At 40.0% G+C, this 57671-nt stretch carries 27 protein-coding genes and 1 pseudogene (1 of these 28 running past the window's edge); 17 read left to right on the top strand and 11 right to left on the bottom strand.

Annotated elements, in window-relative coordinates:
* From NW213_RS13545 to NW213_RS13515, 7 genes are all read right to left on the bottom strand, one after another.
* Positions 1-1070, bottom strand: partial view of a glycoside hydrolase family 3 protein gene (locus NW213_RS13545; RefSeq protein ID WP_258323102.1) — the beginning only. The gene continues 1147 nt to the left of window position 1, outside the view; the window shows 1070 of its 2217 coding nt (coding positions 1-1070); its start codon is at positions 1068-1070; its stop codon lies beyond the left edge, outside the window.
* Between the two features lie 10 nt (positions 1071-1080).
* Positions 1081-3582 (bottom strand): glycoside hydrolase family 2 TIM barrel-domain containing protein, encoded by a 2502-nt coding sequence (locus NW213_RS13540; RefSeq protein WP_258323101.1) that lies wholly within the window; start codon positions 3580-3582, stop codon positions 1081-1083.
* 3 nt (positions 3583-3585) lie between these two features.
* A complete protein-coding gene (locus tag NW213_RS13535; RefSeq protein WP_258323100.1) occupies positions 3586-6465 on the bottom strand; it encodes a TIM-barrel domain-containing protein in 2880 nt (959 codons plus the stop codon).
* A 144-nt stretch (positions 6466-6609) separates the two neighbouring features.
* Positions 6610-10593, bottom strand: coding sequence for a hybrid sensor histidine kinase/response regulator transcription factor (locus NW213_RS13530; RefSeq protein WP_258323099.1), 3984 nt, complete (start codon positions 10591-10593; stop codon positions 6610-6612).
* Between the two features lie 155 nt (positions 10594-10748).
* Positions 10749-12275 carry an alpha-L-fucosidase gene (locus NW213_RS13525; RefSeq protein WP_258323098.1) on the bottom strand — a complete coding sequence of 509 codons (1527 nt, stop codon included), beginning with the start codon at positions 12273-12275 and terminating at the stop codon, positions 10749-10751.
* A 49-nt stretch (positions 12276-12324) separates the two neighbouring features.
* Positions 12325-13530 carry a glycoside hydrolase family 5 protein gene (locus tag NW213_RS13520; RefSeq protein ID WP_258323097.1) on the bottom strand — a complete coding sequence of 402 codons (1206 nt, stop codon included), beginning with the start codon at positions 13528-13530 and terminating at the stop codon, positions 12325-12327.
* 139 nt (positions 13531-13669) lie between these two features.
* Positions 13670-15637: a fimbrillin family protein gene (locus NW213_RS13515; protein WP_258323096.1), complete on the bottom strand. Its 1968-nt coding sequence runs from the start codon at positions 15635-15637 to the stop codon at positions 13670-13672.
* A 737-nt stretch (positions 15638-16374) separates the two neighbouring features.
* Here NW213_RS13515 and NW213_RS13510 point away from each other — a divergent pair.
* The 11 genes and pseudogenes from NW213_RS13510 to NW213_RS13460 all read left to right on the top strand — a co-directional run bounded on the left by NW213_RS13510 (position 16375) and on the right by NW213_RS13460 (position 40557).
* Positions 16375-19560, top strand: coding sequence for a TonB-dependent receptor (locus tag NW213_RS13510; RefSeq protein ID WP_258323095.1), 3186 nt, complete (start codon positions 16375-16377; stop codon positions 19558-19560).
* 19 nt (positions 19561-19579) lie between these two features.
* Positions 19580-21235: a RagB/SusD family nutrient uptake outer membrane protein gene (locus NW213_RS13505; protein WP_258323094.1), complete on the top strand. Its 1656-nt coding sequence runs from the start codon at positions 19580-19582 to the stop codon at positions 21233-21235.
* Positions 21236-21246: 11 nt separating this feature from the next.
* Positions 21247-22737, top strand: coding sequence for a glycan-binding surface protein (locus NW213_RS13500; protein ID WP_258323093.1), 1491 nt, complete (start codon positions 21247-21249; stop codon positions 22735-22737).
* A gap of 22 nt (positions 22738-22759) precedes the next feature.
* Positions 22760-24295 carry a cellulase family glycosylhydrolase gene (locus tag NW213_RS13495; RefSeq protein WP_258323092.1) on the top strand — a complete coding sequence of 512 codons (1536 nt, stop codon included), beginning with the start codon at positions 22760-22762 and terminating at the stop codon, positions 24293-24295.
* Positions 24296-24419: 124 nt separating this feature from the next.
* Positions 24420-25940, top strand: a pseudogene (locus NW213_RS13490) (glycoside hydrolase family 43 protein); the annotation flags it as partial.
* Positions 25941-27317, top strand: coding sequence for a glycoside hydrolase family 43 protein (locus tag NW213_RS13485; RefSeq protein WP_258323113.1), 1377 nt, complete (start codon positions 25941-25943; stop codon positions 27315-27317).
* A 23-nt stretch (positions 27318-27340) separates the two neighbouring features.
* Complete coding sequence (gene galA, locus NW213_RS13480) at positions 27341-29776, top strand: beta-galactosidase GalA (protein WP_258323091.1); 2436 nt, start codon at positions 27341-27343, stop codon at positions 29774-29776.
* Positions 29777-29792: 16 nt separating this feature from the next.
* Positions 29793-33515 (top strand): glycoside hydrolase family 2 TIM barrel-domain containing protein, encoded by a 3723-nt coding sequence (locus NW213_RS13475; RefSeq protein WP_258323090.1) that lies wholly within the window; start codon positions 29793-29795, stop codon positions 33513-33515.
* 120 nt (positions 33516-33635) lie between these two features.
* Entirely contained in the window at positions 33636-35051 is a 1416-nt protein-coding gene (locus tag NW213_RS13470; protein ID WP_154045059.1) for a sialate O-acetylesterase, read from the top strand.
* A gap of 140 nt (positions 35052-35191) precedes the next feature.
* A complete protein-coding gene (locus tag NW213_RS13465; protein ID WP_375338151.1) occupies positions 35192-38203 on the top strand; it encodes a glycoside hydrolase N-terminal domain-containing protein in 3012 nt (1003 codons plus the stop codon).
* Positions 38204-38205: 2 nt separating this feature from the next.
* Positions 38206-40557, top strand: a complete 2352-nt coding sequence (locus NW213_RS13460) for a glycoside hydrolase family 3 N-terminal domain-containing protein (RefSeq protein WP_258323088.1) — start codon at positions 38206-38208, stop codon at positions 40555-40557.
* 197 nt (positions 40558-40754) lie between these two features.
* On the opposite strand, the gene miaB is transcribed toward NW213_RS13460, so the two are convergent.
* The 3 genes from miaB to NW213_RS13445 all read right to left on the bottom strand — a co-directional run bounded on the left by miaB (position 40755) and on the right by NW213_RS13445 (position 44218).
* Entirely contained in the window at positions 40755-42128 is a 1374-nt protein-coding gene (gene miaB / locus NW213_RS13455; RefSeq protein WP_258323087.1) for a tRNA (N6-isopentenyl adenosine(37)-C2)-methylthiotransferase MiaB, read from the bottom strand.
* 256 nt (positions 42129-42384) lie between these two features.
* Entirely contained in the window at positions 42385-43209 is an 825-nt protein-coding gene (gene lgt / locus NW213_RS13450; RefSeq protein WP_204394393.1) for a prolipoprotein diacylglyceryl transferase, read from the bottom strand.
* 109 nt (positions 43210-43318) lie between these two features.
* Positions 43319-44218: a diaminopimelate dehydrogenase gene (locus NW213_RS13445; protein ID WP_235340514.1), complete on the bottom strand. Its 900-nt coding sequence runs from the start codon at positions 44216-44218 to the stop codon at positions 43319-43321.
* Between the two features lie 204 nt (positions 44219-44422).
* Here NW213_RS13445 and ruvA point away from each other — a divergent pair, with 204 nt between their 5' ends.
* On the top strand, positions 44423-45022 hold the full coding sequence (gene ruvA, locus NW213_RS13440) for a Holliday junction branch migration protein RuvA (RefSeq protein ID WP_154045064.1): 600 nt from the start codon (positions 44423-44425) through the stop codon (positions 45020-45022).
* A 7-nt stretch (positions 45023-45029) separates the two neighbouring features.
* Here ruvA and glmS read toward each other — a convergent pair whose 3' ends face one another.
* Positions 45030-46874 carry a glutamine--fructose-6-phosphate transaminase (isomerizing) gene (glmS, locus tag NW213_RS13435; protein WP_258323086.1) on the bottom strand — a complete coding sequence of 615 codons (1845 nt, stop codon included), beginning with the start codon at positions 46872-46874 and terminating at the stop codon, positions 45030-45032.
* 310 nt (positions 46875-47184) lie between these two features.
* On the opposite strand from glmS, the gene gltB reads away from it, so the two are divergent.
* The 5 genes from gltB to NW213_RS13410 all read left to right on the top strand — a co-directional run bounded on the left by gltB (position 47185) and on the right by NW213_RS13410 (position 57101).
* Positions 47185-51699, top strand: a complete 4515-nt coding sequence (gene gltB, locus NW213_RS13430; RefSeq protein ID WP_258323085.1) for a glutamate synthase large subunit — start codon at positions 47185-47187, stop codon at positions 51697-51699.
* Positions 51700-51776: 77 nt separating this feature from the next.
* On the top strand, positions 51777-53120 hold the full coding sequence (locus NW213_RS13425; protein WP_258323084.1) for a glutamate synthase subunit beta: 1344 nt from the start codon (positions 51777-51779) through the stop codon (positions 53118-53120).
* 122 nt (positions 53121-53242) lie between these two features.
* Positions 53243-54937 carry an asparagine synthase B gene (asnB, locus tag NW213_RS13420; RefSeq protein ID WP_258323083.1) on the top strand — a complete coding sequence of 565 codons (1695 nt, stop codon included), beginning with the start codon at positions 53243-53245 and terminating at the stop codon, positions 54935-54937.
* Between the two features lie 75 nt (positions 54938-55012).
* Positions 55013-55816 (top strand): diaminopimelate epimerase, encoded by an 804-nt coding sequence (dapF, locus tag NW213_RS13415; RefSeq protein WP_154045069.1) that lies wholly within the window; start codon positions 55013-55015, stop codon positions 55814-55816.
* 55 nt (positions 55817-55871) lie between these two features.
* Positions 55872-57101 (top strand): LL-diaminopimelate aminotransferase, encoded by a 1230-nt coding sequence (locus NW213_RS13410; protein ID WP_258323082.1) that lies wholly within the window; start codon positions 55872-55874, stop codon positions 57099-57101.
* The last annotated feature ends 570 nt before the right edge of the window (positions 57102-57671 follow it).

Below are 57671 nucleotides of genomic sequence, written 5' to 3'. Positions count from 1 at the left end.
TATGCAGTTTTGTAATGTTCTTCGCTTGTAATTGAACCGAAAGGCTTTTCTCTGTTCATGGCTGTGCGGAATATAAGTCTTAATACGCGTGCCGCTTTTTCATTTACAACTTCCATTGGAATTTTTCCGTCCTTTACCATCTGCAGGTAATTCTTTCCAAGATAGTAATCGTCGTAACCGAATTCAGACTCTGAAGTCAGCCCGTTGGTATATGACCCCATTTCTATGTCAAGTCCGTACATTGCTGCTTCGTATGTGTCGTGTGCAGCTCCCCAGTCGGTAATTACACATCCGTCGAATTTCCATTCACCTTTCAGAATGTCGTTGTTGAGCAGTTTGTGATGTGTCGCATGAGTTCCTCTTACTTTGTTGTATGCTCCCATTATGCTCCATACTCCACCTCTCTCAACTGCAGCCTGGAAGGCAGGAAGATATATTTCGCGTAGGGCTCTGTCGCTCAACTGTACATCGATATGTCCACGCCATAGTTCCTGATTATTCAGTGCGTAGTGCTTTACACAAGCTGCCACACCGTTCTTTTGAACTCCCTGGATATATGGCACACATAATTCGGCTGCCAGATAAGGATCCTCACCCAGGTATTCAAAGTTACGTCCGTTCAAGGGAGTACGATAGATATTTACTCCAGGGCCGAGCAGTACATCCTTCTCACGATACCTTGCTTCTTCACCAATAGCTTTACCATAATCGGCTGCAAGAGTTGTATTCCAGCTGGCTGCAAGACAGGTCAATGCCGGAAAGGCTGTACAGCTGTCACTTGTCCATCCTGCGTAACCCCAGTCATTCCAGTTTATTTCTGCACGTACACCATGAGGGCCGTCGCTCATCCAAAGCTCAGGAATACCCAAACGAGGGCAACCCGGAGAACTGAATTTTCCCTGTGCGTAGCTTAAACGTGTTTTTTCTTCAAGAGTCATACGCTTTAATACGTCCTCTATCCTTAACTCTATAGGCTGTTTGTCATCCAGATATACAGGTATGTTGTTCTGTGCGTTTGTTGCTATAAATGACAAAGCCAATAGACCTGTTGTAATAAATGTATTTTTCATGGTTATATATTTATTTTGATTTGATTTCTATTGTTGAGCTTTCCAAACCATTGGATTTTGCCGTTAATGTGGCTGTTCCTTTTTCTCCGTTATTCTGTAATACTACCAGACATTTTCCGTTAAATGCCTTGCGTTTATTGTCCTTGAAACGTTCCATTGATGTTTGGCAACCATTGTCAACACCGGCAATGAAAGCATTACCTTTAACTTCAAAATTAATAAGATTTTCAGAAATAGGACATAAATTATTGTCTTTATCCAGCACTTCTACAGTGACAAAACTCAAATCCTTTCCGTCCGCTGTTATGATATCTCTGTCAGGAGTAAGTCTTATCTTATGTGGAGTTCCGGCTGTATGTATTTCTTTTTCAGCAATAATGTAGCCATTCTTTCTTGCAACGACCTTAACAGTACCTGGTATGAACTTAACCCTCCATACCACGTGCAGGTTGTCCTCGTCTTTACTGCGTATTCCTTGCGACTCGCCATTAATGAAAAGTTCAACCTCATCGGCATTGTTGTAGTAGCACCACATGTCTATTTCCTGTCCTTCAGTCCAGTTCCAGTGAGGGAACAGGTGCAGTACTTGTTTGTTTGTCCATTCTGCCTGATACAGATAATAAACGTCTTTAGGGAAACCTGCCAGATCGACGATTCCAAAGTAAGAACTTCTTGCTGGCCATCCGTATGGAGTAGGTTCGCCTATATAGTCAAATCCTGTCCAGATGTACTGTCCGCTGATAAAATCATTGTTTCTTACCAGTTTTATGTTTTCCTCGTGAGTGTTACCCCATGGAGCATGGCAGTTATCATATGAAGAACATGAGAAACTTTTATCATAGAAAGGTTTGTCCCAACGTTCAGGCCATATGAACATCTCATTACTAGGCATACGGTAGTATCCTCTTGTCATCAGTGCAGAATTACTTTCCGTAATGATGAAAGGTTTGCCTGGGAAGTTCTCTGGAACATCAGGAATATTTGCATTATGATAGTTGTACCCTATTATGTCAAGAGCTCCTGATTTGAACAGGTGGTTTCCCGGATTAGGTTCATTGCATCCTGCTGTAACCGGACGTGTAGGGTCAAGTTCCCTAACGAAATCTGCAAGCTTTTTTGTCAGAAGTGAGTTTACACTTATTTCTCCGTCTTTAGCCAACATGTCTGCAGAGTGTCCGAAATTAAGTATAAGGTTAGCTTCTTCCAATGATAGAGTATCTGCTTTTGCATCGCTCCATTGCTCCAACACTTCGTTGCCTATACTCCATACGAATATGGAAGGATGGTTGCGGTCGCGTAATATAAAATCACGAAGATCTTTTTCATGCCATTCGTTGAAGTATCTTGCATAGTCGTGCGAAGTCTTTTTCTTGCGCCACATGTCGAATGCCTCGTCCATTACAATGAATCCCATCTTGTCGCATAAGTCAAGCAATTCAGGTGCAGGCGGGTTGTGTGAACAGCGGATACCGTTGCATCCCATCTCTTTCAGAATCTGCAACTGTCTTTCTATTGCTCTGGTGTTTACTGCAGCTCCAAGACATCCAAAGTCGTGGTGCATACACACACCATTAATTTTAGTCTGTTTGCCGTTCAGGATAAATCCTTTTTCGGCATCAAACTTGAAGTCACGTACTCCCGTGGTTGTGGTGTATCTGTCAATACATTTGCCGTCTTTGATAACTTCTGTGACGAGGGAGTACAAATACGGATTCTCTATATCCCATAATTTAGGTGATGAGATATTCAGGGTGTGGTTTATATCGGATTTCTGTCCTGCCACAACAGAAACAGATGATTCCGTCTCGGCAACAATTGAGCCATCCATATCGTTTAGTATAGATTTCAGGGTTACTGTTTCATTGTTTTTCCCTGAGTTTTGTACTGTGGTAACAATGTTTAATGTCGCATTGTTGTTACTGATTTCTGAAGTTGTGACATAAGTCCCCCATTCGTCAACATGTACAGGGTTTGTTTTGGTCAACCATACATTTCTGTATATGCCACATCCGGAATACCATCTGGAATTTGGCTGTTCCGAGTTATCTACACGGACTGCTATCACATTCTTTTCATTCCATTTCAGATATGGAGTTATGTCGTAACCGAATGAGATATAGCCGTATGGACGTTTACCTAATGATTGGCCGTTTATGAACACTTCACTGTTCATATATATACCGTCAAAATCTATTCTTATTATCTTGTCGGAATCTTCATTACTTGGGATAAATGTTTTTCTGTACCAACCTGTTCCTCCAGGTAAAGCGCCACCGCCTGTTCCCGATGGATTGTCCTTACTGAAATCACCTTCTATGGCCCAATCGTGAGGAAGGTTTAATACTCTCCATTCCTCATCATCGAAATCTGTTTCTGAGGCTTTTGGATTGTCACTCAGAGAGAATGACCAGTTGTCATTGAAGCATATCTTTTCCCTTGGGGATACAGATACAGAGCTGCATGCCCCCAGGAGCATGCAGCAAAATATACCTATGTATGAAAATAATTTCATTGATTACAATTTGACTGTTTGTGATTTACCGTTATATTTAACGATTATACCTTTTGATTTTTTGTCGAAAGCATCAGGGGTTTCCTTGTTCACTTTTACGATTTCGAATGTGCGTTCTTTCAACATTCCGTCGTATTCACCTTTTCTGTCTGATATTACAAGTTCTTTGGTGTTTTCATTATAATTTATCTCAATCATACTGTATTTACCCTGTTCGTAGTTGTAGTTTACACCTTCGTCTTCGTACAAAGTAAATGAAGCGTCGTCACCCTGATAGACATAAAGTTTTATATGTTCAGGCTGTTTTTCTGATGTATATTGGATATCAGGACCGAAAGGAATGATTGAACCGGCACGTACGAACAAAGGCATACGTTCGTATGGCGCGTCAACAAGTTTCTTTTCTCCGCCCTGCTGGAATTCTCCGGTATAGAAATCATACCATCCTGCAGATTTAGGGAAATATACCTCACGCTGGCGATCTCCATATTTATATACCGGTGATACCATGATTGACGGACCGAACATATATTGGTCGCCAATATTATTTACATTTGTATCGGCAGTGAAATCCATTACAAGAGGACGCATGATAGTGTAATCGTTGAACCAAGTCATACCTGCCAGTGAGTAAATATATGGCATAAGGCTATATCTCATTTTAGAATAGTAAACTACAGAATTATATGCCGGGTGTCCTTCAGGTGCTATTTCCCATATTTCACGGAATGGGTATTGTCCGTGTGCACGGTATAGCGGACAGAATGCTCCGAACTGATACCATCTTGCATTCAGCTCCCTCCATTCCCTGTAGTCGGCATTTTCTGTTTTGTTCTTGTTCCACTGCTGCTGTCCGGCTACATATCTGTTTTCTACACAGAAACCGCCTATGTCCATGGTCCAGTAAGGAATTCCGCTTATTGCAAAGTTAAGTCCGGCCATAATCTGTGCTTTCATGTCTTCCCATCTTGTACCTATGTCACCGCTCCATGTGGCAGTTGAGTATCTTTGCAGTCCGGCAAATCCTGAACGTGTAAGCAAGAATACACGTTTGTTGTTGTCCACACTTCTCTGACCGTTATAGATTGCTTCGGCATTCATCAGTGCGTATGCATTGAAATACTCGGCAGAAGGTCCAAGTGCGGTAGGTCCGCACAAATCTTTTCTATATTGCAAGTCTGTACAGTCTCTCACATTAGGTTCGCTGGCATCCATCCACCATGCGTCTATACCCAACGGATAATAATGTTCATACATCTGATTCCAGAACAGCTTGCGTGCGTCTGCATCGTATGCATCGTAGAATCCGTAAGTATAACCGGGGCCAACCCAGTCCCTCAGGCTGTCTTTTACAGACTGCTGATAAATCCATCCGTTTTTGTCGAACTCTTTATAATGTTCGGTTGTAGTATAGAATTTAGGCCAAACTGATATCATCATATGTGCGTTCATCGCATGTATTGAATCAACCATAGCCTTAGGATTAGGGAAACGGTTTTTGTCGAATTCATGGCTTCCCCATGCATCTTCCGGCCAGTGATTCCAGTCAAGCACGATATTGTCGATAGGAATATTTCTGTCTCTGAAACCTTTCAGTGCTCCCAGCATTTCATCAGCAGTGTTATATTTTTCCCTGCTCTGCCAGAAACCCATAGCCCATTTAGGCATGATAGGTGATTTTCCGGTAAGAGTTCTATATCCGCTGATTACGTCGTCCATGTCGTCTCCTGCAATAAAGTAGTAGTCAAGTTGTTTTGTCATTTCGCTCCACCATGACTGCTTTCCCTGTTCTTCAGGAGCTACAGGACTCATCACACGTAATCCTGAATAAGATACGGTACCGTCTGGCTTCCATTCAATTTTAAGAGGAACTCTTTTTCCTTTTTCCAGATTGACGGAGAATTTATAACTGTTAGGATTCCATGCAGTACGCCATCTTTCGGGTACTACCAGTTTGTTGTCGATATATACTTTTGTATAGCCGGCATAATATAAAATAAACTTGAATTCACCTGTTTCGGAAGGTTCAATCATACCTTCGTATGTTACGTTGGCTCCCATGAACGGGAAGTTCTCAGGAAGATTCACAACTTTAGATAAATCCTCTCTTTTCAGGTGTTCGAAATATAGCTGAGGCTCACGTCTGACTATAGTTTTTGATGATGCATTCTTTTCGGGAACGTATGTACCTGTAATTGCACCCTCAACACCTTCTTTGTCGTATAGCTTAAATACTTCACCTAATTGTGAATAGTCATTAGGATTTCCGAAACGGCATAGTGAATAGCTGTCCAGCAAAACACCATAGTTTTTATTTGATACGATAAAAGGTATTGAAACTTTAGTGTTGTACTGGAACAGTTCTTCGTTTTTACCTTTGTAGTTAAACTCTTCAGACTGGTGCTGTCCGAGTCCGTAGAATGCTTCATCTTTCGGCGATTCAAAAACTTGTCTTATAGAATATCCTTTTGTACCTTCAATTTCTATAGGAGTAAAAGTTTTTCCTCCACCTTTGTTTTCCTGCAGAATTATCTCTCCTTTCTTGTTAGTAAACCATACTTCTCCCGTGGAACTTAACACGGAGGCGTTTATTTTCCCAGTAGAAACAATTACGGTATCTCCTTGTTGTTTAACAGTAAAAGGTATTTTTTTTGTTTGTGGAACAATTATCAAACTTTTAGAATCGGCAAATTTATTTTCCTTTGTAGCCGATACATGAAATAGTTTGTCACCCATTACTTCCATACGAACCAGATGTGCATCCGTTTCGTTTTTAGGTTTAACTTTAACTATTACGCCATAGTCTGTTTCTTCATAGACATTCGAACATCCGAATGACATCCCTACGGCAAGGAGACAATAAAAGATATTTCTCGCATTCATATACCCAAGTATTTAATTAGTTAATTCTATAAAACTTTTCTCATATGCAAAAATACTGTTTATTGTTAGGAGTTAAGATTTATAATGTTTTATACAAGGGTATTATCTTGTTCCTCAGAGGTCTGTTTGTTTCATGCAAGGGTATTATTTGTTATTTTTCTCTTTTAACTGATATGCTGAAGGTAAAACTCCAAATTCATCCTTGAAATATTTGCTGAAATATTTGGGGTTGTTAAATCCTACTTCATAGGCAATCTCGGATACATATAACTGACTTTCGCGTAATAATTGAGCTGCTCTTTTCAGTCTGATTGTACGTATAAACTCTATTGGCGTTTTTCCAGTTATCTGTAATAACTTTTTATACAGATGTACTCTACTCATTCCAAGTTCGCTACTAAGTTCTTCAACTGAAAGTTCACTCCTAGATATATTGTCTTCTACGTATTTAATAGCTTTTTCTACTAGTTTTTCATCTAATGATGTTATTACTATGTTGCTTGGCGTAGGATCTATTGTTGAGTGTGATATTTGTTTGTAATGACTTAACTCAATCAATTTCCTGATACGTAATGTCAATACCGTCATGTTAAAAGGTTTGGTTACATAATCATCTGCACCTATTTCCAAGCCTTCAACTTTTGATTCAACAGCTTGTCGTGCAGTTAGTAATATTACAGGTATGTGTGCTGTTGGCTGATTGTTTTTTATTAGTTTGCATAGTTCTATGCCATCCATTACAGGCATCATTACATCGCTTATAATAAGATCAGGGCGTTTCTGTTGTATCATTTCCCATGCTTCTTCTCCATTGGATGCTATTTCAACATTGTATTGTAATTCTAAACTATGTTGCATGAAAATACGGAAATCTTCATTATCATCTACTATTAGTATTAATGGGAAGTCTCTACGGTCTGTTTGCTCTATTACTTTTTCTGTATCTTCATTATTTTTTTCATTTGTATTTTCAACAGCACTGACAATATGTTCCGATATTAAGTCTACATGTTTTACAGGAAGTTGTATTACAAAAACTGTTCCTGTCCCTATATTGTCGAATACTTCTACACTTCCATCATGTAAGTTTACAAAATCACGTACCAGGCTAAGTCCTATACCGCTACCTGTACTTTCTTCAATTCCTTTATGTCCAGCTTGATAGAATCGTTCGAAAATATGCTCTTTCTCAGAGTCTGGGATACCAATACCTGTATCTGATACTTTTATTTCCAGCATTTCCTGTGTTCCCTCAATGTGTTCTATCATGACAGTTACTCGTCCGCCGTCAGGTGTAAACTTAAATGCGTTTGAAAGTAAGTTAGTAACTATTTTACTTATTTTATCAGCATCGAATGCCATATGGAAATTGTCTATTCCTGAAAAGAAAAAGAACTGAATATGTTTTTTGTTTGCCATTAACAGAAATGAGTTACATACTTCGCGAATATATGCTACGATATCACTTTCTGATAACGATAGAGTATGTCCTGTCATTTCACTTTTTCTGAAATCAAGTAGCTGGTTTACAAGTATCAGTAGGCGTTGTGCGTTTCTGTATATAAGCATGAGCATTGATTTTTGTGATTCATCTTTTGTACTTTTCAACAAGTCTTCTAATGGTGATATAATCAATGTCAGAGGAGTGCGAAGCTCATGGCTGATATTTGTAAAGAAACGAAACTTCATTTGGTTTATTTCTTCATTTTTTACAGCCTCTTGTTCTATTTGTTGTAAACGGAATTTTTCACGCTCACGTTTTAAAATCATTTTACGTGCTGATAACAATATACATATTGCTATTAAGGTATAACATGAATATGCCCACCAAGATAACCAGAAAGGAGGATGTACCACGATTTCCAGTTTTGCAGTTTCTATACTTTCATATCCGTCGCTGTTTATGGCTTTTACATTTAAAATGTATTTTTTCGGGGTTAAATTTGTGAATGTAAGCCTGTTTAATCCTACAGGCAATGTAAGCCATTCATCATTTATACCTTCCATTTTGTATTTATAGCATGTTTTTTCTGGTAGATTATAATTGTCTGAACTTAATTCTAATGAGAATATATTTTGTGTATTTTTAAGTTCTACTTTTCTTGTTGAGTTTATGTCTTTGGTCAGTATGATATTGCCATTGTATTCTACTCCAGCTTCAATCTTCTGATTAAACAGATATAATTCGGAAAACATTATTTTAGGAGGTATTGTGTTATAATGTATTTTATCAGGATTAAATGTGTTTAGTCCATAAAGTCCTCCTGCAATAATTGTACCGTCTTTCAATGTCTTAATTGCCCTTAGATTGAAATCGCAGTTTTGTAGTCCGTCTTTCTCATTGTAAATGTGTGATTCGAATACATATTCTCCGTTTGCATCTTTTGATACCTTTATGTGGATCATGTGACGTGTAGATGTAACCCAGATATCGTGATTATTATCTTCTGTTATACCCGATATGACTTCGCCTTCTGCATTTGTTGTTTCTGTAAAATTTGTAGTTGCGTGACGTTTTCTGTTATACATTTCAAGACCTTCGTTTGTCGCTATCCATATTAATCCACGGCTGTCACTATATACCTGACTTACACCATGTCCGCTTAAAGATGTATTTCTGATTGTCTCTTTTAATTTGAGTGTTCCCAAATCTACTAAAGCTAATTGTGACTTTCCTACTACAAGGATATTGTCTTTTGTTACGCATAGTGATGGTACCATCCCATTTATTTCATCGTACTTGGTAAGTTTGTTGCTTTTCATATCAATATATTGGATTCCTCCGTCTAAGAAACCTATCCATAGCTTTCCGTCAGCTTCTGCCATAGACCACACGTTATTGCCCAATAACCCGTTATTGTTTACTGTGTATTTGGTTAATCCTTTTATACCAAGACTGTACAGACCATTGTTGAATGTGCCTATCCATAATCTGTTATCACTTGTCTTTAATAGTGAAACTATGGGTGAGGTAAAGTTGTAGTGTTTTTTTACTTTCGCCTCTTCGATATTCCATAAAAGTAGTCCATCATTATTTGTTCCTAACCACACATGCTTATCATCGGCCTGTTCTACGCATGTAATATCACCAAGTTCATACATGTTGAATTTGAACATACTTTCGCTATAATATGAAATACCTTTTTTATATGTTCCAATCCATGTTGTTCCATATTTGTCTGTATATATTTTGTAAACGGTGTTATGTGATAAACTGCGGGTATTATTTTTATCATTTACAAGATTTGTTAAATGACCAGTTTTTTTATCAAAAACATCTATGCCTCCGTAGTCTTTGCCTACCCATATTCTGCCAATATTATCTTGTGAAACTGAATGTATAATATCATTCTGACTTTTCCATGGTTCTTCCAAATCGTGTCTCCATTCGTCTGAAACTGTATCATATACATATAAATTTGAATTATTGGAAATCCAAATGCACTGTTCTTTATCTACGAATAATGAATAAAATGCTTGTTTTCCATTCATTTGAAGAGATATTTCATCCTTTATCCATTTAGGTTTCATCTCAGACGGGTCAATGCAGACAAGTATTCCGTTGTTGTATTGGAATAAAATTCCATCGTTACATTCATTGATAGCGCTGACACCAAATTCAGGCAATCCAAAGTTATATAATGAAACGAATTTTGTATTATTATTTTTGTCATAGCGATAAAAACCTTCCCATCCTACAAAAAACCATGTCTGTTCATTTGAATCTACATAAATACATTCAGGTAAACCATTGCTGCCTAGTTTTTTCATAAAACTTTTGGTATCGTTATTGAACTGGTTGGTCGCTTTGTCGAACATAGTGTATCCTGTCCCCATTTTTATCCATAAATTTCCATTGGGACTTTCTATTATTTCTTTTACGTAATTGTCAGGAAGTGAATGTTTATCATCATGTAAATGACGGAAAACCTTGAATGTATATCCGTCAAAACGGTTCAGTCCGGCGTTGGTTCCGAACCACATAAAACCGTCTTTGTCTTTCAATATGGCATAAACTGAATTGTTGGATAATCCGTCAGCCACTTCAAGGTGTTTGAAATTGAAAGGTTGCGAATACAAAGAAACGAATATAATCTGCCATAATATGACCAAAGACAATCTTTTCATATAAATCAATTTATTTTTTTATTTTACAAAAGAAATAAAAAGTAAGCAAAAAACCAAAATCGTAACAACTATATATAATTAATTGCCCGACTTAAAAATAATTTAAGCCGGGCAAAACATATACATCAACAAATTAAATTAATAAATCCATGTTTTTATCCATGTTTGAATGGTATATCAATCATTTCGGATTCTAATCCTTCACCTACTTTTTTGTCAAAAGAAATTTTAAATGAATATGCGGTTTCGCATGGCTTTTGGGAAGGGAAAGTTATTAAGAGGCCCTTGTCTGTTTGTTCCCATGCTATTTTTTCATCAGAACCGAGCATTTCCACGTTAAGAATCTTTGCATCACGTACAACATCCTTGTTCAAAGATTTTATCATTACTTGTTTGCCCCAATCTAAAGTGATGGCATATAGAGTGTTGTCTTTAGTGGTAAAACGTATGTCTTGGCAATTATATTTTGTTGCTTCATTGTCTGAAAATGAACCGGAAGTACCTTTTGATTCACCTTCACCGGACTTAATCCAGCAACGTGTACCATATATGGCATCACCGTTTATCTTTAACCATTTACCTATTGATAGCAGTACTTGCTTTTGTTCGTCCGTAATAGTTCCGTCAGGGTGTGGTCCTATATTCAACAGAAGATTGCCGTTCTTGCTTACTATATCCACTAGGTCGTGTATTATCTGGTCAGGAGTTTTATTTTCTTCTCCGTTTACATATCCCCATGAATGTTTACCTATTGAGGTGTCAGTCTGCCATGGATATTTTCTCATTTCATTTAGTTTTCCACGTTCTACGTCTCCAACCAGTATGTTTGTAGGATAGCCATGCTTTGTGTTAACAACAACACCTTTGCCCCAGTCTAACGAACAATTGTAATAATATGCAAGGAATTTGTTAAAATATTCCGGTATCTTGTTTACAGTCCAGTCGAAATATATAAGCTGTGGTTGATATTTGTCAATAAGTTCATGTGTATGTATAAGGAAGTCTATACATACTTCGTCTGAATACACTTCTTTTTCTGAACGCTTACCATATAGTGTAATTGTAGTATCCTGTACATCAGATGGAAATTCCATACCACCGTTAAAGAACCATGCATTCTCAAGTCTGTGGCTGGATAATCCGAATATTATCCCTTCTTTTTCCGCAGCTTTTTTCAATAAACCTATAATATCTCTTTTGGGGCCCATTTTAACTGCATTCCATGGGTTGTGTTCGCTATTATACATGGCGAAACCGTCATGATGTTCCGCAACCGGCACTATGTATTTTGCACCTGCCTCTTTGAATAATTTCACCCATTCATCTGCATCGAATTTCTCGGCTTTGAACATCGGTATGAAATCTTTGTATCCGAATTTGTCCTGTGGGCCATATGTCTCAATATGGTGTTTATATTCGTCAGACCCTTTCTGATACATATTTCTGGAGTACCATTCACTTCCGTATGCGGGGACTGAATATACCCCCCAGTGGATGAATATTCCAAATTTGGCATCAGAGAACCATTCAGGGAAATGGTAATTCTCGGCTATGTTTTCCCAGTTGTCCTGAAATACATTTGTTCCTTTCGGAGATTCAACGGACATCACATCTGTTTTTTTCTCGTTTGTGCTACAAGAAACAAACAAAAGCATAATGATAGAATATAATAGTTTTTTCATCGCATAAAAAATTTATTAACAAATTTATTCCTATATTGTTTTATTAAGACTATTGTGGAGCGTTTTCATAAACTGTTTGGAGTGTATATGATTTCTTGTCTGTAAAAACAGCGCGTTTCATAAGTCTTATCACACGTTTCCCGTTATGTACCAGTTTCCCGTTAGACCGGTCAAAAATGCATGAGCGGTCTTTCCCATTGTCCCAATAGAATGGAGCCATACCGTTTTCTTTGGCTGCCTTGCATAGATATTCCAGAAAATATTCTCTAAAACTTTCAGAACGTTTATCCTCACGGTATTTGCATCCCATTTCTCCTATATAAACAGGAATACCATTGTCAATGAAAGTTGATTTTATTGACTTGAATTGTTCCTGCATATATTCTTCATCCATTCCTTTATATTTCATATCCTGACTCGCTGTATGTCCCCATTCTGAATAAATATCTCCCATTGTGTAATCCATTGGGTCATAATAGTGGATTGATACCATCAGTCGGTTGGGAGTTTTGTCTTTAGGTAATTTGAAGTGTTTTACTGTCAAATCTATATTGGTGGCATAGCCAGGTATTGCCAGAAAACGGTTTGCGTTATTTCCTCCTGTGGAACGTACCGCATCTACGAATACCTGATTCCATTCATTTAAAACAGCATATTGGCGTCCACCGTCGTTAAGGTTCGCTCCCCATCCCCATTTACCGTCATGGATTTCGTTCATTGATTCAAATATAAGGAAATCACCTTTATCCTTGAAACGGTTTGCTATCTGAGTCCATATAGACTTTATCATGTTTTTAATAGTATCGTTTATTGCTTCGTTTAGTGCTGCATTTTTGATGTCAAGCCAGAAGTAACTTTCCACTCCGTCATGGTGTATGTTTATAATTGTGTTTAAGCCTGCATTCTCTGCGTAGTTTACAACTTCTGCTACCCGGTTCATATAACTGTCCGAAATTTTATATTCAGGACCCTCACCAAAATGTCCTACCCATGTTATTGGGATACGTACGGAGGTGAATCCAACTTCGGCCAAACGATAGAAGAATTTTTGTGTCACAGGTGGATTTCCCCATACTGTTTCTTGTGCTTTCCCGTCTTGAAAAGCATCAAGTTGATTGCCTAAGTTCCATCCTAAACCCAATTCTTTGGCTGTTTCATAAGGAGTTTTCGCCTTTGTTTCAGCGTGTATATTCGGCCATGTATTTATAGTTAAAATAAATATACATAGTTTTAAAAGTAGTATATGTCTTTTCATTCAAGATGTTTTGATTAATTTGGTGATGCCTATAAAATTACTTGCCGGAATCTGTGAGGTATTGAATTTCCCTACAATTCCTCATAGACCGGCAAGTGAAAAATATCAAGAGTTTACCACAATAAAAAAATATTTGTCTTTATTGAGCGGGGATATATTCTACGCTGGTGATTACAAGTCCGCTGTTAAGATTATCAATCAGACTGACGGAATTCTTGTTAATCGCTTTTGATTCCAAATTTTCCATAATGGATTCATCTATTACGAAGTCTATTGACGTGGAATTGGCACTAATGTTTGTAGCAGGGAGTACAACGTCTTGATCATAAGGATTATCTCCACCTACATATGTCAATATTGCTCCTTGTAGAGTTGTCTCTGGTGATGAGTTGAAATAAACGCGTATGGTACCATCGACTGATATATTTTTAGGTAACCATATATTTAAATGTTGCCATATGCTATACATGTAAGGTCCTGTACCTTTCCATAAAAGGTTTTCACTTACTGTTTCATCTTCGGATGCGGGAACCAACAAAATTTTAGTAAGCGTGCAATTGCTTCCTGTGAGTCCCACAATATAATTATTGCCTTGTATAGCTTCAAGTAATGGCGTCAATACGGTAATTGATATATAGTCGCCACAGTCTTCCCCATTGTATCCGTCGTAAATAGATGGTCCGGCGGTTCCATAGTTTCCATTTGTGTATGGATCAAAGTTGATGGTTATTCCATTTTCTTGATTCGTTTTAGTATAATAAATATACAATTTGGCTCCGACTTTGAGCGTTTCACGATGATTTTCCTCTATGGTGAAATTGGTAATTGAATAAGGCCAATTAGTATCGGAAGTAGCATTTCCTTCCCATAATGTAATAGGAATAGTGACATTATCAGACGATGTATATACAGTAACGTCACTCAAAGTAATACCGCTATCAGTAGTAGTTATACTTATTCCACTGGTGTTTTTGCCAACCTTAATCAGAAGTTTTCCTTCTGCTTGTCCGGCAGGTAAAGTGTAAGTCATGCCAGTCCCTCCAGCTGCAGGAGTGATTGTAATATTTGCTGCTGTAATATCTGTTGATAATGTCGAGCCGCCTGCACGTGTATATGAAATACAGTAGATATCATCCTCATTCAGTGTTCCTGTAAAGTTATTGATAACTACAGCTTCGTCACTATTTAATTGGATATTGCTTGCCAACTGTTTTGCGTTTTTACCAACTACGCTGATTTCTCCTGTCAGAATCCATCCAGATTCTATTTTTTCTGCTTCCCAGTCGGATACAGATGGAATTACTGTAATAGGTTTACCAGGTTCTGCGATTCCATCGGCATTAAGTGTTGCCGTGAATGTAAGTTTTTTCCCAGAAATAAATTCTTGGTTATCTACAGGAAGCGTATAAGTTTTTCCTTCATGGCTAACCTCTATGTAACGTCCTTGCACAGGAGCAGATGGCATAACTATTGTCTGGTATTGTCCGCTAATGGATGCATTGGCTGCAAAAGGCATTTCGTCATCAGCAGCATCTGTAGAAGTAACGGTTGCATCGCTTAGATTTAAAGAACCAGCTAACTGTTGGTTGTTTATCTTCAGTTGTGCGCCTGTTATGGCTTGACCGTTAGCGTCAGACAGTTGAACTACTACTTTTACCAATTTGTGTTTGAAGTTAAGGTTTACATTCTTAGAACCCACCGATATTTCTGTAGCTGAGGCAAGCATCACGTCATTTTCAGTCAACGGTGTTTCTGGACTTGTGGAAAGTGTAAAATTATAAACACTATTGCTGATAGAACCTTCCTTGTACGGATATACTGCAGTGAAGTCAACTGTTTCAACATTACCTGCCATTCCATAGGTTATAGGAGTAGCAGATGTGAAATTTGTTCCGTCTTCTGTAGAGTAAAGGACGTTTGTAGTATTCCCAGGAGTCATGGAAATACCAATTTTGTCATTTCCCTCGAATGAAGTGTCTGTGGCACGCGAACTGATAGAGCTGCTGAACACGATGCCTTGAGTCTGATTGAAATTCTCTTCTTTTGTACAAGACGTGGCCAGCAAAGTTGTTGCCAGTCCAAGGCCAAACATTAAAGTCTTTCTCATAATAAAAAATGTTTAACGATTAAACAAAAATAATTCAAAAATCACTATTGCAAAGTTATTGAATATAATATTTTAATTATGGGCTCAAATCGTAACTGTAGCACAGGTGTTTGTTATGCTATATTGCCAAAATGTTATCAATGACAGTATAATATGTAACCGGTATTCGTTATCGGTTTTCATATGCTGTTAAAACATTGTTTAAATACTATTCAAATGCTGTTTAAACAATATCTGAAATATAGTTTGTATATGTGTTTAGAATAAATTTGTATGTATAGTTGAAAATTCCATCTTTCCTAATCACATTCTGTAAATATAAGCTATATATATGTAAATATAGTTTGTATCTTTATAAATATAACTTGTATTTATAAAAACATAAGTTGTATTTATAGAAAATGAAAGCACAAGACATATTTTATGTATATATAAAACATGTTTTATTATGGGATGGTATTACATGATTATATATATTGTAAGGCTGGGGTGATAGAATCCTGTTTTTTGATAAAAATGCTGTCTGTACGGTATTCTGACGAGGACAGGTAACATTTTATACCATGTGTGGTAACATACGGGTACTTTACATTAACAAACATGCCATATTCGTAAAACACGTTTTAAGTTCGTGTTCTCTTATTTTCTTTACTTTTGCAATATGATGATTTTGGTTGATTGATATTTGTATTAATGTAAAAATATTAATTTGTTAATTTTTAAAATGATAAACTGAAATGAGAAACGAGTTTCTAAAATGTTGCAAAAACTTTTACAGTTACCGCATCGCATTGATATTTATCGTATCATGTATTGTGGGGGTGGAATTCTCTTTTGCAGAAGTTTTGCAAGAAAGGACTGTTACCGGAGTTGTAACGTCGGGAACAGATGGTGAAGCGTTAATAGGCGTGAGTGTCCAAGTTAAAGAGAGGCCTCAGGTAGGAACTATTACGGATTTTGAAGGAAGGTATTCATTGCAGGCAAGATCCAATGAAACCATTGTCTTTTCTTATATCGGTTTTAAGTCTCAAGAAGTGAAGGCTTCAAAAACGGTAGTAAACGTGGAGTTGGAGGAAGACTCTGAGATTTTGGATGAAGTCGTTGTAGTGGGATACGGAACTATGAAGCGTAGCGATCTTACAGGTTCAGTGGTATCAGTAGGTGAGGATGAGATAAAACAATCCATTGTCACTTCGTTGGACCAGGCATTGCAGAGTAAGGCAGCCGGAGTATCAGTTACACAAAATTCCGGAACACCGGGTGGAGGTATATCCGTTAGTATCCGAGGTATTAACTCATTGAATGGAAATGAACCGCTTTACGTGATAGACGGTGTGGCGATTTCCGGTAACAATGATTCAAACTCCAGTGTATTGTCATCCATTAACCCTTCGGATGTTGTTTCTATGGAAATATTAAAAGACGCATCAGCTACGGCTATTTATGGTTCGCGTGCATCTAATGGTGTGGTACTTATCACTACCAAACAGGGACAGGCCGGAAAGACGCGTATCACTTATGAAGGATATTACGGTTTGCAGCAACTTCCGAAAAAACTTGGGGTGATGAACTTGCGCGAATATGCCGAATATCAGAATCTGCGTGCGGAAGTAATCGGCTTCGGCGAACGTGCGGAATTTGCAGACATCAGCCTGTTGGGTGAAGGAACAGACTGGCAGGGGGAAATCTTCCAGAATGCGTCGATGCATAATCACCAGTTGAATATTTCTGGAGGAAACGACAATGTGAAATACTCTCTTTCTGCCGGATATTTGCAGCAGGAAGGTATCGCCATCGGGTCGGATTTTGAACGTTTCTCCGCTCGTGTTAATATGGACAATAAAATAACGAAATGGTTATCAACAGGTCTGAGAGCTTCTGTGGCGCAAACTACACAGAATAATACGATAGACAGCGGTAATATCATCCGTACTGCCATAGAACAGTTGCCTGATACTCCTGCACGAAATCCGGATGGAAGCTGGGGAGCACAGGCAGAAAATATGTATGGTACTTATTTCTCTAACCCTGTAGCAGAAGCACTCATGCGTGAAAACTATAACAGGGGATTGCAGATGTATGTTGACTTTTTTGCAGATGTGACATTATGGAAAGGACTGGTGTTCCGTGCTGAATATGCAGGAAACTATTACTACAGCAATACTTATCAATATACCCCATCGTATGACTACGGACATTATGTACAGTCATCTACAGGAAGCCGCGGCGCAAACAATGGCTCGAACTGGACATTAAAGACTTATCTGACATACAATGGCACATTCGGGAAACATAACATTTCCGTCATGGCAGGTCATGAGGCTCAGGAAAATAGTTATGAAACTCTTTATGCAAGCCGCGACAATTATCTGTTCAATACTATTCATGAATTGAATATGGGTGATTCTTCAACCGCCAAAAACAGTAGTGGAAGAGGTTCTTCAGCTATTGAATCATATTATGGACGATTGAATTACGGATATGACGACCGCTATTTGGCTACTTTCACTGTACGTGGAGATGGTTCCTCCAGTTTCGGTCCGGCAAACCGTTGGGGCGTATTTCCATCAATGGCACTTGCATGGAAAATAAATAACGAGAAATTTCTGAAAGACGTGAAATGGCTTAACAATTTGAAATTGAGATTGGGATGGGGACTTGTAGGTAATCAATCTGCTTCAAGCTATGCTTACGGAGTAACTATGGCATCGGCTGCCAGTATTTGGGGAACCGGATTCTATGCTGGAAACTATCCTAACGACAAACTGAAATGGGAAGAAACCAAAGCATGGAACGCAGGTATAGACTTGAATATTTTCGACAATCGGGTTGAGTTCATTTTTGATACTTATTTAAAGAACACGGATAATCTGCTTATGCAGGCTTCGTTACCGTCATATGTTACTGGAATAATCCAGTCACCATGGGTAAATGCAGGCGCAATGGAGAATAAGGGAGCAGAGTTCACATTGAATACGGTCAATATATCCAAAAAGGATTTCACATGGAGAACCGGAATTACCATCTCATTTAATAAAAACAAGATAACAAAACTTTATACAGAAACGGCAGGCTTGTCTGGAACAATTGATGGCGCACAGACACTTACTTATTCTACAGTTGGACAACCGGTAGGACAATATTATGGATATAAGGTTATAGGTATGTTCAAGGAGGAAAGTGATTTTTATCAACGTGACGCAGACGGAAACTTCCTTCTTGATAAAAATGGTAATAGACTTCCGGTTGCGCTTCCGGAGAATCAGCATATAGCAAAAGATGAAGTTTGGGTAGGTGACTATATCTTTGAGGATTTGAATGGTGACGGAGTTATTGACGAACAGGATCGTACATATCTTGGAAATCCTGAGCCTAAGTTCTCTTACGGTTTCAATAATACTTTTACTTATAAGGGCTTCGACATGAACATCTTTATCAATGGTGTGTATGGCAACAAGCTTGTAAATTTGTTCCGTCAGGATTTTACTAATCCTATGCGTAACAGTAACCTGCTTAAGGAAGCTACAGGCATAGCACATGTAGAACTGATTGACCCGGCGCAGCCGGAGGAAATTTGGAATGTACATGTTTCTAATCCGGAATCGGCTACAGTTCAGCGTCTTAATACTGCAGATGGTAACGACAACAATCGTATGAGTAGTCGTTTTGTTGAAGATGGTTCATATCTGCGAATAAAGAACATTTCGCTGGGATATACTTTCCCGCAAAAATGGACTCGTAAATGGCACATTGAAAACCTGCGTGTATATATGAACATACAAAATGCGTTTACTTTTACCAAGTACAAGGGATATGACCCTGAAGTTGGAGCATATAATTATAATGTATTGCTCCGTGGTGTGGATTACGCGCGCTATCCGTCACAGCGTATCTATACTGTCGGACTGAATCTGAGTTTCTAACCTTAATAACATTACAGCAATGAAAAGTAAAATCAAAATATTATCAGGTCTTGTCCTTATGGCCGGAATACTGACAGGGTGTAGTGATAGTTTCCTTGACAGGACACCAGAAGGCTCTTATACGGATGCAAACTTCTATGCTTCTGACGAAGCATTGGAAGCGGCTACCGCACCACTTTATAACCGTGCATGGTTCGACTATAACCAGCGTGCTATTGTTCCCATTGGAAGCGGACGTGCCAATGATATGTATAGCCCGTGGGGAAGTCCGGAATTTACGACCTTTCAAGTGACAGCTCTTAACGAACTTCTGTCCGCAGCGTGGAAATCATTCTATTCTGTAATCACCATGTCGAATTCTGTTATTTCGGATGTAAAAGAAAAAACGACCGGAGATGTAAGCGAAGAGGCGAAAAAGAAAGCTATTGCCGAAGCGCGTTTGATGCGAGGATGTGCCTATTTCTATATGTTGCGCGCATGGGGACCTGTAATCCTTATTGAAGACAATCAGAAAGTGGTGGATAATCCTGTTCTTCCGTTGAATCGTGAAGAAGATGTATTCCAGTTCATTATAAATGACTTTACTTATGCGGCTGAAAACTTACCTGAAAAAGGAGACCAACCTGGACGTGCCACTTGTTGGGCTGCTAAAGGAATGCTGGCTAAAGCCTATCTGGCGCGTTCCGGATGGAAGAAAGGAGGACAGCGTGACAATGCCGATCTGGAACTTGCAAAACAATATGCAGCTGACGTATGTGATAACAGTGGTTTGGAATTGCTGCCAAATTATGAAGACCTCTTCAAATATAAACAGAACAATAATGAAGAGTCTCTACTAGCCATGCAGTGGGTGCCTCTGGGTGAATGGGGCGTATGCAACACCTTGTTTGCAGACCTTGCGTTTTCTACTGAAGTGACGGGAGGCGTGAACGTATGGAGCAGCTATGCGGCCAGTGTAGAGATGCTGGAAATATATAACGAGGAGCCGGGGGACACATTGCGTAGGAATGCTACTTTCTTTACTCAAGGAACATATTATCCATATATTTGTATTTCTGACGGTGGATACACCTATACATATACAGGTGCGCCTATAAAGAAAGGAGTTGTCGGAGGTCCTGACGATGACAACGATGGATACGTACAGTCTATGAACTCTCCACTCAATACTTATATTCTGCGTCTGGCAGACGTATATCTGACATATGCAGAAGCATGTTTGGGAAACAACGAACGATTGACAGAAGGACCGGGGTTGGAGTATTTTAACAAAGTACGTTACCGTGCGTTCAACGGGAATGGAGACTGGGAAAAAACTTCCATTGATTTCGAGGATATAATACGTGAGCGCAGGGTTGAGTTTTGTATGGAATATTGTAACTGGTACGACATGGTATCGTGGTATTGCTGGAAACCGGACTACATGCTGGTATATTTTAATAATCAGAAACGTGGAGAACGGGCTACTGTAGTTAAGAGAGATGAAGGCCTGGCAGGACGATTACTTCTCGGTACAGAAGACTATACAGGAACTTTTCAGGAAGGAGTATATGAAGAACCGCAAATTGAAATCAATATCGCGGATGATGATATATTTTTCCCTTATCCGGAATCTGACGTTATCCAAAATCCATTGCTGAAGGAAGAGCCTGTTCCTTATAATTTTAACGAATAATTTCATTAGCCATGAGAAAACTGAAAAATATAATAAGAAATTCGGGATGCTTGATATTGTTTCTGGCAATATTTGCATCCATTGTAATAACTCCGTCTTGTAAGGAAGAAGGAGGAACTGACAGGATTCCTGTTATACACTATTTGCGTGTGACAGATCCTGCATTGGCGGACAGCACTTTTACCGATGTTAGTCCAGGCTCGATGATTGTAGTTGTTGGAGAGAATCTTGATGGTGTGAAAAAAGTATATATAAATAATCAGGAAATTAGTTTTAATGCTAACTATGGTACTTCTACCAGTTTGATTATTACTGTGCCATCCGATGAAGATTTTCAACTGTCCGGACCGAATCCGGATATTCCGTCAGAGTTACGTATTGAAACAGACCATGGGGTGGCCACGTATCCGATGCATGTGCTTTCACCCGGACCGGTCATTTCCTATATATCAGCCTTTTACCCGATTTATCCAGGAGATGAGATAAGCCTGGTTGGAGAAAACTTTTATGAAATCAAACGGATTTACTTTACTAAAGACTCTGTTGAAGTGACAATGCCGATCACTGACTATCAGGTAAGTGCTGAACATGACATAGTCACATTCTCCGCAGCTGACGTAATGAAAAATGGTTACATCATTATGGAATGTTATACGAGTGATGCAAGTATTGAATTCGTTTATGATGGCCCTAAGCCTGAAATTACAGACATTAGTTCTACTATGCCTGTCGTAGGAAGTGAAGTGACTATAGTGGGCAAGAACTTTATCAATATATCAGAAATCAGGATTAATGATGAAATTACTATCCCTCAAGAAGACATAGAAGTGTCGGAATCATTAAATTCTGCTACTTTCACAATGCCTTCGGCACCTACATGTTCTGGCACGATTTCAGTGGAAGCCATAGGGGGCACTGCCGAAATGGGTAACTTCTATCCTCTGGAAAACGTAATAATAGATTACGACGGAAAGGGTGGACTTGATCCAAACTGGAGCGGAGCAAATCTGGGAATATTGGTAGCTAATACCGCTGAGCCTCCTTACACCTCTACCGGAAACTGTACAGGTATGAAAGGAACTATAGATTCTTCTACACAATGGTGGTGGCAACAAGTACTCAATAAACCTGTATGGCCAAGCTCAAGTGTAATACAGGGCAACACAAGAATTTCAGAATTGGAGTTGCAGTTCGAATGTTATTTAGGTGAGGAAATGGAAGGTCCCGTCATCCAGATTACAATGGGAGAAGGAAATGGCGAAGGTGTTTTTGCCTTAAGTGGTTATGTTCCAGTCAGTGCTTTCACAGGAAAAACAGAAATAGGCAAGTGGATGCAATGCAGTATCCCGTTGGAATCACTTGTGGAAGAAAATATATGGGAAGATTTTATTGAAGGACATGATGAAGTTTTGAATCTTTATATAACTTATCCTAACTGTCCTGATGATACTGATGTGGAAATATATTTAGATAATTTCCGCATTATGCCAACTCAAAAATAAAAAGATTAATAATTAAGCTAATATGAAAAAGAACTACCTATATTTATTCTTTATTGTCTTTGCCACAATATTGCAAGGATGCAAGGATGACAGCATAGTTAAGGGAGCGGAGTTTTCCCTTAGCCGTAACGGACAGGAAGTAACTGATTTTTCGTTTGGTTACGGACAAGGACATATTATGGTGTCCTTAACATCAAATACAAGTTGGACTTTGGAAAGTGACCAGACGTGGTGTACTTTGTCTAATGTTTCAGGTAAAGCTACTAAAGAACAGTACATAAAAATAACTTACGAAAGAAATACTGGTGAACAATCACGTAAGGCAACTATCACAATGAATGCGGGCGGAAATATTAAACAATATGCAGTAGCACAAGGCTCTAAATATGATACGGTATATCCGGAAGGTATGGAGAAAGATGCAATAGAAGTTGCCAAATCAATTGCTATAGGATGGAATTTAGGTAATACGCTTGAAGCACCTGACGGAGAGGAAACTTGGGGAGCACCTCCTACAACCCAAGCTATTATTAATAAAGTAAAGGAGATGGGTTTCAATGCAGTACGTATTCCGTGTGCATGGAATCAGCCTCAATATCTGGAAGCGGATGGAAAGACACTCAAGGCTGATTGGTTAAACCATGTGAAAGAAATAGTTGATTTTTGTCAGAATGCAGATATGTATGCCATTGTCAATATTCACTGGGATGGAGGATGGCAGGATCAGAGTTGTGATGCTTCTGCTCTGACAGCAGACTCTATAGCTACAGTAGAGGCTAAAGTCTATGATTTTTGGACACAAATTGCTACTGCATTCCGTGATTATGACGGACGTCTTTTGTTTGCTGGAGCAAACGAACCTGCTGTCGCAAATCGTGAGGATATGGCTGTTTTACGTCGTTACGAACAAGCTTTTGTGAATGCGGTACGTGATACGGGAGGAAACAATACTTATCGTAATTTGATAGTCCAGGGACCTGATACTAATATAGATAAGACATACGATTGGTTTGAACTTCCTGAAGACCCTACTCCTGCACGTTTGATGGTAGAAGTACATTACTATACGCCATACAATTTCTGTTTAAACGATCCTTCAAGTGATTTGGCTGCAAGAATGACATATTTCTGGGGTGAACCTTACGAACAGTATGCTCTCGAATATATGGATGGAAAATTCGATTATGACAATCAGGAGGGATATGTGCATGAGCAGATGAACAAGATGAAGACAAAGTTCGTTGACCTGGGAGTTCCTGTAATTGTCGGTGAGTTTGGTCTGGCATATCGTGAATATGAAAATGACCCATTGCTTAAAGACTATAAGAACTATGACAAGATTGTAGCCAATATGGATATGCTTCAGGAAAAATGCGAAGAGTCCGAAGGTTATTTCCTCGGTTATGTAGCAGAGCAGGCGAAAAATTATGGCTGTGTCCCATTCCTGTGGGATATTCAGGGCGCGCGTTTCTTTGACCGTAACACATTGGATATTATAGTACCAGTAATTCATCAGATGCTGATGGATGGTGCGGCAAAAGGACAGTATCCTTATTGATAATAACAGATTTTGGGATGACACAGAGATACAACACCATAAAGTATTAATTGGTTGTAAACCAGTGTCTCTGTGTCTTTTGTTTAACCTGACTATAATAGCTGAATAAGAAAAACTGAAATCCATGAAAAAAACATTAAGTATCTTCGTAGTCTTATTTTTATTTACTTTTTGCGGTATGGCACAGGGATATAAAAATCCTATTATCCCAGGATTTCATCCCGATCCAAGTATTTGCCGTGCAGGAGAAGACTATTATATTGTAAACAGTTCGTTCGAATATTTTCCCGGTGTGCCTATTTTTCATAGTCGTGATCTTGTAAACTGGGAACAGACAGGACATGTACTGACACGCGAGTCGCAATTGAAAATAAAAGGGGGTAATATGTGGGGAGGCATTTATGCTCCTACTATCCGTTATAATGACGGTACGTATTACATGATTACCACAAACACTTCAGATCGTGGAAATTTTCTGGTATATACTGATAATCCGAGTGGGGAATGGTCAGATCCTGTATGGATTAAGCAAGGTGGTATTGACCCTTCACTTTACTTTGAAGACGGTCATTGCTACATGGTGAGTAATCCAGATGGTGCCATATGGCTATGTGAAATCAATCCAAAAACAGGAGAGATGTTGACCGAATCTAAACGCCTATGGGCTGGTACAGGCGGACGTTTCCCTGAAGGACCGCATATCTATAAGCGTGACGGATGGTATTATCTGATGATTAGCGAAGGAGGAACTGAATATGGTCATAAGGTTACTATAGCACGCAGCCGGAATATTGAAGGACCGTATGAAAGTAATCCGGCAAATCCTATTTTGACACATATAAACCAGAATGCACAAAATAATCCTATTCAAGGAGTAGGACATGCCGATATGGTACAGGCGCACGACGGTTCATGGTGGCTGGTATGTCTTGGGTTCCGTACTCAGAATGGACAACATCATGTCTTGGGGCGTGAAACCTTCCTTGCTCCAGTTTCATGGGACAAAGAAGGATGGCCGGTGGTTAATGTGGATGGAACAATAAATCTCGATATGAAGGATGTGAAAACACTTCCGCAAACTACAATAAAAAACAGTCCGGATTGGGATTTTAATAATTCAGAACTTGGAGTGGAATGGAACTGGATAGGTATTCCTGTAAAGGAAAACTATTCTCTTAAGGAGAACAAAGGTTTTCTCCGTATAAAAGGAAGTGATAAAAAACTGGATGATTATGGCGTTTCACCTACGTTTGTGGGGCGCCGGCAGGAAGATATCAACTTCCAAGCCACAACAAGGATGAAGGCAAAAGGAAATGGAAATGTAGGAATGACTGCTTATCTTTGTCCTTCAGCTCATTACGACCTTTATGTAACTGACGGTCAATTGAAACTCCGTTATCGTTTGAACGACCTATGTCATGTAGAAGATATTTGCAAAGTAACTGACGATTTCATTTATCTGAGAATTAAGGGAAGTGATGAAATTTATTCTTTGATGTATTCAACGGACGGTACTCATTATTCAGAAGCCGGACATATGAACACCCGTTATCTTAGTACTGAAACTAATGGAGGTTTCACGGGGGTATATATCGGACTGTTTGCCGAAGGGGATGTACAGGCGGATTATGACAACTTCAAATACATGCCAATCGTGCCGGAAGTTTCTCCGAAATTAATTTCTGGCGATGCAAACCCGTTGTTGGATTTTATGTTTACTGCAGACCCTACTGCTGTGGAATATGAAGGAAGACTTTATGTGTATGCCACAAATGATAGTCAGCAATATGAAACTGTAGGACGTGATGGACGTAATACATACGAACATATTAAGTCCCTTGTTATGATGTCAACAGATGATATGGTGAATTGGACTTATCATGGCGTTATTAATGTAAACAGCATAGCCCCATGGATTATAGCCTCATGGGCACCTTCTATAGTAAAACGTAAGGAAAGTGACGGTAAAACTCATTTTTATCTTTATTTTTCAAATAGTGGGTTCGGTACAGGTGTACTGACTGCGACATCACCGGTAGGTCCATGGAGTAGTCCTCTTAATAAAAGCTTGATTGATGCCAATACTCCGGGACTTGGAGATTGTAAAGTTCCTTTTGATCCAGGTACAGTTATTGATGCCAATGGAACGGGATGGCTAACTGTAGGTGCAGGCTCTTCGTGTATCATGCGTTTAGGTAAGGATATGATAAGCATAGACAGTGAAATAGTAAAGATGAACGCTCCTCATCATTTCGAGGCAAATGAGATGAATTATATAAATGGAACATATGTTTATACATACAATACTGATTGGCAGGATTATAGCGATTGGAACTATACTACAGAGAAACCTACGAAATGTAGTATGTTCTATATGACGAGCAAAACTCCGCTTGACAAAACAAGTTGGAAATATCATAATAATTACCTGAAAAATCCTGGCGACTATGGACTTGGATTCAGTAATAATCATACACATTTGCATAAATTCCGTGATAAATGGTATTTGTTCTATCATACATTAACATTGCAAAGTAGTTTCAATACCGACGGAGGATTCCGAAATGTATGTGTGGATGAAATAAATGTAGATGAAAAGGATGTGCATATTTTCATGGGAAATCAGACCTTGAAAGGTGTTGACCAGATACAACCCTTGAACCCGTTTGTTCTTCAGCAAGCGGAGACTACAGCCGCAACACAAAATATAAAATTCTCACAGTCACCTGAGGTAGGCAATATGTATGCAGGACTTTCAAATGGTGAAGAAGGATTGATATGCTTGAGGGGTGTGAAATTTTCTAAGAAACCTTCTTCTTTTGCAGCTAAGGTTTGCGGGAAGGGAATCATTGAGGTACGTCGTGGAACTCCTTCTGGAGAAATAATTGCTACATTGATGGTGAATAACGGTAATATGGAAATAATAAAAAGCGGAGTCCTCAAAAAGTTTAAAGGGCAAACTGACCTTTATTTTGTGTTGAAAGGACAGAGTCTAAGTTTTGATTCATGGAAGTTTGAATAGTAAATATGAATAAACCATTAAACATGAGAAGAAATATTTTTACATTATTATTGGCCATGATGATGCCTTGGTATCCTTTATATGTTTATTCACAACGTGAACGCATATTAATGGATGAAGGATGGCTATTTGCCTTAGGTTCCGCTTCATCTCCGGAAAAAGATTTTGGATGTGGAACAGAGGATTTCAATTATCTGACTAAAGCCAATTCAGTTCATAACAAAGGTCCTTATTCAAAGGACTTTGATGATTCGGAATGGGAGAAGGTCGATTTGCCGCATGACTGGGCAGTGTATTTACCATATGATAAAAATGCTGTACATAGCCATGGATATAAAATGTTGGGGTATAAATATCCTGAAAATAGTGTGGGATGGTATCGTAAGATTATAAACATACCGGAAACAGATTTGGGACGTCATTTGTATTTGCAGTTTGACGGCATTTTCAGGGATTCAAAAATATGGGTCAACGGATTTTATTTAGGAGGTGAGGCAAGTGGATATGCTACACAGACGTATGATATTTCGGAATACCTGAATTACGGGGGAGAAAATCTGATAACCGTTCGTGTAGATGCCTCAATGGCCGAGGGTTGGTTTTATGAAGGTGCAGGAATATATCGTCATGTGTGGTTGCATAAAATGTCTGACTTACATGTGGCTCCTTTTGGAACTTTCATAAGCAGCAGGCTTAACTCTACATATGATTCTGCAGTTTTAAATATTGAAACAAATATAGAAAACTCCGGAATGAAAGCAACATCTTTCAAATTACGTCATATATTATTTGACAGTGAAGGAAAAGAAGTTGGCAGTTGTGATGGTAATGGCGAAAATGTATATCCAAAGACCTCACAAACAGTATGTTCGCAATTGACTGTGGATAATCCGGAGCTTTGGAGTACAGACAATCCATATCTGTACAATGTAATGACAGAGGTTTTTGTCGATGATAAGAAAGTTGATACTTACAATACTACAATTGGTATTCGTGAAGTTAAATTTGATGCGAACAAAGGTTTCCTTTTGAACGGAAAAGTGGTGAAGCTGAAGGGAGTGAATATGCATCAGGATCATGCCGGTGTTGGGGCTGCAATTCCAGATGCCTTGCAGATTTTTCGTTTGAAGAGGTTGAAAGAGTTTGGATGCAATGCTTACCGTTCTTCGCATAATCCGATGACTCCTGAATTGCTAGACGCATGCGACAGTCTGGGTATTCTTGTAATAGAAGAAAATCGTCTTACAGGAATAAATAATGAGCATGTGCGTCTGTTGAAACGTATGATTGAGCGTGACAGGAATCATCCTAGTATTATACTTTGGAGTGTCGGTAATGAGGAATGGGGTATGGAATGGAGTGAACAGGGTACACGTGTGATAGCTTCTATGCGTGAATATTGCCATAGGTTTGATCCAAGCAGGATGATGACTGTAGCATCAAGCGGTGGACCTTCAGTCCTTGTTCCTGCTGATGTGGCAGGTTATAATTACATTCTCCAGAATCCGATTGACAAATACCGTGGGCAATATCCATTACGATGTGGTATTGGTACTGAAGAAATCTCAGGGTGCGGAACTAGAGGGGTATATTTTGATGATTTTAAGAACGGGCATATGGCATCACTTAATCTTAAGCCTAATGGTAAAGACAGTGTACTTAACTGCATAGAACGTGGATGGAAATTTTATTGCGAGCGTCCTTGGTTAGGAGGTATGTTTTATTGGGTTGGATTTGATTTCCGTGGTGAACCTAATCCAATAGGTTATCCACAGACCGGAACTCATAAAGGTATTTTCGATTATTGTGGCTTCCCAAAGGATGAGGCATGGTATTTAAAATCATGGTGGACTGATGAACCTACACTTCATATATTCCCTCATTGGAACCTGGGAGGACATGAAGGCGACAGTATCAAGGTTTGGATTTACAGTAATTGCGACGAAGTGGAACTTACTGTTAATAATAAAAAACTTGGACGTAAAAAGATGCCTGAAAATGGTCATTTGTCATGGGATGCCGTTTATTATCCTGGTACAGTCAAAGCTATAGGATTTAAGAACGGTAAAAGACAATTAACACGGATGATTCGTACATCAGGGAAACCGGAACGTATTGTACTGACTGCAAACAAGGATACATTGTTTGCAAACGGACAAGATGTAGCTGTTATAGATGTGGAGCTAAAAGACAAGAAGAATAATTTTGTTCCTACAGCTTGTCCATTGTTAAAGTTTACCGTTGAAGGCCCTATACGGATTTTAGGTGTAGGGAATGGTGATCCTGCATATAAAGATGGTGATTCGCCGAAGGATAGAGGCACGCGCCACTATCAGGTAAAATCATTCAATGGCTTGGCACAAATCTTATTGCAATCTGATACACAGAAGGGAACGGCTACTTTAACAGTAGAAGGAGAAGGGCTTGCCGGAACTTCTTATACAATTGAATGCAAGTAGTTTTTATATTTATCCTATGAAGAAGATAATATTTTTTATTCTATCTATTCAGGCCGTTATTGGAACAGCCCAAACAGCGTTTCTTGACAATATATATTATTATATAGAGAATCCGGCAATATTTGAGGTTAATCAGGAGCCGGGAAGAAGTTATTACATACCAGAAAGTAACATTTCACTTAACGGCTTATGGAATTTTAGGTGGTTTGTTACCCCGGATAGCATACCAGCTGATTTTTATAGTTATAGTTACGATGATGATAACTGGGATAAAATAGAAGTATCTTCAAACTGGGAAATGTTGGGATATGGTGACAAGCTCTTCAGAAATGTGAATGCCCCATTTAAAGTCAATGTGCCGTTTGTGCCGAGAGACTATAATCCTACAGGTCTGTATCGGAAAACTTTTACAATACCTGATGATTGGGATGGCAAACAAGTATTTTTGCGTATGGAGAAAGTTGCCTCAGCATCATTCGTATGGATAAATGGGCAAGAGGTGGGATATAATGAAGGGGCTCAGGAGCCTGCCGAATATAATATCACGTCTTGTTTAAGGGAAGGTAAAAATGTTATTTCTGTTTTGGTAGTCAAATATAGTGACGGCTATTATCTTGAAGGTCAGGATTATTGGCGCTTTGCAGGAATATTTGATGATGTCATAATCTATTCAACACCGGATACAAGATTGTTTGATTGGTGTGTTGAAACAGAATTGGATGATAATTATATCAACTCAGAACTTAATCTAAGAGTGGATGTAAAAAGGTATGGAAATAGTATAGAAGGTGAGTTGAAAGTAAAAGCCGTTTTGCTGGATAGACACTCCGATATAATAAGTGAGTTTTCATCTCCTTTGTTTGAAATAGAGAGGGAACAGTCTGTATCTATATCAAAAGAAATAATCAATCCTTTGAAATGGACTGCTGAAACACCAAATCTATATGACTTGCATTTGTTACTTTTAAACAGTCAGGATAAGATAATTGATAAAATTGAAACAAAAATAGGTTTTAAGGAAACGCAAATAATAGATGGAGTATTTTGCTTGAATGGAGTTCCTGTAAAGATCAATGCTCAGAATTCACATATGCAACATCCGCGATGGGGACATGTGATGCGTGAGGATGTTATCAGACAGGATTTTGAATTATTGAAACAGTTTAATTTTAATGCCGTGCGTACTTCGCATTATCCTCCTGTGAATTCATATCTAAGATTGGCCAATGAGTATGGACTTTATGTAATAGATGAGGCAGGGGTTGAAGCTCATGCAACAGAATGGGTATCTGAAAGAAGTGATTTTACGGAAATGTATAAAGAGAGAGTGCGAAGGATGGTCTTGCGGGATAGAAATTATCCTTGTGTCTTGTTTTGGAGCGCTGGAAATGAGTCTGGTGAGGGATTTAATATTACGGAAGTTGTGAAAGAAGGCAAGAAATATGATGAAACAAGGCTTTGGATGTATGGTGGAAATGCACCAAAACATGAAGCAGAGGATATTGTCGGCCCTAGATATCCTAGTCCGATAGAGTTGGAAATACAGCAAGGTATGGGCTATGATAATGATATAAGACCTTCTTTTATGGATGAATATTTGTCTGTCGCAGGAAATGGAGGCGGTGGATTGGATGATTATTGGCGTGTCATAAATTCTCATTCAAGGATAATTGGTGGAGCTATTTGGGATTTTGTTAGTCCTGGTATAGAAGAAAAAGTAAGGAGGATACAGGACGGCTCACCATTTGATACTCCTGTAAACATTATGGGAAAAGTATCCTTGAAAAGGATTGGGAATAATACGGTTGCGGACTTTAGTGGTCATGATGCATGGATTGAGATTTACAGAGGAGAGAATCTGGAGTTGACGAGTAATCAGCTTATTTTAAAATTTGATGTATATCCGCGTGCTTCATGTAAGGATTCAGGCTCTTTTATAACTAAGGGCAATAATCAATTTGGGGTACATCAAAACGGAGTAGATGAAATAAAGTTTTATATTTTCACTGACAAAAGGTACGAACTGACAGCAAAACTTCCGTTAAACTGGGAGTATAATTGGCATAGTGTATTATGTGAGTATGATGGAAAATTCATGTCTATATCTGTAGATAATATAGAATTGGCAGAGATGCCTGCTAATGGTCATATTAAGAATCTGCCATTCCCGGTAAATATAGGTCGTAATTCAGAAACCCAGGGGTGTGATATTAATGTTGCTATATGTGACGCAATGATTGATAATGTCGCCATATTTGATAAAATCTATTCAGCAAATGTTTTGAGTAAAGAAAATTCTGTACTATGGCTTGATTTTGAGAATGAAAACTCGTCAGGGACATTTTATAGCTATGGTATTGGTGCAAGGACTTACGGTTCAATATGGCCTGACAGAAAGCCGCAACCGGAAATGTGGCAAATGAGAAAATCAGCACAACCGGTTGATTTCAGCTGGATAGATAATAATGGCAATTTTATTGTTGAGATATGGAATAAGCATAGTTTTATAGAACTGGATAAATACTTGGTTGAATGGTTTCTTACGGAGGATTGTAAAATTGTCCAACGTGGCATTGTAGATGAGAATATAGCTCCGTTGCATAAAAAGAATGTGGCTATACCTATTTCTATACCTGAAATAAAAGATAATGTAGAATATAGATTGGAATTTAAGGTAAGCCTGAAGAGTAAAGAGATATGGGCCGATAAAGGTCATATAGTTGCATGGGAACAGCTTGATTTGCCATGGCATAGGGACATTGTTTTACCTATGCAATGTGGAAACCATAATTTGAATTGTGTGGATACTGATACTTGTTTGTGGGTCGAAGGAGATGGTTTTAAATATGGATTTTCTAAAGGAACTGGACGATTGTTTTCTTTATATATAAATAATGAGGAGGTAATAAAATCAGATGTTGATTTTAATGTATGGAGAGCCCCTCTTGCTAATGAACTGGACGATTGGGCTGCATGGGGAGAAGATCGTACTGGCTGGAAGAAAGAATATGGTATGCGTACCGTCAATGAACAATATTCTTTCGGGATTGATAAATTGAAGGATATCATGGTATCTTTTGATTATAATAAAGGAAATGATGTTGTCAATATTTATAGCCGAAGCTATAAATTGTCTCCTGATGAGTCTTATGGAAAACTAGATAAGTATATATCAGGCGTTCAGATAAATGGATTTGAGAATATATATAGATATTGCGTTAAAAATACTGGAGAGATTGATATAAACCATATGATTGTTCCACAAGGTAGACTTCCGAGGTGGTTAATGAGGATAGGCCTTACAATGGAAATAGATTCTACTTATAATAATATTTTATGGTATGGAAGAGGACCTCAAGAAAATTATCCGGATAGAAAAACAGGATATCCGGTTGGACAATATAGCTCAAATGTTAATGATATGTATGAACCTTATCTGATACCGCAAGATTATGGTTTGAGGTGTGATAACAGATGGTTGATGATTAAGAATAAGAGCGGACGTGGCTTAAAAATCTCTATGAATGAATTGTTTAATTTTAATGTATATCCGTTTTCGACTGATAATCTAACCAAATCATTATATACTTATCAGTTGAAGAAGAGTAAGACTGTCACTTTGAATCTTGATTATGCAACTTCTGGAGTTGGATGTACATGCAGGTCTATAATGTTACCATATAAAGTACCAGTAACAAAATATGAGAGGAGTATAAAATTTTTGCCTTTAAATAAATAATTGGTAACATTTTAAAATAAAATAGCCTATTTTGAAATTAATCTGTTATGAAATAATACCTGCTATGCAAAGTGTAAATAGTAAGATAAATAATAAGTTTAATATAATATTAATTCAAACATGAAAAAATTAATTACGATTACATGCTTGATGATGATGCAGGCTGGAGCAATGGCAAAAATAGTATTGCCTGAAATCTTGAGTGACAATATGGTTTTGCAGCAGCAAACAGATGTTTGTCTGTGGGGGAAAGCAGATAGTGACAAGGAAATAACAATTTGTCCTTCTTGGACGAATAATGTTTATAGAACAATGTCAGATAAGGATGGCAAATGGATAATAAAAATAGAGACTCCATCTGCAAGTTACCAGACTTATGCCATAACATTATCCGATGGCGAGGAAACTAAGTTGAGTAATATTCTGATAGGTGAGGTTTGGTTTTGCTCCGGACAGTCTAATATGGAAATGCCTTTAAGGGGTTTTTGGAATGCTCCAATAGAAGGTGCAAATGAATTGATAGCTACGGCCTCGAAATGGAAAGGCATACGAGTTGCTACAATAGGAAGGGACGGGCAGACAGCACCTGTTGATTACTGTAGGGGCAGTTGGAAAGTTAGTAATCCTGAAAATGCTCCTGAATTCAGTGCCACAGGGTTTAATTTTGCTATGATGATGAATCAGGTTTTGGATATTCCTATTGGTATTATAAATTGTAGTTGGGGCGGTTCTACCGTAGAAGGGTGGTTACCTCGTGAAATAGTGGCAGAATATCCTGATATTGACCTGGAACGTGATATAAGGAGAGAAGACGGATGGTGGCATTATACTAGCCCTACATTGATGTATAATGGTATGTTACATCCATTACAAAATTATACTATTAAAGGTTTCTTATGGTATCAGGGTGAAGCCAATGTGGGAAAACATAATACTTATGCCGAACGCTTGAGGACAATGGTTGAATTATGGCGTAAAGAATGGGGGCTTGGTGAACTTCCTTTTTACTATGTGGAGATAGCACCTTTCAACTCTCCAGAAACAAATTTATTTGCTCTTCTCCGAGAGTCTCAGTTCAAAGCTCAGTCCATGATTCCTAACAGTGGTATGATTTCTACAAATGATTTGGTTATGCCTTATGAAATGAAAAATATTCATCCGAAGAATAAGACAGATGTTGGGAAAAGACTTGCTTATATGGCGTTGAGCAAAACCTATGGTGTACGTGGTATTGAGGCGTATGGACCAGTTTATAAGTCAATGTATATGAAGGATGGTGATGTTTACCTCACATTTGATAATGCTCCGGAAGGCTTCAATCGCATGTCAGACATGGAAGGTTTTGAGATGGCAGGCGAAGACAAAGTGTTCTATCCCGCAGAGGCTGAAGCGTGTGGTAATCAGATAAAAGTAACATGTGAAAATGTAAAAAATCCTGTTGCCGTAAGGTATGGATTCCGCGATTATAAACCGGGTAATGTAGCAAACCTTCGTGGTCTTCCTTTATATCCATTCAGAACAGATAATTGGGAATAAAATATTTGAAGGTGCTCCATCATTTTTATATTGGTGGAGCGCTTTGCATTTATAAAATTGACCATTTATAAATGGTTTTATTGGATAATCCCATAAAAAGATGTTTTTTTGAAAACTGAAAATATCAAAATCTAATGAGAATGTTAAAACATATATTGTCATTTTTATTATTCACCTTTATTGTGTTTTCTGTTAAAGCAGACAATATTAAAATTGCATGTGTAGGTAACAGTATAACAGAAGGCTTTGGGCTGGAAAATCCGTCGCAGGAAAGTTATCCGGCTGTTCTTCAGTCTTTGTTGGGTGATGATTACGAAGTGGAAAATTTTGGACTCAGTGCCAGAACATTGCTCATGAAAGGCGATTTGCCTTATATGAAGGAACAGCGTTTTAAGGATGCACTTGAATTTCTATCGGATATTGTTACAATAAAACTTGGTACAAACGATTCCAAACCTCATAACTGGCTGCATAAGGATGATTTTAAGCATGACTTGAATACATTGTTGGATAGTTTTTCTGCTTTGTCGTCTTCACCTAAAATATATTTGTGTTTGCCTATCCCTTCAGAGAATAAAGGTTGGGGAATAAATGACAGTATAATATATAATTGTATAATTCCGATTATAAAAGAAGTGGCTGTGGAACGGAACATCAGCATGATAGACCTCAATACAGCTATGAGACCTTATTATCCAAATGAATATCAGGATGGGGTGCATCCGAACAAGTATGGTGCGAGGATAATTGCTGAGACTATTTATAAATCTATTACAGGAATGGATCTTTTGCCTGAACTAAGGCGTCCTGAGATGGTATTATGGTATGACGAACCGGCTGCACTGTGGGAGGAAACTTTACCTTTGGGTAATGGAAGACTTGGAATGATGCCCGACGGCGGAACAGATAAAGAACGTATTGTTCTCAATGAGATAAGTATGTGGAGTGGTTCGGAAGCTGATTATCTTAATCCTGAAGCATCAACCAGTTTGTCTGAAATACGCAGACTGCTTTTTAAAGGGAAAAACAAGGAAGCACAGGAACTTATGTATAAAAGCTTTGTACCTAAGAAACCTGAAAAGGGTGGTACTTACGGTGCTTATCAGATGCTTGCCGATATGGATATAGAATATTCCTATCCGGTTGCCGATGAAAGCATGAGCGATTACAGACGTTGGTTGGACTTGAGTGAGAGTGTTGCTTATACTTCTTTCAGAAAAGGTGGAGTAAATTATGTACGTGAGTATTATGTATCCAGAACTGCAGATGTAATGGTTGTACACATAAAGGCTGATAAAAAGAATTCAATATCTTTCAGAATGAATATGAGCAGACCTGAGAAAGGAAAAGTAAAAAGTCCTTCTGACGGCAAACTTCTTATATCTGGCGAACTTGATAGCGGAAGCAAGGCAAGAGGTGTACGATATTCGGCCATAACAAGTGTTGTAGGTCTTGGAGATAAAGCGGAGAGAGAAACCGGGGAGAATTATATATCTGTACGAAATGCTGATGAAGCATGGCTGTTTGTATCAGCCAAGACTTCGTATCTGAATGGAGAAGTGTATTCTACCGAGGCTGAGCGTGTTCTGGATAATGTTTTGGATTATGACTGGAACAAACTTAAAGCGGAAACAATTTCGGCATATGGCGATTATTTTCACCGTGTGGGTATTCATTTGCCTGAGAATTCCAATACTTCACATCTTACTACAGACAAACGTATAGAGAGTTTTCAGTCGTACGACGACCCTTCACTGGCTGCACTATATTATAATTATGGAAGGTATCTGTTGATAAGCAGTACACGTCCGGGTAGCCTTCCTCCAAATTTGCAGGGCTTATGGGCAAATGAGCCTGGCACTCCATGGAATGGAGATTATCATACAAATATTAATGTCCAGATGAACCATTGGCCATTGGAACAGGGTAACCTGACAGAACTTTATCTTCCATTGATTGATTTGGTAAAACGTCTGGTTGAGAGTGGTGAGGAAAGTGCCAAGTCCTTTTATGGAGAAAACGCCAGGGGATGGGTACTTCATATGATGACAAATGTATGGAATTATACAGCTCCCGGAGAACATCCGTCGTGGGGAGCTACAAATACAGGTGGTGCATGGCTCTGTGCGCATCTTTGGGAACATTATCTTTTTACCGGAGACAGAAATTATCTGGCGGAGGTTTATCCTATTCTTAAAGGAGCATCAGAATTTTTCTATTCTACTATGGTAAAAGAACCAAAACATGGATGGCTGGTAACAGCTCCTACATCATCTCCTGAAAATTCTTTCTATCTGAAAGGGAAAGACCGTACACCCATAAGCGTCTGTATGGGACCTACTATGGACATACAGCTGGTTCGAGAATTATATTCTAATGTAATAACGGCATCACATATATTGTCTGTCGATTCATTGTATGCAGACTCTTTGAAGAAGGCTATATGTCAGCTTCCTCCTCATCAAATTAGTAAGAAAGGTTACCTGATGGAATGGCTTGAAGATTATGAGGAAACAGATGTACACCATCGTCATGTGTCGCATTTATATGGATTGCATCCTGGCAATCAGATCTCGGTTTATAATACCCCGGAGTTGGCTGAGGCATGTAAGGTGACTTTAAACAGACGTGGAGATGAAGGTACCGGATGGAGCCGTGCATGGAAAATTAATTTTTGGGCACGTTTGGGTGATGGTAATAGAGCTTATAAACTGTTCAAGAGCCTGCTGTATCCTGCATACACTCATGATAATCCTAAACAGCATGGCAGTGGTACATTCCCAAATCTGTTTTGTTCGCATCCGCCATTTCAAATGGATGGAAACTGGGGTGGAACTTCGGGTATAGGAGAAATGCTTCTTCAAAGTCAGGATGGTTTCGTTAGTTTGCTACCGGCAATACCGGATAGCTGGCAAGAAGGTGAATTCTATGGCATGAAGGTGAGAGGAGGAGCTACCGTTGGATTGAAATGGAAGAATGGTAAAGTGGTGCAGGCTATAATAAAAGGTGGTTGGATGCCTGAATTAAAGATTAAACTTCCGGAATATTGTAGTATGATAACGGTTAATGGTAAAGAGTATAGTTCCAAAGGAATCTTACAACTTGATACAGAGAGAGATAAAGATTACATTATAAATTTCAAATATAAATAACTATGAATCAACTAAAGAACCTGTTTATCGCCTCTGCTTTATGCGTAGGCGTGAGTTCGTGCAGCGTACCGGAGAAAAAATTTCCTGCTGCCATCCCATCAGATCCTGAGATTGAAGCCAACATAAAGGAATGGCTTGGCAAGATGACCTTGGAAGAAAAGATAGGTCAGATGTGTGAAATAACAATAGATGTGGTAAGCGATTTTGAGGAAAGCAAGAAACACGGCTTTGTGCTTAATCCTGCTATGCTCGACACAGTAATAGGGAAATATAAGGTAGGTTCACTCCTTAATGTCCCTTTGAGTATCGCACAGACCAAGGAGAAATGGGCCGAGGCAATAAAGCAGATTCAGGACATTTCCATGAAGGAAATAGGAATCCCTTGTATATATGGTGTCGATCAGATACATGGAACGACTTATACTCTAGGCGGTACTATGTTTCCGCAAGGTATAAACATGGCTTCTTCTTTTAACCGTGACCTTGTCCGTAAGGGAGCAGAAATTTCTGCCTACGAGACCAAGGCCGGATGCATTCCATGGACATATGCTCCTGTCGTTGATTTGGGCCGTGACCCACGCTGGTCGCGTATGTGGGAGAACTACGGTGAGGACTGCTATGTAAATGCCGAGATGGGTAAGGCGGCAGTTGCCGGTTTTCAGGGAGAAGATCCTAATCATATCGGTGAGTATAATGTAGCCGCTTGTATGAAACACTATATGGGATACGGCGTTCCTGTATCCGGCAAGGACCGTACACCTTCATCAATATCCCGTAGTGATATGCGCGAGAAACATTTTGCTCCTTTCCTTGCAGCTATCCGTAACGGTGCATTGAGTGTAATGGTAAATTCCGGTGTTGACAACGGTATGCCTTTCCATGCCAACCGTGAATTACTGACTGAATGGTTGAAAGAAGACCTGAACTGGGACGGTATGATAGTAACAGACTGGGCCGACATCAATAATCTTTGTACACGCGACCATATTGCCGCCACTAAGAAGGAAGCTATAAAGATAGCAATCAATGCGGGTATAGACATGTCTATGGTTCCATATGAGGTAAGTTTCTGTACTTATCTGAAAGAACTGGTAGAAGAGGGTGAGGTCCCAATGAGCAGAATAGACGATGCCGTATCACGTGTTTTACGCCTCAAATACCGTTTGGGACTGTTTGAGAATCCATACTGGGATATCAAGAAGTATGACAAGTTCGGTTCTTCAGAATTCGCTGCAGTAGCTCTTCAGGCAGCCGAAGAATCTGAAGTTCTTTTAAAGAATGAGAATAATATCCTTCCAATAAAGAAAGGTAGTAAGATTCTGTTGACCGGTCCAAATGCAAATTCCATGCGTTGTCTTAACGGCGGATGGTCATACAGCTGGCAGGGACACCGTGCCGACGAGTGTGCGCAGGCATATAATACTATATATGAGTCTTTGTGCAACAAGTATGGAAAGGAAAATATAATTTATGAACCAGGTGTTACATATGCTCCTTATAAGAATGACAACTGGTGGGAGGAGAACGCTCCTGAAATAGGTAAGGCCGTATCGGCAGTTTCCCGTGCCGATGTCATAGTTGCATGTATAGGTGAGAACTCATATTGTGAGACACCTGGTAACCTTACCGATCTTACCCTTTCAGAAAATCAGCGTAATCTGGTTAAGGCACTTTCAAAGACCGGCAAGCCTATTGTCTTGGTATTGAATCAGGGACGTCCACGTATCATAAATGATATAGAACCATTGGCTCAGGGAGTAATCAATGTGATGCTTCCAAGCAACTATGGTGGTGACGCTTTAGCTAACCTTATGTCCGGTGATGCCAACTTCAGCGCCAAGATGCCATTTACATATCCTAAATATATCAATGCCTTGGCAACATACGATTACAAGCCTTGTGAGAATATGGGTCAGATGGGCGGTAACTATAACTATGATTCAGTGATGGATGTCCAGTGGCCGTTCGGTTTCGGTTTGAGCTATACAACATACAGTTATGATAATCTCCGTGCAGACAAGACTTCTTTCACTGCAGTTGATGAAATAACGGTGTCTGTAGATGTAACTAATACTGGAAGTGTAGCAGGTAAAGAGGCCGTTCTTCTGTATTCAAAAGACATGGTTGCAAGCAGTACTCCGGACAACATTCGTCTTCGTAACTTTGAGAAGGTTTCATTACAGCCAGATGAGACTAAGACCGTAAGTATGAAGATAAAGGGAAGTGATCTGGCCTTTGTGGGTTATGACGGCAAGTGGCGTCTGGAGAAAGGTGACTTCAAACTGAAATGTGGCGATAAGTGGATTGATTTAAGCTGTTCAGAAACTAAGGTTTGGGAAACTCCGAATAAATAATTGACAAAAAAGAGGGTGTATCAAAACTAAAATGACTACTCCCTAAAGTTACAGATTATAACTATAATATTTAAAAGGGGCCGTATCAAACTCTGTATTGAGTAATGATGCGGCCCTTTTTTACTCTTTTAGGGTGCTCAAATTTCAAATTATAAGTTCATTTTTTCAAAAAATGAATTTTGACACACCCTCTTTTTTTATTCAGTAACTTCAACACCCTTCAGGGTAGCTGAGCTTGATTCTGCAATCTTTACTTTTACAAAGTCACCTATACGGTGTGAACCTCTGTTGAATACTACGACTTTATTCTGTTCTGTACGACCGAACAATTGTTCTTTTGAGCGTTTTGATACGCCTTCTGCAAGAACCTCGAATGTCTTTCCTACATCTTTAGCGTTGCTCTCGGCAGAAAGCTGGTTTTGCAATTCAATCATTTCGTTCAGACGTCTGATTTTTATCTCTTCTGGCACATCATCAGGAAGGTGTTTTGATGCGTATGTACCAGGTCTTTCGGAATACTTGAACATAAATGCAGAGTCGTATGCACATTCGCGCATAAGCGACAGTGACATCTGATGATCTTCTTCCGTTTCGCTGTGGAATCCTGAGAATATGTCTGTGCTGAGTCCGCAGTCAGGAATGATGCAGCGTATAGCATCAACTCTCTCAAGATACCATTCGCGTGTATATTTTCTGTTCATCAGTTTCAGTATGCGTGAACTTCCGCTCTGTACTGGCAAGTGAATATGCTTGCATACGTTTGGCACCTCTGCTATGACATGGAGTGTCTCATCGCTCATATCTTTAGGATGTGATGTTGTGAAACGTACTCTCATTCCAGGCACAGCTTCCGCCACAATACGCAGTAGCATAGGGAATGTCACTGTTTCTCCGTCTTTTTCGAAACGGTATGAATTTACGTTCTGTCCTAGTAGGGTTACTTCCTTGTAGCCTTTCTTTTCAAGATCGTGAACCTCGTTCAGGATACTTTCCACGTCGCGGCTTCTTTCGCGACCTCTTGTATAAGGAACGATACAGTAATGGCAGAAGTTGTTACAACCACGCATGATTGACACAAATCCTGAGATGTGATTGCCACAGATACGCGAAGGAATTACGTCGCGATAGGTCTCTGTAGTTGACAGCTCTACATTGATAGCCTTCTCTCCTGCTTCTACCGATGCTATAAGTTCCGGCAGAGTCAGGTATGCATCAGGACCTGCCACGAGGTCAACATGATGGTTTTCTATCAGGTCTTCTTTCACACGTTCTGCCATACAGCCCAATACACCTACTATCAGGTTTTTCCTTTTCTTTCTCAGAGAATGGAAGAATTCCAGACGGTTCAGAATTTTCTGTTCCGCATTGTCTCTGATAGAACACGTGTTCATAAACACTGCATCAGCTTCCTCAAGGGTTTCGCATGGAGAGTAGCCTGCCATCTGCATGATGGATGCTATTACTTCACTGTCTGCCACATTCATCTGGCATCCGTAAGTCTCGATGAACAGTTTCTTGCTGTCCTGTTCAGTTGCAGATTTTAAGTCTGCTCCTGTTGTTTCATTTGTCATAATTGATTGATTTATTGATTAAAATTTTTGCAAAGATAGTGCAAATAGAGGGAAACACAAAAGGGGAAACGGGGTTTTCGGCTCATGTCGCAGCCGGTAGTAGTTACAGGTAAGAGATATGAATGTTTTTTATTTTATAGAGGAATGAGATTTTACAATAATATTCAGAACATATTTGTATGAAAATGGAGAAATAAAAAATAGGAACCAATCCTTCCATCAAAAAGATTGGTTCCTGTTCTTTTTATTCAGTTTCTCAGAATGCTTCTTTACGCTTTCCGCTTGTAAAAATCAGATATATACCGAGCAGAATAAGTGGTACACTGAGCCATTGGCCTATATTGAGCGTCATGCCTACTTCTTCTGCCACTTGAGGATTCTTGATGAATTCAAGTCCGAGACGCGCTCCGAAGAATATCAGAAGTGAAATTCCGGTGATAAGTCCGATTCGTTTTTGAAGGCCGAATTTGTGGTATGCCAGCCATGAGAATATAAAAGCTACCGCACAGTACAGCATTTCGTATATCTGTGTAGGATGACATGCCTTTGCCACTCCATTCTGGTTGTAAAGTTCCTGCCATTCACGTGAACGTACAAACTCAAATCCCCATGGGAGGTCGGTAGGATAGCCGAATATCTCGGAGTTCATCAGATTTCCGAAACGGATACATGCACATACTACTGCCACTGCAGGTATCAGGCGGTCGAATAACCACCATACGCTTTTGTGTGTAACCTTTTTGGAATACCATATCAGGGCAAGTATCAATGCGAATACTCCTCCGTGACTGGCTAGTCCGCCTTTCCATATTTTAAGTATCTCTAATGGGTGTGAGCCATAATAATCCCATTCGTAGAACAAGCAATGTCCCAAACGTGCTCCTACAACGGCGCTCACTATACAATAAACAAATAGTTTGTCTGCCCAGTCGTCAGGGTGACCTTCTTTCTTGAACAGGCGTGAGCCCATTTCGTATGCCAGGATAAATCCCAAGCCCCACATTAGTCCATACCACCTGATTTCTATAGAACCAAGGCGAAGAAGTATGGGATCTACGTCCCAAACGATGCTTCCTAAAATCATACTTTTGAGTTTTTTGAATTATATATGCAAAGGAAATAAAAAAATCTCTCTCCCAAAATGAATAGGGAAAGAGATTTTATGGAAAGATTGATAAATAGTCTGATGATTATACCAGATGAGCGATAAGTTCTTCGCGGTCGCCTTCAAGAAGGTCGATTACAGGAACTTCGATCATTGTGTAACATCCTGGCTGCTGACGCATAGAAGCACGTGCCACGCAAACCAATACCTGAGCAGTAAGAGCTGGGTTGTTGATCTTCATGTCGAATTCGAACAACTGATTGTGTGTCTTACCGGAAACACCTTTGCGTACAAGGTTTACACCATGACCAACATCGTTGAGGTCGTCAACACAAGGAACCTGAATAACGTGAGTCTCGTCGTTTACGAAATATGCATCCGACTTGATTGCTGCTTCAACAGTCTTGAAGTCTGCACCTTCTTCAAGTTCTACATACACCATACGGCGGTGGATTCCTGTACCTACAGGGATTGTCATTGACAATGCATCCTTAACACCTGCGATGGCGCGTACTGCAACAGAGTGTCCCATGCTGCGGCCCGGACCGAAGTTAGTATATGTGATACCTTTTGGAGCGATTGCTTCAAGAAGTGTACGTACTACAGAGTCGCTTCCCGGATCCCATCCTGCAGCAATGATTGAAACAGCATTGTGTGCCTTAGCTGTTTCGTTCAATGTGCGGCGTAATGATGTGATCTGTGTGTGTATATCGAAACTGTCAACTGTATTGATTCCCAATGCAAGGATTTCTTTTGCGTATTGCTCTACGCTGCGTGTAGGAGTTGCAAGAATTGCTACGTCAACGTTTTCAAGTTCTTTGATGTCTTTCACTACTTTATATGGTGCAAGTTCTGCTGGTTTGTTTGCGTCACCATTACGGCGAACCACACCTGCGATTTCAAAATCAGAAGCAGCTTCAAGTGCTTCGATTGTAAACTTTCCAATGTTTCCGTAACCTACTACGGCAGCTCTAATCTTTTTCATAATTTTATTGGTGTTTAATTATTTGTTCTTATTCATTTTGTTACAAGAAATGTATCCTGTATTTTTGACGATGCAAAAATAAAAAATTAGAATTGTTCTAAAGAGAAAAAGGAGAACGTTTTTTGAAATATTTCGGACGTAACTTACAATTTATAACTTTGTTATGCTTATTTTTGTCGTTAACTTATAATTTATAACTTAAATATGATTGAATATATAAAAGGAAAACTTGCTGATGTTACACCTACCATGGCGGTAGTCGATTGTAACGGAGTTGGATATGGTGTGAATATTTCTCTGAATACATTTTCTGCTATACAAGGGAAGGGGGATGTAAAACTATATATATACGAGGCTATAAGGGAAGATGCGTATGTACTGTATGGCTTTGCGACAAAACAGGAAAGGGAGCTTTTTCTTATGCTGATAACAGTGTCGGGAATTGGTGGTAATACAGCCAGAATGATTCTCTCTGCTTTAAGTCCGTCTGAATTATGTAATGTGATAAGTTCAGGCAATGAGAAATTGCTGAAGATGGTCAAAGGTATCGGACTGAAGACTGCACAGCGTATAATAGTGGAACTGAAGGACAAGATACAAAATATAGGTGTAGAAAGCACCGGAAATGTTCCTACACCTATATCTGCTGCCAATAATGAAATATATGAAGAGGCAGTTGCTGCTTTGACTATGTTGGGATTTGCACAGGCACCGTCGCAGAAGGTTGTCGGACAGATTCTTCATGAAGAACCGGATGCGCCTGTGCAGAAAGTCATCAAGATTGCCCTTACAAGACTAAGGTGACGGTGGATTATTCCACGGTCACTGATTTTGCAAGGTTTCGTGGACGGTCAACATCCAGTCCTCTGCATACTGCTATATGGTATGCCATCAGTTGTAGCGGAATGGATGTTACCAGAGCGTCCAGACACTCAGGAACTGCAGGTACCGGTATGCTGAAATCGGCAAGTGAGCTGATTACCGTGTCACCTTCTGTAACAATAGCTACCACTCTTCCGCCACGTGCCTTTATCTCCTGAATGTTACTCAGAACCTTGTCGTAGAGTGGTGAATTTGTTGCGATGACCACTACCGGCATTTCGGCATCAATCAGTGCAATCGGTCCATGCTTCATTTCTGCTGCCGGATAACCTTCGGCATGTATATATGATATCTCTTTTAGTTTCAGGGCTCCTTCCAGTGCTATCGGGAATGAATATCCTCGTCCCAGATAAATGAAATTACGTGCGTATGTAAACATTCTTGACAGACTGGCAATGTAGTCATTCTGTTTTAGAACCTGACGCATTTTTTCAGGTATGTCATTGAGTGATGATACTATTTCTTTGTATTCATCGGTTGATATTGTTTCCATTTCCTGTGCCAGTGACAGGGCAAACATCAGAAGTACAGTAACCTGACCGGTAAATGCTTTTGTCGATGCCACACCGATTTCTGGTCCAACGTGTATATAAGAACCGGAGTCGGTTGCACGTGCAATGGATGAACCTACTACGTTGCATATTCCATAAACAAATGCTCCGCTGCTATGGGCAAGTTCAATCGCTGCAAGTGTGTCTGCCGTTTCGCCACTTTGTGAAATAGCCATTACTACATCGTCCGGCGAAATTACAGGGTTACGATAGCGGAACTCCGAAGCGTATTCCACTTCTACAGGTATGCGACACATTGTTTCAATGAGTTGTTTCCCTATAAGTCCTGCATGCCATGATGTTCCGCATGCCACGATAATGAAGCGTCGTGCTTTTATGAACTTTTCCCTATGTTCTTTTACCGCCGAGAGCAATATTGACATAGTTTCCGGGTTAAGACGACCACGCATGCAGTCGGCTATACATTCAGGCTGGTCGAATATTTCCTTTATCATGAAATGAGGATATCCGCCTTTTTGTAACTGTCCGATATTTAATGCTATGGTTTGTGCCTCGTGCGAGCATTCCACATTGTCCAAATCAACAATCTTGATCGGTTCACCATTTCTTAGTACTGCTATTTCTCCGTCTGACAGATATATCACCTTATTAGTATATTCCACTATAGGGGTGGCATCCGATGCAAGGAAGTATTCATCTTCGCCAATACCTACCACCAGAGGACTGCTCTTTCTTGCTGCAATGATTGTTTCAGGATGATTTCTGTCTATTACGGCTATGGCATATGCTCCAATTACCTCTTTTAATGCCAACTGAACAGATGTCAGAAGATCCAGATTTCCTTCTGTCTGGATATAATCGATAAGTTGTACCAATACTTCCGTGTCAGTACTGCTTTTGAAGACATATCCTTTATCTATAAGTTTCTGTTTTAGGAGAGCATAATTTTCGATAATCCCGTTGTGTACTAAAGCCAGACGACCACTCATAGAAGTATGAGGGTGAGAATTTACCGTACTAGGTTCTCCATGTGTTGCCCAACGTGTATGTGCAATACCCATTGACGCTGATGTGTCTTTACCTGTTACGGTTTGTTCCAAGTCTGCAACTTTTCCTACTGATTTATAAACTTTCAGGTCTCCCGGAGTATTTATAAGTGCCACTCCGGCACTGTCGTATCCCCTATACTCCAATTTTCGGAGACCTTCCACAAGCACAGGCCATGCCTGACGCTTACCGATGTATCCTACGATTCCACACATATTTATTTACTTGTTTTCATTCAATACAAAAATAAGTATTTCCTGCTTAAAGAATATGTTTTATAATATATATAATTTGATTTTTTTAGACTTAAACTTATAAATCAAAACAAAAATATCATATTTTGATTACAGTTTTATTTTTATAGCGCTTATTGGACAAGCGTTTTGTAAGCATTTTAGAGTCGTTACTATCTTTTTTTTAAGAAATTGTATATGAAAGTAATCACAAAACACATAAATATCTACTTTTGTAGTGCAAAATAATACATATAAACGGGAATTTAGTACGTAAAGAAACCAAAACGCAATGAAAGAGAATCATTTTATCAGAGAAAATGCTCTTCAGGGATTATATAGTCCGTCAAATGAGCATGACGCCTGTGGTGTAGGAATGATAGTCAACCTGCATGGCGCAAAGTCGCATGAATTGATCGACTCTGCCCTGAAGGTGTTGGAAAACATGAAGCACCGTGGAGCAGAAGGAGCAGACAGTAAAACAGGTGATGGTGCAGGTATCATGATTCAGATACCGCATGAATTTATTCTTCTACAAGGTATTCCGGTTCCTGAAAAAGGTAAATATGGAACAGGATTGGTGTTTATGCCTAAGGATAAAGCCTCACAGCAGGATATCATGAGCGTGATGATAGAAGAAATAGAGCGTGAAGGGATGACGTTGATGCATGTACGCACAGTGCCGGTAAACTCGGATATATTAGGTAAGGACGCGCAAGCTACAGAGCCTGATGTAAAGCAGATTTTTGTTACAGCCGGGGCTGACGAGGCAGAGCTTGAGAAAAAACTGTATATCATCAGGAAAAAGATAGAGAATAGAATACAACACAAAGACTTCTATATAGTGTCACTTTCCAGTAAGAATATGGTGTATAAGGGAATGCTTACTTCTACACAACTTCGTGAATATTATGCAGACCTTACGCAGCCATACTTTACCAGTGCATTGGCTTTGGTGCATTCGCGTTTCAGTACGAATACATTTCCTACATGGAGTCTGGCACAGCCTTTCCGTATGATGGCCCATAACGGCGAGATAAACACAATTCGTGGTAACCGTGCCTGGATGGAAGCCAGAGAAAGTGTTTTGTCGTCAGAAAGACTTGGCGATATTTCTCAAATACGTCCTATTATACAGCCTGGCATGAGCGATAGTGCCTCAATGGATAATGTACTTGAATTTTTCGTTATGTCAGGTCTTAGTCTGCCTCATGCGCTTGCCATGATGGTACCTGAGTCTATAAACGAGAAAAACCCTATCAGCCAGAAACTTAAAGACTTCTATGAATATCATTCCATATTGATGGAACCGTGGGACGGTCCTGCCGCATTGCTTTTCAGCGACGGAAGATATGCCGGAGGAATGCTTGACAGAAACGGCTTGCGTCCTGCCAGATGGCTGGTTACCAAGAATGGAACTATGGTAGTTGCCAGTGAGACAGGTACAATAAGTTTCAATCCTGATGAAATAGAAGCTAAAGGAAGACTGCAGCCTGGCAAGATATTATTGATAGATACACAGGAAGGTAAAATATATTACGATAAAGAAGTTAAAGAAGATCTGGCATCGGCTTTACCTTACACAGAATGGCTGGCTGCCAACAGAATAGAGCTTGATACTTTGCGTAGTGGACGTAAGGTGGAAAATTCTGTGAAGGATGCAGGAAGAAGACTTCGTATCTTCGGATATACCCGCGAAGATATTGAGCGTACTCTTACTCCTATGTGTGCCGCAGGTGCGGAACCTACAGCGTCAATGGGTAACGATACTCCTTTGGCGGTATTGAGTGAAAAACCTCAGTCGGTGTTCAATTATTTCCGCCAGCAGTTTGCGCAGGTTACTAATCCGGCTATTGATCCTATACGCGAAGAGTTGGTTATGTCGCTCACAGAGTATATCGGTGCCGTAGGAAGCAATATTCTCAGTCCGAGCGCAGGACATTGCAAGATGGTGCGTCTGCCGCATCCTGTGCTTACTAATACACAGCTTGACATTCTCTGCAATATCAGATACAAGGGATTCAGTACTGTTAAGTTGAAAATGGTATTCAAGGCTTCGGATGGCGAGGAAGGACTTCGCCTGGCTATAGAGAATCTGTGTAAGAGTGCGGAAGAGGCTGTTGACGCCGGTGCAAACTATATAGTGCTTTCAGACAGGGATGTAGATGCTGAATATGCACCTGTGCCTTCACTTATTGCCGTAAGCGCAGTTCATCATCATCTGATTTCAGTACAGAAACGTGTGCAGACAGCGTTGATAGTTGAAAGTGGTGAAGCGCGCGAAGTTATGCATGCTGCATTGCTTTTGGGATATGGAGCGAGTGCAATCTGTCCGTATATGGCTTTTGCGGTGATAGACGGACTGGTGAAGAAAGGTGATGTACAGCTTGATTACGCTACAGCTGAAAAGAATTATATTAAAGCTCTCTGCAAGGGATTGTATAAGGTTATGAGCAAGATGGGTATCAGCACGATACGTTCATACCGAGGAGCTAAATTATTTGAGGCTGTTGGCTTGAATGCAGAGATAATGAGAAGATATTTCGGTACCGAGGTGTCAACAATAGGCGGAGCTGGTATCGGCGATATAGCTCATGATTACCTCAGGTTCCATCGTTCGGGTGTTGCTATATCTGAAGATGAGGCAGGAGCATTGCTTGATCATATCGGTCTTTTCTCTTACAGAAAAGATGGTGAACAGCACGCATGGAACCCCGATACTATAAGTTTGCTTCAGCTTGCTACACGTACAGGCAGTTATAAAAAGTTCAAGGAATTTACAGCTAAAGCAGATAAAAAGGAAAATCCTATTTTCCTTCGCGACTTTTTCGGTTTCCGCAGGAATCCTATCAGTATAGACCAGGTGGAGCCAGTAGAAGATATAGTGAAACATTTTGTTACTGGCGCAATGTCGTTTGGCGCAATCAGCAAGGAGGCTCATGAGGCTCTTGCATTGGCAATGAACAGTCTTGGAGCAAGAAGCAATACCGGTGAAGGTGGTGAAGACAGCAACCGATTCTCTGAAATTTATCATGCCGAAGACGGAGATATCAGTCTGTGCAGCAAGACCAAGCAAATAGCTTCTGGACGTTTCGGAGTGACAACTGAGTATTTGGTCAATGCCGAGGAAATCCAGATAAAGGTGGCACAGGGAGCAAAACCGGGAGAAGGTGGACAACTGCCGGGATTTAAAGTTGATGAAGTAATTGCCCGTACACGTCATTCTATTCCTGGAATATCGCTTATTTCTCCTCCACCTCATCACGATATATATTCTATAGAAGACCTTGCGCAGTTGATTTTCGACTTGAAGAACGTCAATCCGCGAGCTGCTATAAGCGTTAAGCTGGTGGCTGAAAGTGGTGTAGGTACCATTGCGGCAGGTGTGGCAAAGGCTAAGGCCGACCTGATTGTGATTTCAGGAGCCGAAGGTGGTACAGGTGCTTCTCCTGCTTCGTCAATGAGATATGCCGGTATTCCGCCTGAGATAGGTCTGAGCGAAACTCAGCAGACGCTTGTGCTGAACGGGCTTAGAGGACAGGTACGTCTGCAGACTGACGGACAGCTGAAAACAGGACGTGACATTATAAGTATGGCTTTGCTGGGAGCTGAGGAATTTGCTTTTGGAACTTCTGTACTGATAGTGTTGGGATGTGTTATGATGAGAAAATGTCATACCAATCTGTGCCCTGTCGGAGTAGCTACTCAGGATGAGAAATTGCGTCAGCATTTCCGTGGACATTATAAATATGTTGTCAATTATTTCCGTTTCCTGGCAGAAGAAGTAAGAGAATATCTGGCAGAAATGGGATTTACAAAACTTGAGGATATAGTAGGACGTACAGACCTTATTCAAGTTGATTCTTCGGACAGTAAAGGAAAAATGTCAGGTCTGGATTTCGGAAGAATTTTACATAAAGTAGAGAGCAGTGCTGACATTCATCATACAGCCGACAAGCCTCTTGACTTATTGGGTATAAAGGATAGGGCTATGATTTCGGCGGCGAAAGAAGCTTTGGATAATAAGAAGCCTGTTGAGCTTGAATATACTATTTCCAATACAGACCGTTCGGCAGGTGCCATGCTATCAGGTGAGGTTGCAAGAAGATACGGTCATGCAGGTTTGCCTGACGGTACTATTAACGTGAAGTTTAAAGGTTCGGCAGGACAGAGTTTCGGTGCGTTCCTGACTTCGGGAGTGACATTCCGTCTGGAAGGCGAGGCTAACGACTATGTTGGAAAAGGTCTTAGCGGTGGACGTATCTGTCTGTTGCCTCCGTCAGGTTCACTGTTCGACGCATCTAAGAATACTATTGCAGGCAATACTCTGATGTATGGTGCCACTAAAGGTGAAGTTTATATTAACGGACGTGTAGGAGAGAGATTTGCAGTGAGAAACTCAGGTGCAATAGCCGTTGTTGAAGGAGTTGGCGACCACTGCTGTGAGTACATGACAGGCGGACGTGTGGTAGTGCTTGGCGATACCGGAAGAAACTTTGCTGCCGGTATGAGTGGCGGTATAGCTTACGTGTGGGATCCTGAACATCGTTTCGACTATTTCTGTAATATGGAGATGGTGGAGCTTAATCTGCTTGAGGACTCTGCATCACGTAAGGAGTTGATGGAACTTATCGAACGTCATTGGAGATTTACCGGTTCGAAACTGGCCCGCACCTTGCTTGATGAATGGCAGAATCATATAGATGAATTCATCCAGGTTACTCCTATAGAATACAAACGTGTTCTGGCCGAGGAACAGATGAAGAAACTGCAGCAGAAGATTGCGGAGGTACAGAGAGACTATTAATAATGAATAATGAACAATTAATAATTAGGAGTGATGTCATCCGCTCATTATTAATTCTTAATTTTTAATTGAATAACATGGGAAATCCAAAAGCATTTTTAAATATACCTCGACAAGAGGCCGGCTACCGTCCTGTTCACGAACGTGTTGCCGATTATAGTGAAGTGGAACAGACACTCAACACTAGCGAACGTAAATTGCAGGCCAGCCGTTGCATGGACTGTGGAGTACCATTCTGTCATTGGGCTTGCCCGCTGGGAAATCGCCCTCCCGAGTTTCAGGATGCATTGTGCAAAGGCGACTGGCGCAAGGCTTACGAAATATTGAGCGCTACAAACGACTTTCCTGAATTTACAGGTCGTATCTGTCCTGCTCTGTGTGAGAAATCGTGTGTACTGAAGCTCAGTATAGACTCTCCTGTAACTATTCGCGAAGATGAGGCTGCCGTTATTGAGGCAGCATTCCGCGAAGGATATATCTCTCCGAAAAAATATGAAAGAAACGGGAAAAAGGTGGCTGTGATTGGTTCGGGACCTGCCGGACTAGCAGCTGCAAACCAACTGAACAAACGTGGATACGAAGTTACTGTGTTCGAACGCGATGAGATGCTTGGAGGTCTTTTACGATATGGAATACCCAATTTCAAGCTTGGAAAGAATATCATAGACAGGCGTCTCAGGATAATGGAAGCTGAAGGTATAATCTTTAAGACTAATTCAGAAATTGATTTGATGAAACTATCTGAAGGTTTTGATGCGTATGCCGTATGTACAGGTACTCCACAGGCTAGGGATTTGTCAATACCGGGACGTGAACTGTCAGGTATCCATTTCGCTATGGAGATGCTGGCACAGCAGAACAGAGTGCTTGCAGGGCAGGAAATCGCAGAGAAAGACAGGATATCTGCCCGCGGAAAGCATGTACTGGTAATTGGTGGTGGAGATACGGGTAGCGACTGTATAGGAACATCTCATCGTCAGGGTGCGTTAAGTGTTACTCAGATAGAAATTATGCCTAAGCCTCCGGTTGGACATAATCCTGCTACTCCTTGGCCACAGTGGCCAGTTGTGCTGAAAACAAGTTCAAGCCACGAAGAGGGATGTACACGTCGCTGGTGCTTGAATTCAAATAAGTTTGTTGGCAAAAATGGAAAGGTGACAGCAGTGGAAGTTGAAGAAGTAGAATGGATTCCGGCTGCAGATGGCGGACGTCCTGTAATGAAACCTACAGGCAAGAAAGATACAATAAAGGCAGACCTTGTCCTGTTGGCTATGGGATTCCTGAAACCTCAGCTTCCTGAATTGCCTGCGAATGCAGTTGTGGCAGGTGATGCCGCTACAGGTCCGTCGCTAGTGGTGAAATGTATCGCTGCGGGACGAAAGGCGGCTGCGGAGATAGATAAGATGATAATGACTAATTAAAAATTAATAATTAAGAATTAATAATTAGTGGAGATGCTATCCACTCATTTTTAATTCTTAATTGAATAAGTTTTTAATTGAACTCGTTTTTAATTATTAATTTTTAATTCTTAATTACAACTATGTGTGGTATAGCATGTATTTTCAATATAAAACAGCAATCGCCTGAGTTGAGACAAAAGGCTCTCACTATGGCGAAACGCATACGCCACCGTGGACCGGATTGGAGCGGGATATATTGCGGTGGCTCTGCAATTATGGCACACGAGCGTCTGTCGATAGTCGATCCTCAGAGTGGTGGACAACCATTATATTCGCCTGACAGAAAACAGATTTTGGCAGTGAACGGTGAAATTTACAATCATCGTGATATACGTGCGGAATTTGCAGGAAAGTATGATTTCAGTACAGGAAGTGACTGCGAGGTAATACTGGCTCTTTATCGTCAGTACGGAGTCGATTTTATAGAGAAACTGAGTGGAATATTCGCCTTCGCACTTTATGATGAAGAACGTGATGAGTTCCTTATAGCGCGCGATCCGATAGGAGTGATACCTCTGTATATAGGACATGATGCTGACGGTAAAGTATATTGTGCGAGTGAATTGAAAGCTCTGGAAGGAATGTGTGATGAATATGAACCTTTCTTGCCAGGACATTATTACTGGAGTCGTGAAGGTAAGATGCACAGATGGTATAACCGCGACTGGACAGAATATGAAGCAGTGAAAGACAGATATACTGAGATGCCTGATGATGAGGCGTACAAAGCTCAGGTGAGTGATGTACGTTTGGCTTTGGAAGATGCTGTGAAGAGACAGCTTATGAGTGATGTCCCATACGGCGTATTACTTTCCGGCGGACTTGACTCGTCTGTTATTTCTGCCGTAGCGAAACTGTTTGCCGACAAACGTGTGGAAACTGATGGAAAACAGGATGCATGGTGGCCGCAGCTTCATTCATTTGCTGTAGGGCTTAAGGGAGCGCCCGATCTGGAAAAGGCCCGTCTCGTGGCAGAACACATCGGAACAGTACATCACGAAATAAACTATACTATCCAGGAAGGTCTTGACGCTATACGCGATGTGATTTATTATATAGAGACTTACGATGTCACTACAGTACGTGCATCCACTCCTATGTATCTTTTGGCAAGAGTCATCAAGTCGATGGGTATAAAAATGGTGTTGAGTGGTGAAGGTGCTGATGAGGTTTTTGGAGGTTATCTGTATTTCCATAAGGCACCTGATGCACGTGCATTCCATGAAGAGACAGTACGTAAACTTTCAAAACTTCATCTTTATGACTGTCTGCGTGCCAATAAGTCGCTTTCTGCATGGGGCGTGGAAGGCAGGGTACCTTTTCTTGATAAGGAGTTTCTTGATGTGGCTATGCGTCTTAATCCGGCTGTCAAGATGTGTCCCGGCAAGGAGATAGAGAAGAAGGTTGTGCGTGATGCATTCTCCTCACTTCTCCCTAAGGAAGTGGCATGGCGACAGAAGGAGCAGTTCTCCGATGGTGTAGGCTATTCATGGATTGATACTCTGAAAGCGGTGACTTCTGCGGCAGTTACAGATGAGCAGATGGTACATGCAGCAGATCGGTTCCCTATCAATCCGCCTCAGAACAAAGAAGAATATTATTATCGCAGCATATTCGAAGAACATTTTCCTAGTGAATCGGCTGCCAGATCGGTTCCTAGTGTTCCTAGTGTAGCCTGCTCTACGGCCGAAGCTTTGGCTTGGGATGCATCGTTCAAAGGAATGAACGATCCTAGCGGACGTGCTGTGGCAGGAGTACATGAATCGGCTTATTGAGGTATTAGTCGTTTGTTTTTAGTTTAAACAACTGACAACCAACAACTCTTTTCCCAACAACTAACAACTAAAAAGATGAATATCAGATTTACAAAAATGCATGGTGCCGGTAATGACTATATCTATGTCAACACTATCCAATATCCTATAGATGACCCTGAAGAGCTGGCTGTGGAGTGGAGTAAGTATCACACCGGAATAGGCAGCGACGGACTTGTACTTATAGGAGCGTCGCAAATTGCTGATTTCAGCATGCGTATATTCAATGCCGATGGCTCGGAAGCAATGATGTGCGGTAATGCAAGCCGTTGTATAGGCAAATATCTTTATGAGGAGGGACTGACGGCAAAGACCGAAGTAACACTGGAAACCCTTTCCGGAATAAAAATTCTGAAACTTCATTTGACAAATGATAATCATGTGGATGCTGTAACTGTCGATATGGGTGCTCCTAATGTTTTGGGAAAGGTTCAGTTAGGCGACGGTTATGGATATACGGAAGGAATTTCTGTATCAATGGGTAATCCTCATTTGGTGATATTTGTAAATAATATATCAGAGGTGGACATCAATACCGTAGGACCGGCGCTTGAGAAACATCCGTTGTTCCCTAATCGTGTAAATGTTGAGTTCGCACAGGTTTATCAGGATAGAAGCATTCGTATGAGAGTATGGGAACGAGGTTCTGGTATAACCATGGCATGCGGTACAGGGGCCTGTGCTACAGCTGTGGCGGCATCATATATCGGCAAGTGTGGCAGGGAATCATCGGTGATAATGGATGGTGGCACACTTAAGATTAAATGGAATGAAGCAGACGGGCATGTATATATGACAGGTCCTGCTGTAAAAGTTTTTGATGGAGAGATAGCTATTTAAGTTTTTAGGTCTAACAACCAACAACTCTCTTCTAACATCTAACAAATTAAATATAATGGCGCAAATTAACGATAATTTTCTGAAACTGCCTGGCAGTTATCTTTTCTCGGACATAGCAAAGAAAGTGAACAGCTTCAAGGCGGCAAATCCGGGCATCGACCTTATCAGACTAGGAATAGGTGATGTTACACGTCCGCTTCCAGAAGCTTGTATCAAGGCTATGCACCGTGCTGCAGATGAGTTGTCTTCATCTGCATCATTTCACGGATATGGTCCTGAACAAGGGTATGATTTTCTGATAGAGGCAATTATAAAAAATGATTTCGAATCACGTGGAATAAAACTTTCAGCTCATGAAGTTTTCATAAATGATGGAGCAAAGAGTGATACTGGAAATATAGGCGATATTTTCAGTCGTGAGAATAAGATAGCTGTTACCGATCCTATTTATCCTGTATATATAGACAGCAATGTTATGGCTGGTAGGGCAGGAGAGTTGGCTAGTGACGGATGCTGGAGCAACATTACATATATGCCTTGTAATGAGGAGAATAATTTTGTCCCTTCATTGCCGATGGAGCGAGCAGACATAATATATTTGTGCTATCCCAATAATCCTACTGGTACGACACTTACCAGAGATGAGTTGAAGAAATGGGTTGACTATGCTCTGGCAAATGATTCTATAATATTCTTCGATGCTGCATACGAGGCATTTATACGCGAGGAGAACATTCCGCATTCAATATATGAGATAGATGGGGCCAGACATTGTGCCATAGAATTCAGAAGTTTCTCTAAAACAGCCGGATTTACAGGAGTACGTTGTGGCTATACTGTAATTCCTGATGAACTTGTTGCTACAGCTGCTGGGGGTGCGAAAGTTCAGCTCAATAAATTATGGTTGAGGCGCCAGTGTACAAAATTTAATGGTACAAGTTATATCACACAGCGTGCTGCCGAGGCAATATATTCTCCCGAAGGTAAGGAACAAGTAAAAGCGAATATCGACTATTATCTGGAAAATGCACATATAATGCGCGAAGGTTTGATGAAATCCGGAATGAAGGTTTATGGAGGAGTAAATTCGCCATATCTGTGGCTAAAGACTCCTGAAGGTTATGATTCATGGAAATTCTTCGATACTCTGTTGGAGAAAGCACATTTAGTTGGTACTCCGGGTGTAGGTTTCGGTCCTTCGGGCGAAGGTTTTCTTCGACTTACTGCATTCGGAAAACGCGAGGACTGTATAGAGGCTATGCAACGTATTGAGAAATATATATAAACATGCCATGTCCTGCCAATTTTCATGGCATTAATTACAATCTGTTTTGGTTTTATATGTATTTAGTAGAAGCGAAACTGCAGCGATGTAGTTTCGCTTTTTTTCTTGTTTCATACGTTTAAAAAAATGACCTTTCGTCTTAGGCAAAATGTGCGTACGTTTTGGATTGAATGTGCGCCCATTTTAAATCGAACGTGCGCACGCTTCGAAAAGCGAAGTTTTATGCCATAAATAATATATGCCTGTATATAATTTACTAAATATTATTATGTGTATAAATTTTACTATTTGATATAGCTTTCAAGATTACTAAATTATTATTGAACTCTTTTTCTTTGATTTACAGTATATTACGCCAAAAGTGATATTTTTTTTGAAAAAAAGTCGTTTAAACTATTGCAGAAATGAAAAAAGTCTGTACCTTTGCATCCGCTTTCGAGAGGGAGAGCGGTTAAGTTGACATGCTGAAGCAGAGTAAGGAGAGCTGAAAATTCTTTTGAGTATCTTACCTTGTAGTAGCAAGGGAGCGAGAAAGAAAGTCTGGTTTTCAAACTGAAAAAAAACTTTTTC

The sequence above is a fragment of the Bacteroides sp. ET336 genome, from assembly GCF_024733815.1.
GTDB classification, from domain to species: Bacteria; Bacteroidota; Bacteroidia; order Bacteroidales; family Bacteroidaceae; genus Phocaeicola; species Phocaeicola cellulolyticus.
Note: the sequence above shows the minus strand (reverse complement) of the source record. Positions and strands in the feature narration are given on the sequence as shown.

Excerpts from the sequence above, each read along its gene's own strand:
- glmS (WP_258323086.1), bottom strand. The coding sequence starts at position 46,874 with ATGTGTGGAATCGTAGGATACATCGGTAAGCGTCAGGCATGGCCTGTG.
- NW213_RS13520 (WP_258323097.1), bottom strand. The coding sequence starts at position 13,530 with ATGAAAAGACATATACTACTTTTAAAACTATGTATATTTATTTTAACT.
- NW213_RS13540 (WP_258323101.1), bottom strand. The coding sequence starts at position 3,582 with ATGAAATTATTTTCATACATAGGTATATTTTGCTGCATGCTCCTGGGG.
- galA (WP_258323091.1), top strand. The coding sequence starts at position 27,341 with ATGAGAAGAAATATTTTTACATTATTATTGGCCATGATGATGCCTTGG.
- NW213_RS13525 (WP_258323098.1), bottom strand. The coding sequence starts at position 12,275 with ATGAAAAAACTATTATATTCTATCATTATGCTTTTGTTTGTTTCTTGT.
- NW213_RS13425 (WP_258323084.1), top strand. The coding sequence starts at position 51,777 with ATGGGAAATCCAAAAGCATTTTTAAATATACCTCGACAAGAGGCCGGC.
- miaB (WP_258323087.1), bottom strand. The coding sequence starts at position 42,128 with ATGACAAATGAAACAACAGGAGCAGACTTAAAATCTGCAACTGAACAG.
- NW213_RS13535 (WP_258323100.1), bottom strand. The coding sequence starts at position 6,465 with ATGAATGCGAGAAATATCTTTTATTGTCTCCTTGCCGTAGGGATGTCA.
- NW213_RS13445 (WP_235340514.1), bottom strand. The coding sequence starts at position 44,218 with ATGAAAAAGATTAGAGCTGCCGTAGTAGGTTACGGAAACATTGGAAAG.
- NW213_RS13510 (WP_258323095.1), top strand. The coding sequence starts at position 16,375 with ATGAGAAACGAGTTTCTAAAATGTTGCAAAAACTTTTACAGTTACCGC.
- NW213_RS13410 (WP_258323082.1), top strand. The coding sequence starts at position 55,872 with ATGGCGCAAATTAACGATAATTTTCTGAAACTGCCTGGCAGTTATCTT.
- ruvA (WP_154045064.1), top strand. The coding sequence starts at position 44,423 with ATGATTGAATATATAAAAGGAAAACTTGCTGATGTTACACCTACCATG.
- dapF (WP_154045069.1), top strand. The coding sequence starts at position 55,013 with ATGAATATCAGATTTACAAAAATGCATGGTGCCGGTAATGACTATATC.
- NW213_RS13485 (WP_258323113.1), top strand. The coding sequence starts at position 25,941 with ATGCCAATCGTGCCGGAAGTTTCTCCGAAATTAATTTCTGGCGATGCA.
- NW213_RS13465 (WP_375338151.1), top strand. The coding sequence starts at position 35,192 with ATGTTAAAACATATATTGTCATTTTTATTATTCACCTTTATTGTGTTT.
- NW213_RS13460 (WP_258323088.1), top strand. The coding sequence starts at position 38,206 with ATGAATCAACTAAAGAACCTGTTTATCGCCTCTGCTTTATGCGTAGGC.
- NW213_RS13530 (WP_258323099.1), bottom strand. The coding sequence starts at position 10,593 with ATGAAAAGATTGTCTTTGGTCATATTATGGCAGATTATATTCGTTTCT.
- asnB (WP_258323083.1), top strand. The coding sequence starts at position 53,243 with ATGTGTGGTATAGCATGTATTTTCAATATAAAACAGCAATCGCCTGAG.
- NW213_RS13515 (WP_258323096.1), bottom strand. The coding sequence starts at position 15,637 with ATGAGAAAGACTTTAATGTTTGGCCTTGGACTGGCAACAACTTTGCTG.
- NW213_RS13500 (WP_258323093.1), top strand. The coding sequence starts at position 21,247 with ATGAGAAAACTGAAAAATATAATAAGAAATTCGGGATGCTTGATATTG.
- NW213_RS13475 (WP_258323090.1), top strand. The coding sequence starts at position 29,793 with ATGAAGAAGATAATATTTTTTATTCTATCTATTCAGGCCGTTATTGGA.
- NW213_RS13470 (WP_154045059.1), top strand. The coding sequence starts at position 33,636 with ATGAAAAAATTAATTACGATTACATGCTTGATGATGATGCAGGCTGGA.
- gltB (WP_258323085.1), top strand. The coding sequence starts at position 47,185 with ATGAAAGAGAATCATTTTATCAGAGAAAATGCTCTTCAGGGATTATAT.
- NW213_RS13505 (WP_258323094.1), top strand. The coding sequence starts at position 19,580 with ATGAAAAGTAAAATCAAAATATTATCAGGTCTTGTCCTTATGGCCGGA.
- NW213_RS13495 (WP_258323092.1), top strand. The coding sequence starts at position 22,760 with ATGAAAAAGAACTACCTATATTTATTCTTTATTGTCTTTGCCACAATA.